Raw genomic sequence first — 56,470 nt, 5'->3', positions numbered from 1 at the left:
TCGAGCACGGCACGAATGGGTTTTCGCGTTTCCGATGCCATCGCGCTTTCGAAAGCCTTGCGCTTGTCTTCACCTTCGATGTGCAGTGCGAGGAAGCCGGCCCTGACGATCCGCGCCAGCGACAGCGTCAGGCGCGGCTCGCCGGCGCTTGCTGCGTGAACCGGGAGCACAACCCTTTCCGAGAACGGGTCGAGCAGTTTTTCCAGATTGTCGGCATCCGGAAAAAACGATGCGGTATGGCCATCGGCTCCCATGCCAAGCACGACCACATCGAGCGGCCATGGCAGCGACCGCAACATCCTGCCGTCGGCCTCCAACGTATCGCCGATGCTTGCTGCCTCCTGATAGAGCGGCACGAAACGTGCGGCTGCGGCCGCGTTTTGCAAAAGATTGGCAGCGACCAGCCTGGCGTTGGAGCGCGGAGAGGATGCCGGCACGCAACGCTCGTCGACCAGCGTGACCGTGACCTTGTTCCAGGCGATCGGGATACTCGAAAGCGATGCGAAAAATTTCGCTGGCGTCGTGCCGCCGGAAACGGCGAGCAATGCCGTGCCGCGCTCAGCGATTGCATTGGTCAAGCGGCCTGCGACGTGCCCGGCAAGTGCTGCCGCCAGGTCCTGGCGTTCGGCAAACGCGTGCCAGCTATAGGCGGCGCTGTTCAATTGCTCTCGTGCCATGTCCGCCCGTCGCGTTCGATCAGCGCAATCGAAGCCGAGGGGCCCCATGTGCCGGCCGTATAGCCCTGCGCCTCTTGCCTGGCGCTTTCCCATGCGTCCTGGATCGGGTCGATCCACTTCCACGCTGCCTCGACCTCGTCGCGGCGCATGAACAGCGTCTGGTTGCCACGGATGACGTCCATGATCAGCCGCTCATAGGCATCGGGCGCGCGGCCGTCGAAGGATTGCGCGAAGCTCATATCGAGCGGGATCTGGCGCAGCCGCATGCCGCCAGGCCCCGGATCCTTGATCATGATGAACTGCTTGACGCCTTCGTCGGGCTGCAGCCTGATGACCAGCTGGTTTGCCGAGATCGGCCCGGCGCTGTCGCCGAAGATCGAATGCGGGATCGGCTTGAATTCGATGACGATCTCCGAAACGCGTGTCGCCAGCCGTTTGCCCGTCCTGAGATAGAACGGCACGCCCGCCCAGCGCCAGTTGCCGATTTCGGCCTTGAGCGCAACGAAGGTCTCGGTGTTGCTGTTCTTGCCGAGCTCCTCGACATAGCCTTTCACCGGCCCGCCGGCCGAGGCCCCGGCACGGTACTGGCCGCGTACGGTGTGCTTGGGCGCTTCGTTGCCGTTGATGCGTTTCAGCCCGCGCAACACCTTTAGCTTTTCGTCGCGCACGGCATCGGCGTCCATCGACGACGGCGCCTCCATGGCGACGAGGCAGAGAAGCTGCAGCATGTGATTCTGCACCATGTCGCGCAGCGCACCGGCCTTGTCGTAGTAGGTGACGCGGTCTTCGAGGCCGACGGTCTCGGCCACGGTGATCTGCACATGGTCGACATTGGCAGAATTCCACAGCGGCTCGTAGAGTGCATTGGCAAAGCGCAGCGCCATCAGGTTCTGCACCGTCTCCTTGCCGAGATAGTGATCGATGCGGAAAATCTGGCTTTCATGGAAATCGTCGCCGACCAGATCGTTGAGCTCGCGCGCCGAGGCGAGATCGCGCCCGATCGGCTTCTCCAGCACGATGCGCGAGTTCGGCGTGATCAGCCCGTTCTCTTTCAGCTTGTGCGAGATTTCGCCGAACAGCGCCGGCGCCACCGCCAGGTAGAAGGCCCGGATGCATTCGCTGTCGCCGATCGCCTTCTTCAATTTGTCGAAGCCCGCGCCGGTGGTCGCGTCGGCCGAGACGTAGGAAAGCCGGGCAAGGAACGTCTTCAGCTCCGTGGCGTCGATATCGGCCGGCTTCACATGGTCGGAAATCGCTTGCCTGGCGAACGCCTGGAATTCCTCGTCGGTCATTTTCGAGCGCGAGGTCCCGATGATGCGCGTCGGTTCGGAAAACTGATGGCCGCGCTGGCGATGGTAGAGCGACGGCAAAAGCTTGCGTTCCGACAGATCGCCGGTGCCGCCGAAAATGATGAAGTCGAAAGGGTCGACGGGAATGATCTGGCTGGTCATGGTCTGTCCGCTTTGACGCCGGTCGCTGTGACGCGGTCGATATAATCTAATCGATTTAGATTTTCCAGTGCCATGGCGTCACACCCCAAGGCCAATCGGGTTTTTCCGATTGGTCCTGAGGTGTGCCCTTGACACTGGCGCAACCCGGCGGCTTGTCGGTGAGGTGTTCCGGGAGGCCTTCGCAGTTGCAGCATAGAGCGGGATCGAGGCGAAAGCCAAAAGAGAAATCGAGGGTGTATTGATCTTTCGGCAGCCATTGCCCGCGGCTGCCCGAGCGATCGTCTTCAATCATGAGTGAGAAAGCCATGCGCCTGAAAAACAAAGTTGCCATCATCACCGGTGCCGCGTCAGGTTTCGGCGAGGGTATCGCCAAGCGCTTTGCCGAAGAGGGCGCGAGCGTCGTTGTCGCCGACCTCAACGCCAGGGGCGCCGAACGCGTCGCCAACGAAATCGGCCGGGCGGCGATCTGGACCCAGACCGACGTCTCGTCGCGTTCCGAGTTCGTCGAGATGATCCATGCCGCAACGAGTGCATTCGGCCGCATCGACATCATGGTCAACAATGCCGGTTACACCCATCGTAACGGCGACATGCTCGAGATCGACGAGACGACCTTCGACCTGATCACGGCCGTCAACATGAAGGCGATCTACCACGCCGCTCTGGCGGTTGTGCCGGTCATGGATCGGCAAGGCGGCGGCGTCATCCTGACCACGGCCTCGACCGCCGGCATCAGGCCGCGGCCCGGCCTCACCTGGTACAATGCGTCGAAGGGCTGGGCGATCACCGCAACCAAGTCGATGGCGGTGGAACTCGCGCCGAAGAACATCCGCGTCAACTGCCTCTGCCCGGTCGCCGGCGAGACCGGCATGCTGGAAAAATTCATGGGCGCCGACACACCCGAAATCCGCGAGAAGTTCCGCGCGTCGATCCCGCTTGGCCGGCTTTCGACGCCGCTCGACATAGCCAACGCGGCGCTCTGGCTGGCTTCGGACGAGGCGGCTTTCATCACTGGCGTGGCGCTGGAAGTCGACGGTGGACGGTGCATCTGAGCCAACCGGCCCTGTCGGGTTCAAGCTTAATTTGACCGCTCTTCGCACCCCGGCGGCCCTCCGAGCCGTGGGCAACATCAAAGGATCGCCTGACCAGCCCTAGGCGCCGGTCTTGACAAAGCTCCTGTAGATCCAGCCGCGTTTGCCGTTGTAGACGATCTGGCACCATTTCTTGCAGCCCATCACCTGAACCGAGGTCTTGGCGGGAATGGTGACGATGGCGGCCGCACTGTTCTTCGGACCGGTGCGCATGGTGACGCCCCTGAGGATGCGTCCGGTATCTGCCGCGCTTGCTTGCTTGGCCTCGACTTTGGTCTGGGTGCCATCCTTCTGTGTCGCGGCCGGCAGCGGCTTCGGGGTGGGGATGGCGGCGGTTTGCGCACCGTCCGTCGCCGTCTTGGTGGGAGCAGCGACCTTGGCAAGCAATGCTGCCACTTTGGTTTTCGCTGCCGGATCGGGGAATGCCGCCGCAGCGGACGGCTTGTCTGCCGTTTTTTCAGCCTGGCCTGCCATCTGGCCGGATGTGGTCTTCGGTCCCGATCCTGCCCAGCGAGGATCATTGGGCGCCAGCGCCGGTATCTCGGCCTTCGCCGCAACCACCGCCGGCGAAACCGCATCGGGCTTGCCCGTGCCCTGCTGCACCGCGGCGACCTTCGAGGCCGCGGCCGGCACGATCCTTGTCGTCTTTACCGCAATGCTTGAAACGATCTGCTCGGGACTCGCAACCGCTTGTCTCTCGGTGGCCGGCAATGCCAGCCATAGCGCCACCGCTGCCACGCCAAGCAGCGCTGCTGTGCCAAACGCGGCGATGACCAGATGCAGGTTCGACCGGATTTGCCGCCAGAACCTGGGCTGCATGTCGTAGCCAAACTGCACCGCAAAGCGCCGTCGTTCCGGCGCGCCGAAACTGAAGGGCTCTCTCACTCTTGCAACCTCCATTTGCGGGCCGACGTTCTTACGACCTGTGCCGGGAAAACCGGCATTTGGTCGGCATCGGTCCCAAACCAACGCGGGCAGGCCCGCAAACTCCCCATTCAACTGCCCTGAGCGCGCATCCTTTGCCGGCGATTGTGGCATCACTGCGCCCTTGCCGGGCGGATTCTGCACCTTTGCGAGAGATTCTGCAACTTGCAAGGGATTTTGCAACCTATGGTTAGATACGGTCTCTTAAGGCATACCAGTTGAGCGCAAGAAACAGCAGAGGCGCGCGGAAGCGCCGGCCACCGGGAAAGGCCGGGATTTTCAGGTCCTCGATCAGCCTCAGCCGGTCCCGGTTGCCGGCAACGGTTTCGGCATAGAGCTTGCCGAAAAAGTTCGACAGCATGACGCCGTGGCCGGAATAGCCGCCGACCGAGATCACATTGGGCATCACCTCGCGCACGAAGGGTTTTCTCGGCATCGTGATGCCGACATAGCCGCCCCAGCCGTGGGTGATCTCGATGTCCTTCAGCGCTGGGTAAAGCTCGGCGATCTGCCGGCGGATGTGGACATGGATGTCTTTCGGATCGTTGACGGCATAGATCTCGCGCCCGCCGAACAGCAGCCGCCCATCCGTCGATTTGCGGAAGTAGCGCACGACGAAGCGGGAATCATCGACCGCCTCACCGCCCGGCAGCACGTTTGTGTCCGCCCCCAGCGGCACCGTCGCGCCGATGAAGGAGCCGATCGGCATGATGTGCGCGGCACTGATCGGCTCGAGCGTGCCGCCATGAGCATTGACGCCGATCAGACATTTCTCGGCTGATATCGTGCCTTTCGGCGTCGTAACCCTGACCTTGCCGCTAACGGACGCGATGCCGGTCGCCGGCGTCTGCTCGAACAGCTGCGCGCCCGCCTGCGCCGCCACCTTTGCCGTGCCGATCACCAGCTTCAGCGGATGAATGTGCCCGGTGCCGGTGTCGCGGGTGCCGCCGAAGTAGCGCGCCGAGCCCAACCGCTCCGCCGTCTCCTTGGCGTCCATGAAGGTGATGTGCGGATAGCCGAAACGGTTCGCCATGATCTCGGCATGCGCCTTGTAATCGTCGACATAGCGCTGCTTGTGCGCCACCGACATCTGGCCGGGCATGTAGTCGATCTCGATCTTGTTGGCAGCGGCGAACTCGAGGAGATGCGCCTTGGCCTCTTCGGCGAGGTCGAACAGCGCCTTGGCACGGGAAAAGCCGTATTCCGCCTCCAGTTCCTCGGCCCAGGCGCGCTGGCCGGTGCCGAGCTGGCCGCCATTGCGGCCCGATGCGCCGTCGCCGAAACGATGCGCTTCGATCAGCACGACATTGCTGCCGGCCTTGGCGAGGTGCGCCGCCGCCGACAAGCCGGTGAAGCCGCCGCCGACGATCACGACGTCGCATCTCCGGTTGCCGTCGAGCGCCGGGTATTCGGGCCGTGGGCCGGCCGTGTCCTCATACCAGGAGCGGCCGGGGGAGATTGGGGATTGGTAGGGCATGATGCTCGGTTAGGGCAGTAGGGCAGTAGAAGCTATTCAGGTGACAATTTGCGGATCAGAAGGCGCAATAGCGTCCCTACGCTCTCGCTGCGGTTCATCAAGGTTCGACCGCCTCGTGCGAGGCGATTCCGACACGGTGCGCAATCATAAGATGCGTCTCCAGTTCCTTTAGGGATCCTTGGGCGATCCTGAGAAATTGCTGATAGCTAGCTCGGCTCTCTCGGCCGTAACCCTCAGCGATGTTGGCAGGCACGGAGGCAGCTGCCCGACGCACCTGACCTGTCATTTCATAGAGCTCGTCTTTCGGCCAAGCTCGTGTCACTTCATAGATTGATACTGCCAGGTCCATTGCCTGCTGCCAGACGATCAGATCCCTATAGGACTCGATCTTCGCCATTATGTGCCGCCCCCTACTGCCCTACTCCCCTCCTACACATTCAACAACAGATACTCCCGCTCCCACGGGCTGATCACTTCCATGAAGGTCTCGAATTCCGCCCGCTTGATCGCCGCATAGGTTGCGGCAAACGACTTGCCGAGCAGCGCGCAGAGTTCCTCGTCGGCTTCGAACAGGTCGACGGCTTCGAGCAGGCTGCGCGGCAGGTCGATCTCTGCCTCGTTGGCGGTGGTGAGAACCGGCGGTTCGGCCTTGATCTTGTTGGTCATGCCGATCAGCCCGCAGGCAAGCGATGCGGCCAGCGCCAGATAGGGATTGGCGTCGGATGAGGGGATGCGGTTCTCGACTCGCCTGGCTGCCGGGTCGGAGCGCGGAACGCGGAAGGCGGTGGTGCGATTGTCGTAGCCCCATTTGTTGTTGACCGGCGCCGAAGCCGACTGCGTCAGCCGGCGATAGGAATTGACATAGGGCGCAAACATCACCAGCGCGTTCGGCACATGTTTCTGCATGCCGCCGAGGAAATGGAAGAAGGCTTCGGTTTCCGAGCCGTCCTCGGCGGAAAAGACGTTCTTGCCGGTCTTCTTGTCGATGATCGACTGGTGGATATGCATGGCCGACCCGGGCTGCCCCTGGATCGGCTTGGCCATGAAGGTGGCATAGATCTCATGCTTCAGCGCCGCCTCGCGGATGGTGCGCTTGAACATGAACACCTGGTCGGCGAGCTCGATCGGATCGCCATGGCGCAGATTGATCTCGAGCTGGCCGGCGCCTTCCTCGTGGATCAGCGTATCGATCTCCAGGCCCTGGCTTTCGGAGAAATGGTAGATGTCGTCGATCAGTTCGTCGAACTCGTTGACGCCGGCGATCGAATAGCCGGCGCCACCGCCGATCGCCCGTCCCGAACGCCCGACCGGCGGGGTCAGCGGGTAGTCCGGATCGGGATTCTTGCGCACCAGGTAAAACTCGATCTCGGGCGCCACCACCGGCTTCAGCCCGTGCTTGTCGTAAGCGGCAAGCACACGCTTCAGCACGTTGCGCGGCGTGAACTCGACCGAGCGGCCGTCCTGGTGGACGAGGTCGCAGATGACCGCCGCCGTCGGATCCTCTTCCCACGGCACCACGGTCAGTGTCGACAGGTCCGGCATCAGCTTGAGGTCGCCGTCGTCCTCCGGATAGTGGAAGCCGTTGCCGTCTTCCGGGTAGCCGCCGGAGATCGTCGTCATGAACACCGCCGAAGGCAGCGCCAGCGAGGTGTTGGAGGTGAATTTCTTCGACGGCATCATCTTGCCGCGCGCAACACCGGCCTGGTCGGGCGTGATGCATTCGATATCTTCGATGCCGCGCCACGCCAGCCAGGCGCCGACTTCCTTCCAGTTTTTCACACCACGTTGATTTTTCACGAAGGCAGGCGTGCGGATACGTCCTCCGCGGCTCGACGGACGGACTTCCTTTTTTGCAGGCGGCATCATTCACCAGATTGGGTTGCGGATTTGGGAGTATAGCCGGGGCCGGCGATGGAAGGGAAGGGGAGCGCGGTTGCGTTCGCTTGCCCAGTTGAAAACCGCCCCAAGCAGCTTAGGTTCGACGCAAGTTCAATGACCTCGGTTGAAGACATCGAATGCAGAACAATCATGAATTGACCACGATCGGCTTCGATGCCGACGACACGCTGTGGCAGAACGAGCAGTTCTTCCGCATCACCGAAAAGCGCTTTGCCGCGCTGCTCGCCGACCATGCCGAGGAGGAGCACATCTCGGCAAGATTGCTCGAGGCGGAAAAGCGCAACCTCGCCGTCTACGGCTTCGGCATCAAGGGGTTTACCCTGTCGATGATCGAAACGGCGATCGAGATTACCGAGGGCCGCGCGCCGGCCTCGGTCATCGCCGAGATTCTTGCGGCGGGCCGCGAGATGCTTGGCCATCCGATCGAGGCGCTGCCCCATGCGCGCGAAACCGTTGAAAAGCTGGCGGGCGCGTATCGCCTGGTGCTGATCACCAAGGGCGACCTTTTCGATCAGGAACGCAAGCTGGCGCAATCGGGCCTCGGTGACCTGTTCGAGGCCGTCGAGATCGTCAGCGAAAAGAGCCCCGCTACTTATGTCAGCATCTTCAGCCGCCACGGTGATGGCGCCGAAAAAAGCATGATGGTCGGCAATTCGCTCAAGTCGGACGTGGTGCCGGCCATCGAAGCCGGCAGTTGGGGCATCCACGTGCCGCATGAGCTGACCTGGGTACTGGAACATGTCGAGCCGCCGGTCACCGCGCCTCGCTTCCGCCAGATAGCCGATCTCTCGGAACTGCCCCGGCTGGTCGAAAGCATCGGGAAAGCCGGCTGATCGCGTGTCTCGGCGTCGAACCGGACGTGCACCGCAGCGTATCGATGCCGGACATTGCGCGTCGCAATCCTTGTTGTCCGCTCCGCCAAGGGCCGCGCCGTCGCTGACCTCCATCGCGCGGCCGTGTACAATCCACGATGCAAAACCGCTTTCTACTTGCAAATCAGTCGCAATTGCAGAATATGCGAAAAAGCGCGCGTCGCAGTCGCATAATGGCGGCCACCGGCGGACGTTAAAAATCGCGGCAGGAGAAATTGATGATTGAGAGATACGGGCGAAGGGTTGTCATCGGGTTGATGGTTACGGTTTTCGCTGCGGCAGTGGCTTCAAGTCCAGCGAAAGCGCAGGAAAAGTTCAAGGCCGTGACGACCTTCACCGTCATCGCCGACATGGCGAAGAATGTGGCGGGCGATGCAGCAATCGTGGAATCGATCACCAAGCCGGGAGCGGAGATCCACAATTACGCGCCGACGCCGGGCGACATTCAGCGGGCGCAGGGCGCACAGCTCATTCTGTGGAACGGGCTCAACCTCGAACTCTGGTTCGAAAAATTCTTCCAGAACCTCAGCGACGTGCCCGGCGCGATCATCTCCGAGGGCGTCCAACCGATGAGCATCGCCGAGGGGCCCTATACGGGCAAACCGAACCCGCATGCCTGGATGTCGCCGACAAACGCGCTGATCTACGTCGACAACATCCGCGACGCCTTCGTCGAGCACGATCCAGCGCATGCCGAGACCTACAAGGCCAATGCAGAAGCCTACAAGGCAAAGATAGAGGCGGCCGTCGCGCCGATCCGCGATAAGCTTGCCTCGATCCCGCAGGACAGGCGCTGGCTGGTGTCGAGCGAAGGCGCCTTCTCCTACCTCGCACGCGATTTCGAGCTGAAGGAGCTTTATTTGTGGCCGATCAACGCTGACCAGCAAGGCACCCCGCAGCAGGTTCGCAAGGTGATCGACGCCGTCAGGGAAAACAAGATCGTTGCCGTCTTCAGCGAAAGCACCGTGTCGGACAAGCCGGCCCGGCAGGTCGCGCGCGAGACGGGGGTGCATTACGGCGGCGTGCTCTACGTCGATTCTCTCAGCGAGGCGGACGGCCCGGTGCCGACCTATATCGACCTGCTGCGTGTGACATCCGATACGGTTCAGAAAGGCCTCGCCGCAGGGCTGTCGCAATGAACGAAGCCGTTCCGCCTCTTGCCCCCGCGTCCGAGGATGCGGGAGGCGGTCTCGCCGTCCGCGGCGCGACCGTCACCTACCGCAACGGCCACACGGCGCTGCGGGATGCGAAGTTTGAAATTCCGACAGGCACGATCACGGCACTTGTCGGTGTCAACGGCTCGGGCAAGTCGACGCTGTTCAAAGCCATCATGGGCTTCGTGCGGCTGGCAAAGGGAGAGATTTTTGTTCTCGGACAGCCGGCCGCGGCCGCGCTGAGGAAGAACGTCGTCGCCTATGTGCCGCAGGCCGAGGAGGTCGATTGGAACTTTCCAGTACTGGTCGAGGACGTCGTCATGATGGGTCGCTACGGCCATATGGGCATGATGCGCCTTCCGAAGGCGGCTGATCGCGAGGCGGTTACCGCTGCGCTTGCGCGTGTCGGCATGAGCGATTTCCGCAAGCGCCAGATCGGCGAGCTTTCGGGCGGGCAGAAGAAGCGCGTCTTTCTCGCTCGGGCGCTGGCGCAGGACGGGCGCGTCATCCTGCTCGACGAGCCCTTCACTGGCGTCGACGTCAGGACCGAGGACGCTATCGTCGAACTGCTGCGCGCGCTCCGGGACGAAGGCCGGGTGATGCTGGTCTCGACGCATAATCTGGGTAGCGTACCGGAGTTCTGCGACCGTGCCGTGCTGCTCCGGAACACGGTCCTTGCCTACGGGCCGACAGGCCAGACCTTCACGCAGGCGAACCTGGAAAAGGCTTTCGGCGGCGTCTTGCGTCATTTCGTGCTGGGCGGCGCCGGGCTGCATGAGGACGACGACAGGCGCCGCCTTGCCGTCATCACCGACGACGAACGGCCGCTGGTCTTCTACGGAGAGGACGGAGCCATGCAGCACAAGAAGCGGGAACCGGACGAATGAATGTCCTGCTCGAGCCGTTCGGCTACGAATATATGCTCAATGCCATGTGGGTGTCCGCCTTGGTCGGCGGTGTCTGCGCCTTCCTGTCCTGCTATCTGATGCTGAAAGGCTGGTCGCTGATCGGTGACGCGCTCTCGCATTCGATCGTGCCGGGCGTCGCCGGCGCCTATATGCTGGGCCTTCCCTTCTCGATCGGCGCCTTCTTCTCCGGCGGGCTCGCCGCTGCAGCGATGCTCTTCCTCAACCAGCGCACCAAGCTGAAGGAAGACGCCATCATCGGCCTGATCTTCTCCTCCTTCTTCGGCCTCGGCTTGTTCATGGTGTCGCTGTCACCGACCTCCGTGAATATCCAGACGATCGTGCTCGGCAACATCTTGGCCATCACCCCGGAAGACACGCTTCAACTCGCCATCATAGGCTTCGTCTCGCTCGCCATCCTGCTGGTGAAATGGAAGGATCTGATGGTGGTCTTCTTCGACGAGAGCCATGCCCGCTCGATCGGCCTCAACCCGAGCGCGCTCAAGATCATGTTCTTCATGCTGCTATCGGCCTCCACGGTCGCCGCGCTTCAGACCGTCGGCGCCTTCCTCGTCATCTGCATGGTGGTGACGCCCGGCGCGACCGCCTATCTTCTGACGGACCGCTTTCCGCGCCTGCTCGTCATCGCGGTTGTAATCGGCGCGGCCACGAGTTTCAGCGGCGCCTATGCCAGCTATTTCCTCGACGGCGCCACCGGCGGCATCATCGTCGTCCTGCAGACGCTAATCTTTCTCGCCGCCTTCTTCTTCGCTCCCAAGCATGGAATGCTGGCAGCCCGCCGCCGCGCGGCGAGGGTCTTGGAGACCAGCCTATGAGCGTCCTCGATACGCTGCTTACCCCGTTCCAGTTCGACTTCATGGTCAATGCGCTGATTGTTTCGGTTCTGGTCGCTGTGCCGACGGCGCTGCTCTCCTGCTTCCTCGTTCTCAAGGGCTGGTCGCTGATGGGCGACGCCATCAGCCACGCCGTCTTTCCCGGCGTGGTCATCGCCTACATCGTTGGATTTCCCTATTCGGTCGGTGCCTTCGCCGCCGGGATGGTCTGCGCTCTCGCCACCGGCTTCCTCAAGGATAACAGCCGCATCAAGCAGGACACGATAATGGGCATCGTCTTCTCCGGCATGTTCGGCCTCGGCCTGGTGCTCTACGTAAAGATCCAATCCGACGTGCATCTCGACCACATATTGTTCGGTGACGTGCTGGGCATCGGCTTGCGCGACATCGTCGAAACGGGGCTCATTGCTGCGATCACGGCCGGCATCATCGGGATCAAGTGGCGCGACTTCCTGCTGCACGCCTTCGATCCGGCTCAGGCTCGCGCGGTTGGCCTTCGGGTCAACCTGCTCCACTACGGCCTGCTTTGCCTGATCTCGCTCACCATCGTCGGCGCGCTGAAGGCGGTCGGCATCATCATGGCCATCGCCATGCTGATCGCGCCTGGCGCCATCGCTTTCCTGCTGACAAGGAAGTTCAGCGCCATGCTGATCCTGTCGGTGACGATCGCGGTCGTCGCGTCGTTTCTCGGCGTCTATCTGTCCTTCTTCATCGACAGCGCACCGGCGCCGACCATCGTTCTCATGCTGTCCGCCGCCTTCATCGCGGCCTTCGCCGTTACCACACTCAAAGTGAGCCGAATGGAGATTGGCGAGGAAAGCTAGAAACTGGCGGTCATTCTCCGGATTGACGAGAGCGTCGCGTTTTCTGGATCGGCTTGACGTAGATCTCCAGTCTGTGGCTGATGATCGTGAATCCGTGCTGTCGAGCGATTTCCTCCTGGAGCCGCTCGATCTCCGCCGACTGGAATTCGACGACGTCTCCCGTCTCGATGTTGATGAGATGATCGTGATGCTCACGGGGGACGGTTTCGTATCTGGCGCGCCGATCGCCAAAGGTGTGCCGCTCCAGAATGCCCTTTTCGCGCAGAAGGCTGACGGTGCGATAGACAGTGGCGAGCGCGATCGTTGGCTCAATGGCGACAACGCGGCGATGGAGTTCCACCACATCCGGATGGTCGCTGGATTCGGATATAACACGCATGATGACGCGGCGCGGACCGGTGATGCGCAGTCCGAGTTTCCTGCAAAGCGCGGCGATGGTCTGTTCTGAGGACATGTCATGATCCGCCAATATCGACAGCCATGTCGCGAAGTCGGAACATGCCTGCGGATTTGTTCGAAGCTGCTACCCCAGATGCGTCGCAATTGCAAAAGGACATCGGACTGGGTTCGCTGTCAGGCGGTCACCTACTGAACATAAAGATATCCAGATCCGATCGCAAGAAACGAGGGAGGGCGTGTGAGCCGGATAGGACGCCGGCTAGCTGCGTCCGAGCCCGATCAAATGGTCGATCACCGGCTGCAGCCGTTCGGTCGTGATGGGTTTGACGACCACCGCATCGATGACGCTCGACAGGCCGAGGCTCTCCGGTGTGCCGTTCTTGGTCGAAAGCAGGATCACCGAGGGAAGCGATCTGCCCAAGGTGCGCCGCAGCGCATCGATACCGGACATCAGCGCGTCGCAGTCCCTATTGTCCGCTCCGCCATCGAGGACGACAGCTCCGGGAATGAGCGATCGGAGCGTCGTTGCTGCCGTTTCGGGCGATTCCGAGATCGGTTTGAGCCCGGATCGTTCGACGATTTTCGAAACCACCACCCGGTTAACCGGCGATTTCCCGACGACGAGCACGCGGGTGAAGTCCGTGAGCATCTCGGGGTCCACATTCCGGCTCACGAAAGTCAGGTGGTTTACAGTCTTGGTATCGCGGTTCATGGGGCGCATGAGCGTGGGGGCACTCGTCTGGTTTCAATGCAGGGTTGAAACTTTAGAAACAATTGCAGTGAGATCGCTGCCTGTGTCAAGCTGAAATGGTGGATATCCAGAATATCGCAAGAAACGTTAAAAATTAAAGCAAGTTCTGTTCTTGCCCCTATGCAAACTGGTCCTGCAGACGCAGATCACCTGCACAGAGATTGCGCAGGTGATGCTGGATCCACCGACAGGCTTTGGTCGGATTTCGGTCAGCCGAGGCTCCGCTGGGTGACGATCACCGGGATCAGCAGGTCGCCCCAGTTGCCGTCGCCGCCATGGTGCCGTGCCGAGCGCACGAGCTCCACCGACACACCGGCCTCGACCGCCTTCATCACCGACTGGTTGAGCCTGTGCAGGTCATTCGCCAGCATGCGGATGGTCGCTTGCTGGTCGACGGTCATGGTGGTGGCCTGTTCTTCGGCCCGTTCCTTGACGCGGCTTATCGATGCCATTGGTCTTCTCCTCTATTTGTTGCGTTGCTGCTATTCCGCCGCTGGTTTGAACTGGGCGTGCTCGGTCGATTCATGCATCGCCGTGGTCGAAGACCGGCCACCGGTGATCGCCATCGACACGGCGTCGAAATAGCCGGTGCCGACTTCGCGCTGGTGCTTGGTCGCGGTGTAGCCGTGGGCTTCCGCCGCGAATTCAGCCTCCTGCAGCTCGGAATAAGCAGCCATTTGCCGCGCCTTGTAGCCGCGGGCGAGTTCGAACATGCCGAAATTGAGCTGGTGAAAACCGGCCAGCGTGATGAACTGGAACTTGTAGCCCATGGCGCCGAGTTCCTTCTGGAACCTGGCGATCGTGGCGTCGTCGAGGTTCTTCTTCCAGTTGAACGACGGCGAGCAATTATAGGCGAGAAGCTTGCCGGGATGGTGCCTGTGCACGCCCTCGGCGAACTTCTTGGCCTGCGCCAGATCGGGCTTGGAGGTTTCGCACCAGATCAGGTCGGCGGAGGGCGCGTAGGCGATGGCCCGCGCGATGCAAGGCTCGATGCCGTTCCTGACGTGATAGAAGCCCTCTACCGTGCGGCCGGCGCCATAGTCGACGAACGGCTGGTCGCGCTCGTCGATGTCGGAGGTGAGCAGCTTTGCCGCTTCCGCGTCGGTGCGCGCGACAACCAGCGTCGGCGTGCCCATGACGTCGGCGGCAAGTCGCGCGGCGTTGAGGTTGCGGATGTGTGCGGCGGTCGGGATCAGCACCTTGCCCCCGAGATGGCCGCATTTCTTCTCCGACGCCAGCTGGTCCTCGTAGTGGACGCCGGCGGCACCCGCCTCGATGAAGGCCTTCATGATCTCGAAGGCATTGAGCGGTCCGCCGAAGCCGGCTTCCGCATCGGCGACAACAGGCGCGAACCAGGTGTCGACCGAAAGCCCCTTGCCTTCGGAGGTCTCGATCTGGTCGGCGCGCTGCAGGGTGCGGTTGATGCGCTTGACCAGTTCGGGCGCCGCATTGGCGGGATAAAGCGACTGGTCCGGATACATGGCGGATGCGGTGTTGGCGTCGGCGGCGACCTGCCATCCAGACAGGTAGATCGCCTTCAGCCCGGCCCGGACCTGCTGCATCGCCTGATTGCCAGACATGGCGCCGAGCGCGTTGACGAAGTCCTCCTCATGGATAAGCTTCCAAAGCCGGTTGGCGCCCATTTCGGCGAGGCTCTGCCGGATCTGGACCGAACCGCGCAGCCGCTTCACGTCGTCCGGCGAATAGGGCCGCTCGATGCCGTCGAAGCGGCCTTCCGGCGCCGAGGGGACGAGGTTGTAAAAATCGGTCATTGGTCACTCCAAGTAAATCGCTGCTGGGATGGAAACGCCGCCTCATGGAGATTTCTGCGTCGTTTTGATGTGACAGCATTTACATTCTGGCGCGAAGCAGGCGAGAAAAACCGGAGGATTGGCTGGAAAATAAGAGAAAACCTGTGTTGCGTTTGACAGGCAGACGCTGTAAATCTGTCACGATTGTAAAAGCCGGATATGGCACCGCCGCACGGAAGTCATGTAAATTTCTGTCAAGGACAGTCGAGTGGCCGATCAGAAGATCTTCGCCGGGCCGCGCATCCGCCGCATCCGCAGCGCCAAGGGCCTGACCCAGACCGCGATGGCCGAAGGGCTCGGCATCTCGCCGTCCTACCTCAATCTCATCGAGCGCAACCAGCGGCCGCTGACGGTTCAGCTGATCCTCAAGCTGGCATCCGTCTACAAGATCGACCCGCATGAATTGCAGGGCGAGGCGAGAGGGTCGGTCGCCGCCTTGAAGGAAGTGTTTTCAGATCCGCTGCTGGTCGGCGAATTGCCTGGTGACCAGGAACTGATCGAGCTTGCCGAGGCGGCGCCCAATGCTTCCGCCGCGGTGATAAAACTGTTCCGCGCTTATCGCGAGCAGGCCGAACGCCTTTCCGACCTCAACGAGCTTCTCGCGCGTGAGGGCAAAGCGACGGCACTCTCCGGCGCCCGCTTGCCGATCGACGAGGTGCACGAGATTTTCGAGCGCCGGCCGAACCATTTTGCCGTGCTCGAAGAGGAGGCCGAGGCATTCACGTCGGTTCTCGATCCAGGCGACGATCTGTTCGGTGCGCTGAAGGCCTGGCTGAAGCGCGAATACGGCATCGTCGTCAAGGTGCTGCCGGTCGCCACCATGCCGAACTGGCGCCGCCGCTACGACCGCCACTCGCAGCGTCTGTTTCTGTCCGAGCGCCTGTCGCCGTTCGACCAGTTGCGCGAGGTGGCGATGGAGGCCTGCCTGATCCGCATGACGGTCGCGGTGGCAAGCGAGATCCAGGCGCTGAAGCTGACCACGGATGAGGCCCGCCGGCTCGCCCGCTTCGAGCTTGGCCGCTACGCCGCCCATGCGCTGATGATGCCCTATCAGTCCTTTCACGCGGCAGCGATACGCGCACGTTATGACGTCGACGTGCTGCGCTCGCGTTTCGGCGTCTCCTTTGAGCAGGCGGCGAACCGCCTGACCATGCTGCAGCGGCCGGGCACGCCGGGCGTGCCGTTCTTCATGCTCGAGGTCGACAATGCCGGAAACCGCTTCCGCAAGGCGGGCAGCCAGGGTTTTCCGCAAAGCCGTTTCGGTGGCGGCTGTCCGAAGCTTCCCGTGCATGCCGCCTTCACCCAGCCCGGCCAGATCTTCGTCGAGGCGGTGGAAATGCCCGACGGCGCCGAGTTCCTCTGCGTCGCCCGCACGCTTGAAGGACCGCAAGGCTCGTTTGCGGAGCGCCCGCGCCGTACTGCACTTCTGCTGGGCTGCGACATCGGCTTTCGTGACGAGATCGTCTATGGCGCGGCACTGCCGGGGCCGGCTGCCGCTGCGACCGGAAAAGCCGGACAGGGCACCAATCCGGCCACGCCGATAGGCCCCGCCTGCCGGCTGTGCGAACGCATCGGCTGCCTTGCCCGCGCCGAGCCGCCGGTGACGCGCCCGCTCGGCCTCGACGAGATGGTGACCGGACTAAGCGCGTTCGATTTCCAGTGACGGGCACAGCGTTTCCATCAAATTGCGCTCGGCGCATTGTTCTATCGCCCACCGCTGCCTATCAGAACGTCCATCTCAATCGTCAGCGGCTCTCCAACGCTCGGCGAAGCCAGCCCGCGCCAGACTTCCTCGCGCACTGTAACCTGCATGTCTGGAGGAAGCTGGACATACTCCTGACCGCTCAATGTTGCTCCTTTGGTGATTCCGCTGAAATAATCGTCGAAAGATGAGAATTTGATGGGCCGAGTTTCAAGCTGGACATAGATCTCTTGAAACCCGGCGCGGTGGAGCAAGGAATGCAAGCATGTCGCGTCAGGGATGGAGAAGAAGCGATTTAGCTTTTCAGCTTTTTCAGGTGCGCAACGGGCGATTACCGCGCCTATTCTGGCGAACAGCGAGCGCTCCGGCGTCGTCGTCACGCTAACTGCAGTCCAGCCGTTGGGGCGCAGAACCCGACGAAACTCCGAAAGCGCGCCAAGCGGGTCTGAGAAGAACATGAGCCCAAGCTGACAGATCACCGCATCGAACCGACAATCCTCGTAAGGGAGCGCATGAGCGTCAAACGTTGCGAGGGTGATTGGTTGGTTCTTCAAATTGCGTCTAGCAGATTCGAGCATGGCCGGCGAGATATCGCCGCCAGTGACAGAGCCGGATGGCCCTACTATGATCGCTGCAGCTTGCGCTGCTGCTCCTGTACCCGTTGCGACGTCGAGCACCCGATGGGCAGGCGCAATTTGCGCTGCCTTCAGCAAGGATGGGATGAACGAGTTCGTTGCGCGGGCGAACAGCTCGTCATAGCCAATCGCAGCCGTCTTGTAGAATGGCTCATCCATGGATCCCCCTATACATTTCACAATTTACTGTCGGTCACGGGGCGTCTCTTGTCACGCAGTAGCCGTCCAGTCTCGCACTGTAAACTATCCCTGCCAGCACCGCACGACCGTCTTGTCTCGTCTCTGCGCTAGTCAGTGCGCCAAAGGGAACATGGTGCTGGATCACGCCAGATCTTCGTCTTTGCGTTACGCGATTAAGGCACGTTTCTGTCGTCCGCTGTGCATCGTGCTGCCCCGAAATCGCCGACAGTCGCATTCATGACCGATTCGTCATCACCGATAGTTGTTTCGCCTGCTGTCGCGCCGCGTGACGAGCGTGTCGGGTTCCTGCTGATTTTCCTGTCGGCGCTGATGTGGAGTTTCGGCGGCGCCATCGCCCGCTTCATCGACACCGGCGACAGCTGGACCGTGGTGTTCTGGCGCTCGGTCTGGGCCGCCGCCTTCCTGATCTGCTTCATGATCTGGCGCGACGGCTGGCACGGCACGGTAAGGTTGTTCCGCGGCATGGGCCTGCCCGGTCTTGCCGTGGCGTTCTGCTTCGCCACCGCATCGACCTCTTTCGTCGTGGCGCTTGCCTACACCACCGTCGCCAATATCCTTTTGATGCAGGCAGGCGTGCCGCTCCTGGCGGCGCTGTTTGCCTGGGTGCTGTTTCGCGAACGGGTAGCCTTGGCGACCTGGGTGGCGATTGCAGCCGTCATTGCCGGCGTTGCCATCATGGTATCGGAGTCGCTCGATGGCGCCGTGTCGCCCATCGGCGACGGCTTGGCGCTGCTCATCGCCGTGATGTTTTCGATCGCCACCGTCATCACGCGACGCTTTGCCCATGTGCGCATGACGCCGGCGACCTGCCTCGGCACGATGCTTGCCGCCGCATTCGCGGCCTCGCAGGCATCGCAATTCGGCGTTTCCAGCAGCGACATGGGCTTCCTGTTTGCATTCGGCGTGGTCAATCTGGGTCTCGGCCTTGCCTTCTTCGCCACCGGCGCCCGGCTCGTTCCGGCGGCGGTCGCAGCACTGCTCGGCACTTTCGAGCCGATCCTCGGCCCGATCTGGGTCTGGCTCATCCATTCCGAGGTGCCGTCGGGACGCACCATCATCGGCGGCGCGGTGGTGGTCACGGCGCTGCTCGTCCATATCGGGCTCGAATTCAAGCGTCAGGCGCGGCCGGTGCGGCCGGGTGTAACCGGCATGCCGTCGCCTAATTGATTGCAGCGCACGCGCCAAAGCGAGATGAGCCATTGACAATGGCGCAGCCGCGCGGGCAGGCTGCCAATACGGCAACAACAAGACAGGCTCATCTTGCCAAGTCTCCCCTCCGGGCCGACCGAGACCGGACAACATCGTCGTATCCCTGCCCGCGCCGTGGCGAGAGCCTTTGACGGCGCCGGAATGCCACCTGGATCACGACATGGGAACGGGGGACTCGGCCGCTGCACATCGAACCACCAAGGTGTCGGCGGTTCGCGCTTGTCGCTTGTCGGAAAGCCCAATAATCTGAAGCAAACGCCCAGCCGCGCAGCCCCGCGACGAGCTGGCGATGGAACACTCATCAAAGGAGAGACGCATGACCCGCAAAGCATTCTGGCTTTCGGCGACCTCGGCATTTCTGACGCTTTTCACCCTCGGCGCTCATGCCCAGGACCGCGTCGTCAACGTCTATAACTGGTCGGATTACATCGACAGCTCGATCATCGAGGACTTCACCAAGGAGACGGGCATCAAGGTCACCTACGACACCTTCGATTCCAACGAGCTCCTGGAGACGAAACTGCTTGCCGGCGGCAGCGGCTACGACGTTGTCGTGCCGACCGCCAATTTCCTCGCACGCCAGATCCAGGCAGGTGTGTTCCAGAAGCTCGACAAGTCGAAGCTGCCCAACATTTCCAACATGTGGGACATCGTTTCGGAGCGCACAGCCAAGTACGATCCCGGCAACGAATATTCGATCAACTACATGTGGGGCACGGTCGGCCTCGGCTATAACGTCAAGAAAGTGCAGGAAGCGCTCGGCACCGACAAGATCGATAGCTGGGACGTGTTCTTCAACCCGGAAAAGCTGGCCAAGCTGAAGGATTGCGGCGTCTATGTCCTCGATTCCCCGAGTGACATCCTCCCGAACGCCTTCAAATATCTGGGCATCGATCCCGAGACCACGTCGCCTGACGATTTCGCCAAGGCGGAAGAACTGATGCTGAAGATCAGGCCTTACATCCGCAAGTTCCACTCGTCGGAATATATCAACGCACTGGCCAATGGCGACATCTGCCTGGCCGTCGGCTGGTCGGGCGACGTGTTCCAGGCGCGCGACCGTGCGACGGAGGCCAACCGTGGCGTCGAGATCAGCTATTCCGTGCCGAAGGAAGGTGCCGAAATGTGGTTCGACCAGATGGCGATCCCGGCCGACGCGCCGCATGTCGCCGAGGCGCATGAATTCCTGAATTACATGATGAAGCCGGAAGTGATCGCCAAGTCGAGCAACTACGTCTTCTACGCCAACGGCAACAAGGCATCGCAGCAGTTCATCGACAAGGAGATACTCGAGGATCCGGCGATCTACCCGGACGAGGCGACGCTGGCGAAGCTGTTCACCATCGCCCCCTACGATTCCAAGACCCAGCGCGTCGTCACCCGCACCTGGACCAGGATCGTCACCGGGCAGTAAGCGACAATCAACGACCCCGGCAGGTGCTGCCGGGGTCAAGTCTTCTGGGGATAGAACGCAGGACGGAGTGGGATATGAAATCGCTTGGCAGCATCCGCAGGGATTTCGCGCCGTGGAACGATCCGAACGCCAAGCCATACATCCAGTTCGACAAGGTCACCAAGAAGTTCGGTGACTTCACCGCCGTCAACAATTTGTCGCTGACCATATTCGAGCGCGAGTTCTTTGCCCTGCTCGGGGCGTCGGGATGTGGAAAGTCGACGCTTTTGCGGATGCTCGCCGGCTTCGAGGAGCCGACCGCCGGCCGTATCCTGCTCGATGGCCAGGATTTGCGCGGCATCCCGCCATACCGGCGGCCGGTCAACATGATGTTCCAGTCCTACGCGTTGTTCCCGCATATGACGGTCGAGAACAACATCGCCTTCGGCCTCAAGCAGGACGGCATGCCGAAGCCCGACATTGCAGCGCGCGTTGGAGAGATGCTGAAGCTGGTCAAGCTCGAGCAGTTCGCCAAGCGCAAGCCGCACCAATTGTCCGGCGGTCAGCGCCAGCGCGTCGCGCTCGCCCGCTCGGTCGCCAAAAGGCCGAAGGTCCTGCTGCTCGACGAGCCGCTTGGCGCGCTGGACAAGAAGCTGCGCGAGGAAACGCAGTTCGAGTTGATGGATCTGCAGCAGTCACTCGGCCTTACCTTCGTCGTCGTCACCCACGACCAGGAAGAGGCGATGACCATGGCCGACCGTATCGCCATCATCGACAAGGGCGAGGTGATGCAGGTGGCGACGCCGGCGGAAGTCTACGAGGCGCCAGGCTCCCGTTTCGTCGCCGGCTTTGTCGGCAACGTCAACATGTTCGAAGGCAAGATTGCGCATGGCGAGGCCGGCGCTGCAAGCATCGACGCGGGCAACGGCATCACCATCCGGACCGAGAATGCCGGCGATGCCGCCACCGGCGCGGCCGTCGCCTTCGCCATCAGGCCGGAGAAGATCAGAATATCGTCGAAGAAGCCGGCCGGTGCCGTCAACGCCATCGAGGGCGAGGTCTACGATATCGCCTATCTCGGCGACATGACCGTCTATCACGTCAGGCTTGACGACGGCCACGTGGTGCGGGCCAGCACGATGAACGCGGCCCGCATCACCGAGGATCCGCTGAGCTGGAACGACCGTGCCTGGGTATCGTTCAGGCCGGACGCCGGCGTCGTGCTGACGCGATAGGGGCTGTCATGTCGAATGCCGCTGTCACCGCCGCAGCAAGCTCTCGGGCCGCCGCTGCGGGCAAATCCGCCCTGACCAGACTGGGAGAGGCCTTCGTTGGCCGTCTTGTCATCATCATTCCGTATCTCTGGCTGGTCTTCTTCTTCCTCATTCCGTTCGTCATCGTCTTCAAGATTTCGCTGTCGCAGACGGCGATCGCTATACCGCCCTACACGCCGGTTCTTGGCTTCGGTGATGGCCTTTCCGGTTTTTTCGCCCAGCTGAAACAGCTCAGCATGGATAACTACACGTGGCTGACGCAGGACGCGCTCTACGTCAACGCCTATGTGACGAGCGTCATCGTCGCCGCCATTTCGACGGTGCTGACATTGCTTGTCGGCTACCCAATCGCCTATGGCATGGCCCGCGCGCCGGCGACGCTGCGCCCGATTTTGCTGATGCTGGTGATCCTGCCGTTCTGGACCTCGTTCCTGATCCGCGTCTACGCCTGGATCGGCATCCTCAAGCCCGAGGGGCTGCTCAACCAGCTGCTGCTCGCCACCGGCGTCATCAGCCAGCCGCTGATCATCCTCAACACCTACACCGCGATCTTCATCGGCATCGTCTATTCCTATCTGCCGTTCATGGTGCTGCCGCTTTATTCCGCCCTCGAGAAAATGGATTATTCGCTGATCGAGGCGGCCAAGGACCTCGGCTGCCCGCCGACCAGCGCCTTCTGGAAGATCACCTTTCCGCTGTCGCTGCCCGGCGTCATCGCCGGCTGCCTTCTGGTGTTTATTCCCGCCGTTGGCGAGTTCGTCATTCCCGACCTGCTCGGCGGCTCGCAGACGCTGATGATTGGCAAGACGCTGTGGAACGAGTTCTTTGCCAATCGCGACTGGCCGGTGTCGTCGGCCGTAGCCGTCATCCTGCTGTTGCTGCTGATCGTGCCGATCATGCTCTTCCAGCGGGCCCAGGCCCGCGCCCAGGAACAGGATCGGTAACCCATGAACGCCACCTGGAGCCGCTTCAACCTCACTTCGATCGTGCTGGGCTTTGCCTTTCTTTACCTGCCGATCGTCCTGCTCGTCGTCTTCTCCTTCAACGAGTCGAAATTGGTCACCGTCTGGGGCGGCTTCTCGACCAAATGGTACGTCTCGCTGTTCCACAACCAGGGCCTCATGGACGCCACCTGGGTAACGGCCCGCGTCGCCGTCATCTCGGCCACCGTGGCGACCGTGCTCGGCACGCTGGCGGCTCTTACCTTGACGCGCTACACGCGCTTCAAGGGCCGGATGCTGTTTTCCGGCATGGTCTTTGCGCCGCTGGTCATGCCGGAAGTCATCACCGGCCTGTCGCTGCTGCTGCTCTTCGTCGCCGTCGGGCTCGACCGCGGCTTCCTCACCGTCACGCTTGCCCACATCACCCTGACCATGTGCTTCGTCGCCGTCGTCGTGCAGTCGCGCCTGATCACGTTCGACCGCTCGCTGGAAGAGGCCGCGATGGATCTTGGCGCGCCGCCGGTGAAGACCTTCTTCCAGATCACGCTGCCGGTCATCATGCCGGCGATTGTGTCTGGCTGGATGCTGGCGTTCACATTGTCGCTCGACGATCTGGTCATCGCCAGCTTCACCTCAGGGCCCGGCGCCACCACGCTGCCGATGAAGATCTACAGCCAGGTTCGTCTCGGTGTGACGCCGGAGATCAACGCCGCCTGCACCATCCTGATCGCGGTCGTGGCGGTCGGGGTCATCATCGCGTCGCTCGCCAACAAGCGTCGCGAGGTGCAGCGCCAGCGCGACGAGCAGGCCGCGCAGCGCGGGTGACGAAAGGGGCGGCAGCAGCAAAAGCCGGCAGGAAGCGCTTCTGACGACGACCGCAGCAGCCTCGTTGCCTACTCGCCGGAAACCCCGCGGCTTATCGGCGAAATGAACGGGGTGCTCCACGTTCCGCCGACGAAGAACGAAGACTGGTTGGGACCTTGGTCATTTGTCTGCGTGGCTGGATGGTCCGCCTGAATGATGCCGCCGGACAGCGCCAGCCCGCGCCCGGCATAGGAGGCGATGCCGGAAAGCCAGATCTTGTACTTCGCCGAATTCGCTTCGGCCTTGTCGATCTTCGCCACACCGTTCGAAATGCTCGCCTTGAGTTCGGCCCCGTCGATCGGCAGCGTTCCGTCGGAGACATCGTCGAGCGCGAAGAACCCGCCCTGTTCGTTGTGTTTGAGAAACGCCGGCAAATTGAACCGGCTCAACGCGCCCTGGCCGAATTTCGCCGAAACCGAGCCGTCGGCGTTTTCGAAAATGGAATCCCAGGTTCTGCCCGGCCCCTTGAGGATGACCGAAACGGTTCCCGTGCCGATCGGCACCAGTCGCGTCATTCCGGCTGCGGTGCCAAAAGCGCCGCCGTCGATGTCGGAGGCGAGCAGCCTGATCTCGACCTGCGTGCCTCCCGGCTTGCGGTCGAAACGAAGACTGCTCTGGATGTTGCCGCCAAAGGCCGATGCATCGGAAATATCGAAGACGGCAAGACCGTCCTTGACCTGGGCGGCGGCGGCGACGTCGGCAAGCTGGATGGCGCCTGCGGTGGCCTGCGCTGCCGACAGTCTGAGATCGAGATTGATCCGGTCGGCGACGCTTATGTCGATTTCGCCGGGGCCAGCGCCGTCCGTAGGCGCCAGGGGCGTGAAGGCGGAGAGAAACGACCGCAAGTCGAGCGTCTCGAAGGCGAGCGTACCGGCGATCACCGGCCGTGCCTCGCCAAAGGAGAAGTCCAGCGCACCCATTCCCGGATTGTCGTCCAGAGCGATCTCGGTGTTTTCGAATTTAATGCGGCCGGAGGTCGCCGTGACCTTGCTGGAAACGGAAACCGAGCCGATTGCCGCGCCCGGCGCGATGCCGGCCCGCGACCATTCGAGCACGCGCCTGAGCGAGGGTGCGGCAAATTTCGCCTGGCCGTCGAAATAGGCGTTCTCGGACATGCTGGCCACGCCGTCGAAGGAAAAACTGGCAGGGGCCGCCTTGAAGGAAAGCGTCATCGGCGCCGCACCGCCCCCAAACAGCACCAGCGGGTTCGACGATGCGGCATCCACAGCGACGCTTTCGCCACGCCAGATCCCGGTCGCCGACAGCGTCGCATTGCTGTTCATTGCGGCCCAGTTCGCCTGCCCGCTCAGGCTGCTCAGTATCTCAGCGTCCTTGCCATCGACGGAGGTCAGCACGCGGCCGTTCCTGAACTCCACGGTGCCGAACGGGTCTGCCGGCAGCTTGCTCAGGTCCGGCTTGGCTGGATTGGCGCTGACCACGGCGCGAGCGATGTCGATGGAACGCGTGATGCGCCCGCCTGAAGGCAGGGCGGGCAGGAAAAGCCCATGTGCTGCGCGTTGAACCCTGATCGTCGGCCGGATCAGCCGCGCCGTCGAGAACACCACGTTGCCACGCAACGCCGCCATGGCGGAGAGAATGACCTCGACCCGTTCGGCCTCGATCACAGGCGGCGCGTCGCTCTCTGTCCATTGCGAAAGCGTCACGTCGGACAGGATGGCCCGGAAATTCGGCCAGACCTCAATCCGCGGGGCCCCGTCGATGTTGACCCTGAAACCGCTCCATGCACTCATTTCCCAGGCGATGCGGTCGCGCACGATGCGGGTCGAGGCGACCAGCGGCAGGGCGGCAACGGCCAGCGCAATGACGAGCACGGCAACGCCGATCGCCCATATTCCGCGCCGGATCAAAGGTGATGACATGTCGCCCCGTATGCTTCCGTTCCGACAAGAATCGCCCGACGGGTGTAACCCACGGCTGACGCATTTCAAGTCTTTATGGCCCAGCGATGGCATTTGCGCACATCCACGTCGCTCGACCGAACAAAATCTTGCTCTGCTGCGCCGCGATATGCATAAGCGATGCCAATGCATGTCGCCAAAATGCGCGCCCTTTTGGGATAACGCATACATAAAAACAAAAGTCTAAAGCGCGTCGCGTGAATCTCTTCAAACGTGACGTGCTTCAAGGAGGAACGATCATGGCCGGCGACGCACCGCTCTGGGCACCAACGAAAGACCAGGTCGACGCCGCGCCGATGACTGCCTTCATGCAGGCTGCCGCGGCCGCAACCGGCAAGGATTTTTCCTCCTACGCCGATCTACATCGTTGGTCGATCGACGATCGCGAGGCATTCTGGAGCCTGGTCTGGGATTTTTGCGGGATCGTGGGCGACAAGGGCGCCAGTGGCGGGATCAGTGGCGGCGAGCGCGTGCTTGTCGATGGCGAGAAAATGCCCGGCGCCGCCTTCTTTCCCGACGCGAAGCTGAACTTCGCCGAGAACCTGTTGAAGAAAACCGAGCTCGGTGATGCCATCGTCTTTCGCGGCGAAGACAAGGTCGAGCGCCGGCTCTCCTGGAATGAGCTGCATGCGCTGACCTCGCGGCTGCAGCAGCTTTTCCTGTCGCTCGGGGTGAAACAGGGCGACCGCATCGCCGCCATGATGCCCAACATGCCGGAGACGGTCGCGGCCATGCTGGCGACAGCCTCGATCGGCGCCGTCTGGTCGTCCTGCTCTCCCGATTTCGGCGAACAAGGCGTGCTGGACCGGTTCGGCCAGATCGAGCCTGTCGTCTTCATCGCGCCCGACGGTTACTGGTACAATGGCAAGGCGATCGAGGTCGCCGACAAGATCGCGGCGGTTGCCGCAAAGCTTCCCACCGTCGGCAAGATCCTGATCGTCGACTATCTCGGCACGTCGACCGATGTGGCGGCGACCATCGAGAAGGCGACTGCGCTGGACGAGGCGCTCTCATCCTTTGCCGCCAAGTTCGTAACCTTCGAACGGTTGCCGTTCGCGCATCCGCTCTACATCCTGTTTTCTTCCGGAACGACCGGCATTCCCAAATGCATCGTCCATTCGGTCGGCGGAACGCTGATCCAGCATCTCAAGGAAGAACGGCTCCACGCCGGCCTGCTCGACGGCGACCGCTTCTTTTATTTCACCACCTGCGGCTGGATGATGTGGAACTGGCTGGTGTCCGGCCTGGCGTCGGGCGCAACCCTTCTGCTTTATGACGGGTCGCCCTTCTATCCCGACGGCAACGTGCTGTTCGACTTCGCCGACGCCGAGAAGATGACCTATTTCGGCACCTCGGCCAAATTCATCGATTCCGTGCGCAAGGCCGGCCTCAGACCGATCAAAACGCATGATCTTTCCAGCGTGCGCACGATTTCCTCCACCGGCTCGCCACTGTCGCCCGAGGACTTCCGCTTCGTCTATGACGGCATCAAGCAGGACGTGCATCTCGCCTCGATCTCCGGAGGCACCGACATCGTCTCCTGCTTCGTGCTCGGCGTGCCGACCGAACCGGTATGGACCGGAGAGATCCAGGGGCCTGGTCTCGGCCTCGCCGTCGATGTCTGGGACGACGACGGCCACCCGCTCAGGCAGGAGAAGGGTGAACTCGTCTGCACCAAGACGTTTCCGGCGATGCCGATCGGCTTCTGGAACGATCCCGAAGGCAAGAAATACCATGCAGCCTATTTCGAGCGCTTCGACAACGTCTGGTGCCACGGCGACTTCGCCGAATGGACCGCTCATGGCGGCCTGATCATCCATGGCCGCTCCGACGCGACGCTCAACCCCGGCGGGGTGCGGATCGGCACGGCGGAGATCTACAACCAGGTCGAGCAGATGCCGGAAATCCTGGAAGCACTGTGCATCGGCCAGGATTTCGACAATGATGTGCGGGTTGTGCTGTTCGTGCGGCTGGCAGCGGGGGTGCAACTCGACGCCGAGCTGGAAAAACGCATCCGCGCGAAAATCCGCAGCGGCGCGAGCCCCCGCCACGTGCCGGCTAAAATCGTCGCCGTCGCCGACATTCCACGCACCAAATCGGGTAAGATCACCGAGCTTGCGGTGCGCGACATGGTGCATGGCCGCGCTGTCAAGAACAAGGAGGCGCTGGCCAATCCCGAAGCGCTCGAGCTGTTCCGCGACCTGCCGGAACTGGCCAGCTGAGCAAACAGGCCGGCGGCGCTATTCGACTTGATAGGCCCGGTCGGCATGGTTAACGAAATATCTCGCTCGAATTTACCTAGATTTCATGAGTGGTACACATTGGTAAATTTTTCGCGGCGCCGGTAAGGTTTTGTTAAGGGCCGGCATCGATAGTCGTGCGTAACTTGAGGGAGAAATCCCGCTCCTCTAAATCCCAGAGGATCTGAATTCGCTCAAGCCCCGTTGTAACAGCAATCAAATCATTCAAGGCGTCCTGTTGGGCGCCTTTTCTTTTGGAGCATCGGACCCAAAAGTGGGCACCGGTTTTGGGAGAATCCGATGCTCAAACTAAAAGATAGAGCATCGGACCCAAAAGTGGGCGCCGGTTTTGGGAGAATCCGATGCTCAAACTAAAAGATAGAGCGGCGACACGGACGGACTGAAAGTCCGCCGCTCTAATCCGCGAGCACGCGGGTCGACGGGAAAGCGACTTCGACCAGAGTGCCCTCGCCGGGCGTCGAGTTGATGGTGAACCGGGCCCGGTTCGCCTCGACCATGGCCTTGGTCAGCGGCAGCCCGAGGCCGGTGCCGTCGCCGCGCCCACGCTTCAGCGCGTTGATCTGCTTGAATGGCTTGAGCGCCTGCTCGATCTCCGACTGGCTCATGCCGATGCCGGTGTCGCGCACGCGCATCACGACGTCGCCGGAGATCTCGTAAGCTGTCGATACGATCACCTGGCCGCCGGCCTGCGTGTAGCGGATGGCATTCGACAGGATGTTCAGCGCGATCTGGCGCACGCTGCGCAGATCGGCCACCACTTCCGGCAGCCGTGAGGCGAAGCTGGAGCGGATGATGACACGTTCGCGGTTGGCTTGCGGCTGCATCATCGCTACCGTCTCGGCCAGTGTGTCGTTGAGCGACACCGCCTCATAGGCCATCTCCTGCTGGCCGGCCTCGATCTTCGAAATGTCGAGCAGATCGTTGACCAGGTCGAGCACATGGTTGCCCGACCGGTTGATGTCGCGCAGATAGTCGCGGTAGCGGTCATTGGCGACCGGCCCGAATTTCTCGTCGACCATCAGCTCGGAAAACCCGATGATGGCGTTGAGCGGCGTGCGGATCTCGTGGCTGATACGGGCGAGGAAGTCGGTCTTTTGCGAGGAGGCGCGCTCGGCCACAGCGCGCGCCTGGGTCAGGTCCTCTTCGGCCCGCTTCCATTGGGTGATGTCGCGCACCACCGCGCAGAAGCCGCTGTCGTTGGGCAGGCTGCCGATGGTCATGAACAGTGGAATGAAGCGCCCCTGCGCCTCGCGTCCGATCACCTCGCGGCCGTCGTTGAGCACGCTCGCCACACCGGGCTCGGACAATCCGTCGAGATAGTCTCGCGCGGCGCGCTGGCTTTCGATCGCGAACAGCGAGACGAAGGGCTTGCCGGTCACCTCGTCGCTGTCGAAACCGAACAGCGCTTCCGCCGGGCGGCTGATCGAGCGGATCGTTCCGTCCCGGCCGATCAGCACGACGCCGTCGGTCGCGGTGTCGATGATGGTGCGCATCTCGGCGATGCGTGCCTTGAGCTCGGAAGTGTCCGGCTGCGTCTGGTCGTCGGCGGCGCCATGCGGAATGGCTGCTGCCTCATCGTCGCCGGAACGGCGCACGACCAGCATCAGCGCCTTGCCGCCACGCCACGGCACCGAACGCAGAATGGCCTCGATAGGAAACTCCTGACCGTCATGCGTCTTCAACCGTAGCGCGTGATCGGTTCCGTCGGAGGCGCTGTCGTCGTAAGGATCGGCAAACAGCGCGCCGAGGCCACCGGCATCCTCCAGATCGTCGAGCGTGTCATAGCCGGTCAGTCTGAGGAATTCCTCATTCGCATAGTGGAGATCGTCGCCGGAATGAATGAGCAGCGGCACCGGCAGCTTGCCGAGGATCGAAGTGTCCGGAGCCTTGCTGTCATCTGCGGTCGAAAAAGCCGATGGCACGAAGCCTTCGAGCTTGAGCGGCGGCGCCTGCAGGCGTGGCGGTTCGACCGGCGCCGGCTCCACGTCGCCGGCATCGCCTAGGTGATCGGCTGACGAACGGGCTTCGTCGTCCTCGGAAGGCGCCCAATCCTCGCTGTCTTCTGCGTCACGGAAATCGGCAGCCGTCATGCTGTCGTCGTCTTCGGCGGCGGTCGATCGACTGCCCGTGTCGGTGGGTTCGACTACCTCTCGCGCCGCCCTGTCCGGCTCCGAATGCGGCGCACCGTCGCTGTTGTCGGCGACATAGTCCCGGTCGGCGTAATCGAGCAGCGAGCCTGAGACGCCGGGCACGGTTGCTTCCGGCTGCTCGCCGTCGAGCCTTGCGACATCCTTCTCGTCTTCGGCATCCGTTTCGGTCGGTGCCGCCGCAGCCGGTTTTGCAGCATCGGGCTGTTCGGTCGGGGGATTGTCCTTCTTGAGCCGCTCGCCGATTTCACGGAATGCACTGCGTTCCAGCGTCGACAGGCCTTTGTCGTTGGCCGGCTGCCTGTGCTCGGCCAACCGGATCACCTTGTCGGCAAAGCGCCGCTCCGGCTTCGGCACGATGGTCAGCGCCGGTACCTCGCCCTGGAACGGGTCGGTTTTGTCAGGCGTTTGGGCGACTTCCGGTTCGACGGCTGCGGTGGCCTCGGCATTGGGGACAAGCGCCATACCGATCGCTTCGGGATCGACCACCGCATCGCTGGTGCGGGCAACGCCGAAGCCGCGAAAACCCTCGAAGGCACGGCTGCGGCCGTAGACAGGCAGCGCCGCCAGGTCGACGGGTATCTTGAAATCGGTGCCGGCAACCGGCCATAGCACGGAGCGGCCAGACCATGTGTCGCGTCGGTCAAGCAGGCCCGCGATCTCGCCGGACGCATCGAGGTCGAAGGTGGCCGCGACGTCCCTGAAGCGCCGGCCGATCACATCGGCGGCAGGCTTGCCGACGAGTTCCGCGAATTCCGGCGACAGCGCACTGAACCTGCCTTCGGCGTCGGTTCGCCAGACGAAACGCAGGGGCGGCGCCGCGCGGTCGATCGAAGGGATGGCACGCTCAGTCGGGGAGGCGGCCCTGATGGCATCCTGTGCGGAACTTTCCGCCGAAGCATCCGCCTCGACATGTCCGGACGCATCCGGTCCCGGCTTTTGCGCCTCATCCTCGCTGGCGCTGAAATACCAATGGTCATGCAGAGGAGGCATTCCGCCGGCCGCTTCCGGACCCTGCTCGGTCGAATCGGGCGCGGTTGAATCAGGTCCGGTCGGATCGGGCCCGATGGAATCGGCAATCTCATGCTCCGCCGACACCGATGTGTCTTCGCCGGCTGCCCGGACTGTCTGCGCTGCCGCACCCGTCTTCGCGACTGCTGCCGGCGCATTGTCCTGTTCTGCATTTGGCCGGACTGCGGCATCGGCCGCCGCCGCACCGGTTGCGGTTTCCATCCCCGCGCTGCGCTCGCCAGCAGAGGCTTCTTCGGAGTCAAGCTGGTCCTCGTCGATCACCACCAGCAGGTGCCGCTCGTCCGTCAGCCGGGCGAGGCCGGCCGGATAGGAAGTGGTGCCGCCTGGAACGAGGCGTTTGACGATGCGGTCGCTCTCGTGCGCCACATCGACCACAAGCGCTGCCAGCGTTTCGGGCAAGATGCCGAGCGCCGAAAAACCATCGGAAGCGGCCTCGATGTTGCCCTTGGCGTCGAGGAAGGCGATGTAATGACCGTCTTCGGTAAAGCCGCTGATGGCCCGAGCGGCGATCTCGGCGGCGCTGCGCGAGCCGGTCTGCGCCGCCGGCACCGCCAGCATGATCGCGTTCTCGCCGTCAGGCATTGTCACCGCGCTGGCCAGAAAGCCAACCGCGCGGCTGGTCAGGCCGGTTGCCAGCCGCACCGCGATGGCGCGGTCGCGGCCGATCTGTGGAAAACCGCTTGTCGCCATGATCTGGCGCCTGGCGATCAGCGGCAAGCCTGTCGAGGCGCCGATGATGGCCTCGATGTCGGGATAGCCGAACACCGCTGCCCCTGGTCCGTTTGCCCAGATCACCTGTTCGAGGTCTGCCGACAGAAGGGCGATCGCGTCGCCGGCGGCAAAGCGCTTGCGGACCGCGTCGAGCACGGCGACGTCGAGGAAGGAGTAGTTTTCGGACGGCATGCGCTTTGGGAACCCTCACACAGCGGCAGTTTGCGGTTAACGCTTTGTTAATAAAAGCCGACGGCGCGAAGGTCCACAAGCCATAGCGTGCAACCGCCGGAATCTCTGGGCTCGTGGTTAACGCTGGGAGAGAAATTATATGGTGCGCTGCAACAAAGATATTGCAATGCACAAAATTTGCCTTTATATTGCCATCATACATGAACGAGACGGCTTTCTGTCGAAGCCGCTGCCACTGCAAAGGATGGAATATGTCCAGGACCAAGACCGCTGAAAACGTCGAATTCCCGAGCTTCGACGCTTCCAAGGCCACCGACCAGATCCGCGCTTTCGCCGAAAAGGGCGTCGAGCAGTCGAAAGAGGCCTATGCCAAGCTGAAGACCGGCGCCGAAGAGACCCAGAAGGCTCTGGAGTCGACCTTTGAGACCGCCAAGACCGTTTCCAACGACCTGTCGCTCAAGACCATCGCCGCTCTGCGCGCCAATACCGAAGCCGGCTTTTCGCATTTCGAAGCGCTGATCGGCGCCAAGTCGCTGTCGGAAGTCGTCGAGCTGCAGACCGCATTCCTGCGCCAGCGCGTCGAGATGACCGTCGAGCAGGCAAAGGATTTCCAGGCCGTCGCCTCCAAGGCGGCCGAGGACGTCTCCAAGCCGATCAAGTCCGCCTTCGAGAAGGCGATGAGCGAAATTAAGGCCGCCTAATATTTGCGCATATTTCGAAGATGCAACAAAAGGTCGCATTTCTTCGAACAGGATTATGTGAGATATAGTGGTCAAGCGAATACCCGGCGGGTGGAACCTCCTCCCTCTGCTCTCCGGGGTGACCAGCCAGCACCTCCTCCCGCTGGCTCGTAACAGGAAAAGGCCGGCACCTCCTCCCGCCGGCCTTTTTCTTTGCCCGGCGAAAGGTGACGATCTTTGCCTTGCCAAAAGCCTTGAATTAAACTCCGATAGCCCGTATGGACGCATCGCCGAACGATAGAGCGGGTCCCGGGAGAATGAACGGTCCATCTCGATCCCGCTCGGGCAAGCGTGCCGTTGTAGCTCAGATGGTTAGAGCGCCGGATTGTGGATCCGGAGGTCGCTGGTTCGATCCCAGCCAACGGTACCATCGATTTCCTCAATAAACTCAATGCGTTGTGTAAAACGACCAATTGTCGCTTGCAGGCATTTTGTGTCGCGTCATGTCGCAACTGCTACCGTTGATTTCCAAGGGTTCCCTGTCACACTTGGCAGGTCCACGCGACATTGGCGCGACATAGAGAGGGCAAACTGAATCTGGAAGAAGATCGAGATCAAAACCGGCGCGAAGACCGCCGAGATTTGGAAAACAATCCAGGACAGCTTTGAAACGATCTTTGTAGCGGCTGGCGGTCCAGAGGACGCCGCAATGTATTTCAGCTCACGAATTCCCGGCAATGACGTGTGCCCGGGTTGACCCACTGCGTTGCCGGCCACGTCTTCATGGCCTCTGGCGGCGGGCCTGGGTGTTCCTACCCGCGTCCAGTTCTAGCGCACTGCCTAAAACTCGTATCCAAATCGCTCTATGTCAGTCCTGTAGATAGTCCACACCATGTTCCTTGTCTCGGGCGTGTAGTAGTCGCGGTAGTCGGCCTTTCGAATTGACTTCTTGCTATGCGGCAAAGCGACGTTTGCTAACCCGATTCTCTCGGAAACGTGGGTGAATTCCTCACGGATCTGCTCAAAGCGCCCGACGTGATCAACTAGCAAGCTTCCATCATGGTCATCAATGAACAGGTGTTGTGCCCGCCATTGAGGATGATCGACGCGCTGGATAGCTTTCAGATACGAGCGGAAAGACATAAAGCGGTTCAGACCAAGGATTTTGCGCAAATCACGGCGCCAAGTCTTGGTGTAGAGAAACTGTGAAACAGCTTTGTCCCATGGGTTTCTAACGAGGGAAAACTTGAACATACGATCAAAAGTCTCCGCCCCTATCTCTGATCGGATTTGGGCGGCGGTAAGATGATGCAGGCCTTCTTTCTGGTGACGGTTTAGTTCTGGATTCTTCCAATATTGGTCAGCCGTTCGGCTTAACCGATCCGGCCAAATGGCATCTTCGATACTGGTGCCACCATTCTTCGGTATGTGAATAAACAAGCAGCCCAATTCTCGGCTCAGCATTTTTCCCGCCCCTCGATCCCACCGCGATCGATAGCATCGAAGACACTAAATTAGAAGTGGTGCATGACATGGCCTATAGTTCGCCCCAGCCAGCACAGCGCCTCCTCTTCGATCGTCATCATGGACGTTTACAGCTACCTGTTCCCAAGGGGCGACGATGGCGAAGCAGATGGCGGCTGCGGAAAAGCTCTTGCTCGGCTGAACGCAACACAAATGCAACATGCCGCAAAAAAAACTCCAACGAAATCAACAGATGCTCTCGGATTGTGGATCCGGAGGTCGCTGGTTCGATCCCAGCCAGGCGGCCGCGCTGCCTATCTGTCAGCCGCAATCGTCGCCTGCAGCCATTGCTTGATAGCATCGAAGGCGATCGGTTTGGTCGTGTCGACATCAAACAGCGGTCCGCGCCGCAGCGGCTCGGCGCGCTTGGCCAGTTCGATCAGTTCGGGGATGTAGGCCGCGCCGGGATGGCCGGCGGGACGCTGGTCGAGCCGTGCGCGATAGCGCTCGGCCAGAACCCCGCTGGGAGCATGGCACCAGATTTCGGCGGTCTGCTCGACGCCGGCCCTTCGCAGATGATCCTCGAGCATCTGGCGCGGCTGGAAGCCGAACCAGGCGTCGACGACAAATATGCTGCCCGCCGGAGCCTCGCCGACGACCGACCAGATGGCTTGGTAACTGGCGCGGCCGAGCGTGCGGTTGAATTCGCGATCGCCGCCGCCGAGCACTTCGAGGAACGGGTTCTTGATCGTATCGAGCGCGAGCAATGGCCAACCCATGCGCTCGGCGATGCCGCGCGAGACGGTGCTTTTGCCGCTGGCGGGGATGCCGTTGACAAGCACGGCGCGCCGGCTGGGCACGGCGCGCCTGCCGGGCACGGCGCGCCTGCCGGGCACGGCACGCCGGCCGGGGTTAGGCCGGGCAGATGGCAAGGACACGGGCGCGACTGCCGCCTTCGTCGCGAGCGCTTGCAGACTGGCGCCGATGACGCCGGCGTCGTCGCCAAGTTGCGCCGCTTCCACCGGGCATTGGTACCACGGAGCCAGGGCGGGAGCCCTGGCAAGCGCCCGATGGGCCGCCAGGCCAAGTCCGCGGCCGAGCAGGACCAGGTCGGGATCGAACATGGCCACGGTCGTATCAATTGCCGCACGCAGCGGGCCGGCCCAGGCTTCCAGTATGCCGCGCGCCAAGGGATCGCCGCCCGCATCCCGGGCAAAAAGCTGATCGACCGAAACATCCGGACCGAGGCCTGCCCGCGCGATGTGACGGCCAAGCGCTGTGCCTGAGCTGGTGGTTTCAACGCAGCCGCGCCGGCCGCAGACGCATGCTTCGCCTGATATGTCGACCGTGATATGGCCGAGCTGCCCCGCCGTCCCCTTGCCGCGGACGATCCGCCGGTCCTGGACCACGGCACCACCAATTCCGGTCCCGATCGTGAACATGACGGTGCTTTCATGGCCTCTGGCGGCGCCGAGAGCCATTTCCGCGACCAGTGCCATGTTGCAATCATTGTCGATCACCACGGGCTTGCCCGTCAGGCTTTCCAGTCGCTGCGCCAGGGAGATCGTGGCAAGGTTGACATAGCCTCCGGACAAGACCGCGCCAAGCCGCGCATCGACGCGTCCGGGGACGCCGATGCCGATGGCCGCAACTTCGGGAGAATCGAGCCGGCGCACCATTTCGGCGATCCGGCAGAGCACGAGCTCCGGGTCCGGCGCGCTTTTCTCGGAAATGCGATCGAGGATTTCGCCCGTGCCGGAAATGCGGGCGGCGCGCAGATTGGTGCCGCCGATATCGATTCCTATGGCCATCGAACTAAGAGGCATGACGTCCTGTGCGTGCCTGGTGTGAACGCCGAATGGCTACAGCGCCGCGCGTCCTTTTGGACGCGCAAGGACGTTGTAGTACTTTGATTTTGCGCATGATCCTTTCCGAGATCGATGCCGATTATCGAGTCGTGCGCTAAGCGGCTTTCTGGCTGTAGTTTCCGATCACCGCCTGAAGCTCGCGCAATCTCGACACTGCGATGGTCTTAAGCCTTTCCCGCTGAATGTCACGGTCAAGCGAGATGCAGTCCTTCCACAGCGACCGGCCGGCGATGACGCCTGACGCGCCGTTCCTCATCGCGATCTCGACCTGGCCCAGGAATGTTGCGTGGTTGACGCCGGCGGAGAGGACCGCCCATGGCACCTTGCCAGCCATGCTGCTGATCCTGGCGCAGGCTTCCGGCGTTCCGGGATAAGGAAGCTTGAGCACCTTTGCCCCGCATTCCAGCGAAATCCGGGTGCCCTCTTCGACGAGCCAGGGGATCTTGGCCGTATAGTCCTCAAGGCTTTCCCCTTCGAGCTGATAGGTCAGGAACTCGACGACGAGCAGGAGGTCCTCTTGCGCGAAGTCGGCGATGCATTGGCGCAGAATGGCGACATTGTGCTCATTCGCCTCAGGCCTGTCGGCCCTGAGATAGACCATGATCTTGCCGCCGGTGCCGCCGAGCTCGCGGACGCGGCGCGCGCCGATGCCGGGAGCGAGGCGCGACAGGCGGTAACCGGCGGGCGAGACGTCGAAGCCCGAGGCATCGAGGCCGATGAGCAGAGCCGTATCGCGGTTCAGCACCCCTTCATCGACAACCCGCGGCACCGCGCAGAGCGGGTCGAGCAGCACGCAGGACGCCTGGCTGGCGAGGTATCGCGTGATGTCCGATTTGGTGTCGCCGAGCATGTCGTTGGTGATCTTGGCCTGTTCCGCAGGGTCCGCCGCAAGCAAGCTTCGCATGCCGCCGCGCTGGTCACAGGCGATGGCCATGATGGCCCCGTCCTGGCCGCATATCTGCTGGTAGCCGCGCAACTCTGCGGTCGTCATCTTTGCCATGGTCTTCTGTCCGATGTTGGCGCCCATTCACCAGGGCGCAGATCCGTGGAACAAGAAAGGTTTAGTTGTTACCTGCCTGTCGGAGGAGAATTTGCCGCTTTGATGCGCTATCGAACCGAGAAATTTGGCCTTTGGCCGCAATTTGCCGTGGAAACGAGCCCACGTTGCGAGTCAGCCGAATTTGCGCGATAACTGCCATCGGTCGAGTCTGTAACACATTGCTGAAAGGAATTGCAAGCTGGCTGTCCCTCCCGCACAAGATGCAGCCGCATCGCGGACGATGCTGCATACGGTCGCCAAACTGCACTATGAGGCGGAGATGTCGCAGGTCGATATCGCGCGGCGGCTTGGTGTCTCCACCGCGACCATATCGCGTCTCCTGCAGCGGGCGAGAGCAGAGGGCATTGTGCGGATCGAGGTTCTCGATCTTGCAACGCCCGAGGGCATCACCACGCAATTGGTCGAGGGACTCCACCTTCGCGACGCGGCGGTCATCGAAACGCCGGCGGCCGGCGCGCTGACGGCCCTCGCTGCGCCGCTCGGCGCCTTGCTCAAGCAAGCGGAATTGACGGCCGGCTCGGTGGTCGCCATTGGCTGGGGGCGAGCCATTCGCGAGGTGATCCAGGCAGGCCTGCCGCGCATTCCCGGCGTTCTTACCGTCGCTGCCACCGGCGGCATGCAGCAGCAGGCGCCGCATTTTCAGATCAACGAGTTTGTCCGGCTCGCCGCCGAAGAGTTCGGCGGGACGCCGCATTTCATCCATGCGCCCTATCTGCCGTCCTCCGAATTGCGTGAGGTCTTCCTCGGCGATGCGGCCATCCGCGACAGCGTCGCGCTTTGGGACCGGACCGACGTTGCGATCGTCGGCATCGGCCTGCCCCATGCCATCAATCCGCCCGAAGCGAGTGCGGCCACGCTGAGCGAACAGGCCCTGTTTCATGCGGCTGGAGACGTTATCCGTCATTACTTCGACGCCGAAGGCACGCTCATCCCGTGGGAGGGGGAGGGCCGGATGATCGCAATGTCGCCGGCCCAGCTTCGAGCCGTCCCCCTGTCGATCGGCGTTGCCGCCTCGCCGGAGAAGGCGATGGCCATCATCGGTGCCGTCCGCGCCGGGCTTATCAACGCGCTGGTTACGGACACGAAGACGGCCCAGGCCATCCTCGAGGCTCTCTTGCCCCGATAATGGTGGGCACGCCGATGTGTGACATCGGCACAGCTGATCGATCCCAAACTGATTGACACCAAACGGGATCACGAGCCCGCCGCCGCGAAATCATCTGTTGTGTCGTCAAAGAGTTGGGGCAATAGTCTGCGTGAGGGGGCTCTGCGGAGCAGACAGATAGTGTCCGGCTTGAAAGCGGTTTCGATCCCGGAAATACCTTGTTGCAATTTCTTTCAGCAAAGTGTTACAACCTTGCGGCTAGGCAAGCATGCGCGCCGAGCGGCGCTGTTCCCTGCACCTTGCGGAGGCTAGGAACGGGACTGCGCATCAGGCTGGTCGGTTTCGACTGGCTGGACCTAACGACTGGGGGCGCTCGGGAGGAAAGCTGCCCATAACAGCAAGCAGGCGAAACCTGTTTCTCGCCGCCAGCACTTCACATAGCCGGAACGAATTGACGGCCATTTCAATGTCGATCGCAACGGCAAATCTGCCAACACCATGAGGAGGATGTTATGAAGAAGATTGTTGCCGCCCTGGCGGCTCTCGCCATCTGCGCAGCGGCGCTGGTCACGCCGGCGTTGGCGCAGGACAAAAAGTTCACCATTGCGCTCATTCCGGGTCTTACCACCGACGGCTTTTATATCACCATGCGCAAGGGGGCCCAGGCGGCAGCCGATGCCCTTGGTGTGACCCTGGTTTTCCAGGGCGCCCCGGATTTCAATCCGGTAACGCAAGTCCCCGTGCTTGACGCGGTCATCGCCAAGAAGCCGGACGCCATCCTGATCGCGCCGACCGACAAGGTTCAATTGGTCGAGCCGCTCCGCAAGGCCAATGATGCCGGCATTCCGGTGATCACCGTCGACACTTTCATCGGCAGCGGCGTCTACCAGACCGGCGCCGGCGAGGCGGATTTCCCACTGTCCTATATCGCTTCGGACAATGTTCTGGGCGGCGAGATCGCCGCGCGGGCATTGGCCAAGGCCATAGGCGACAAGGGCAAGGTCTACGTTTCAAACGTCAAGCCTGGCATTTCGACCACTGACCAGCGCGAAGAGGGCTTCAAGAAGGAGATGGCGGCCAATCATCCCGGCATCACCGTGCTCGAGACCCAGTTCAACGACAACGACGCCAACAAGGCCGCCTCGCAACTGCAAGCTGTGTTCGCGCGCAATCCCGATCTCGTTGGGGTGTTCGGTGCAAATCTGTTCTCGGCGCTTGGCGCGGCGAATGGCGTCCAGCAGGCCGGGCAGACCGGCACCGTCAAGGTCGTGGCGTTCGACGCGCCGACAAGCATTGTCGACAACATCAACACTGGCCTTGTCGACGTGGCGATTGCCCAGCATCCCGCGGAAATCGGTTACTTCGGCGTCATGTCGGCCTATGCCCATCTGACCGGCCAGTCGATCCCGGTTGCGGTCGGCACCGGCTTTACGATCATGGACAAGGCCAACATCGCCGACCCGAACATCTCGAAGTACCTCTATTCCGAATAAGTCCAGCAGGTCTCCTTCCGGCAGGCCGGAAGGAGACCTGCGCCGGGTCTTTTTGACCCTGTTTGACGGAGGCCGCGCTGCGATCGGAACCATTCATGACTTCAACATCGCCAATCGAAACGCATGTCGCTCCTCAGGCGGATCACGGTGATCCGGCCAGGAGCTGGCTCGCACGCATCGCCGAAGGACGCGCCTGGCTGTTCCTCGCCGCCCTGATCATCTGTTTTGAGGTCTGGTCGAGGCTCTCCTTCGGCGCGACCTTCGTGCTCAACCCGTTCAACGTGCAGTCCATTGCGATATTTGCCGTGGCGCCGCTGCTGCTGGCGACCGGGCAGACCTTCGTCATCATTTCGGGAGGCATCGACCTCTCGCTGGGCTTTATCATGGGTCTCGCGGCCGTCGTTGCGGCCCACGCCACGAATATGGCTGGCGCCGCCATGCCGGTACCTCTGGCCATGATGTTGGGCATTCTGGCGGCCGTGATCGTCGCCGGAGTACCTGGCGTCATCAACGGCTTGCTGATCTCGCGGCTTCGAATTCCACCCTTCATCGGCACGCTTGGCATGTTTGGCGTGGCGCGTGGCGCTGCGTTCCTGCTGGCCGGCGGCACGACGGTGCCGGTCCAGAATTCCTGGTTCGCGCTGCTTGGCAACGGCAGGTTCTACGGTGTGCCTTATCTCGTCATCATTGCCGCCGTCTTTGTCGTCGTGATGCACTATATCCTGAGCCAGACCCGGTTCGGCCAGCACAACTACGCCATCGGCGCCAATGTGCAGGCGGCGCGTCGCGCCGGCATCGACATCAGGGGCCACATCCTGCGCCTCTACGTGCTTTCCGCGATGTGCGCCGGCCTCGGGGGCGCGCTCTATGCAGCGCGCTTCACCGCGGGCGCCGCCCAGGCCGGCGAACCCTTGCTGCTCGACAGCGTCGCAGCCGTGGTGATCGGCGGCGCCAGCCTGTTCGGTGGCTCCGGCACCATCTTCGGGACGGTTGCCGGCGCCTTGGTGATCGCGGTCATTCAATACGGGCTGGTTTTCGTCAATGTCGAGCCGTTCTGGCAGTTCATCGCCGTCGGCCTTGTCATCATTATCTCCGTCCTTATCGACCAGGCGCAGCGCCGGTTCAGTGGAGCTCGCCAGGATGAATAGTTCCGAACAAACCACCCCCCTTCTCGAAGTCCGACACCTTTCCAAGCATTTCGGTGCGGTGCAGGCGCTGAACGATTTCTCCATGGCCGTGCGGCCGGGCGAAGTGGTGGCCCTGGCGGGCGACAACGGCGCCGGCAAGACGACGCTGATCAAGGCGATATCGGGCGTCTTTCAGCCGACCGGCGGTGAAATTCTGCTGAGAGGGCAGCCGGTGACGTTCGCGACGCCGCAGGAGGCGCGCGAAAAAGGCATCGAGACCATTTACCAGGATCTCGCTCTCGCCGACAATTTGTCCATCGGCGCCAATATCTTCCTCGGCCGTGAACCCATGCGCAAGGCCTTCGGTTTCTTGCCGGTGCTCGATCGCAGGGCCATGGCCGTCGCCGCCAAGCAGACCATGGGACGGCTGGACTTCCATGTCAGCCGGCTCGACGCCCCGGTCAGCAATTTCTCCGGCGGTCAACGGCAGGCCGTTGCCATCGGCCGGGCCGTCTATTGGGACGCGCAGATCCTGATCATGGACGAACCGACCGCGGCCCTCGGGGTCCCGGAGCAGCGCAAGGTCATTTCGCTCATCCACCAGCTCAAGGCGCAAGGGCGGGGCGTGATCTTCATCTCGCACAATCTGCAGGATATTTTCGCCGTGTCCGACCGCATCGTCGTGCTGCGCCGGGGCGTTCAAGCCGGCGAGCGCAAGATCTCGGAGACCAACCATGACGAAGTCGTCAAGCTCATGGTTGGCGGCTAGGCCGAGCTTTTCGATCGCTGAAGCAATGCGCCCCGAGGGAGTGAGCTTCCCGAGTGGCGGGCTGGCAAAGCGGGCCGCCACGGCAATTCTGCGGCGACAAGCGACCGCGGCAGGACCGCCGGCACAGCTACAGCCGCTAGCTGCAGTCGATTCCCGGCGAAATATGCTCGCCCCCGACGATGACAAAATGCCATCCAGATACGCTCGGCGCGGCGGAAAGAAGCAGGATGGCGAGCAGGGTCGACATTGCCTGAGGATGTCACTATATAGCGGCGGCTTTGGCCGCGTACCCCTAGGATCGCGCAGCGAATGGCGCCGCAAACGTGCCACGTATGTGAAACCTATTGTCATACAAATTGACTGGATTGCCGGAAAAAAGCAAGTAGAAACAATGGCGCGATCCGGGACATAATCCCAGCCAACGGTGCCAGTCTCCTCAAGAAAATAGAATCTCCTCAAGAATTAGAATGTGCTCCTTGAACCTTCGATTTTCCGTCAGCCCTGTGGAGCTTGGGCAAGATCGGCTTGCCGGGTGACGGCGACTCGGTTGGAATAGGAGCGTGCATCTTTTCGGGATGCCGGCGTTTATGATTACCAACCGGCGCAGCCGCCAGGGAACAGCAGCATGAGCGAACACGCGATCGAGTTCTTGCAGGAGTGGATCGGCGAAAAGGTCCACTGCCAGTCCTCGCTTGACAGGATCGAGGAGCAGGCCGAGACCCTCGCCAGGGAATGCGCGGCCAAGGCGGCTGAGGCCGGCATACCGCTGGAGGATATCCAGGAAGAGGTCGGCGACATTCAGGAACTTATAGCGTCGAGGCTGGAAGAGGCGGCTGAGGCCGACCAGGACGAAAAGAATTCGGACTAATGCATGTCGCCCAAAAGTGCGCAGCGGTTTTGGGATAACGACATGCATAAAACAAGAACTTAAGAGCGTCGCATGAATCCCTTCAAACGCGACGCGCTTTAGCGAGTGACATGCCGACCCGGCGAAAGGCATCTATTTACCAGGCTCAACCGTTTCCAAGACCTGTGCGACGCGTGACACGCCACACAGTCCTACTTTCCCTGACTTGCACCGAATTTGCCCTTGAGCCATGCCTTCGGCAGCGCCGGCACGAAATTGCCGTCGCGCCCGGTCATGTCGTCATTGGCGACCAGCGCATTGAGGATCGCTTCCTCCACACTTTCGATCACGGCGTCGAAGAACGGATCGATGTCGGTATCCGGGATAAAATCGGCGCTGGCGATGCGGCCTGACGGCGCCAGCGCCGCCTCGTGGTTGGCGGTCGAAAAGGCGAGGAAAATATCGCCCGAGCTATGATAGCCGAAGCCGCCGGTCATGGCGACGCCGAGCGGCGCCCGGCGGGCCAGCCGCTTCATCTGATGCGGCAGCAACGGCGCATCGGTGGCGACGACCCCGATGATCGAACCCTTTTCGGCGCGCGGCGTGCTTTCGCGGATCGCCGGTTCCAGGAGATCGGGCCCGGCGCGCAAGCCGCGAATGGTGAAATTCCTCCGCTTGCCGAAATTCGCCTGCACGAACGCACCGACCGTGTAGCGCCGGCCGTGCCATTCGACGATCCGCGATGCCGTGCCGGAGCCTGCCTTGAAACCGAAGGCGATCATGCCGGTGCCGCCGCCGACGCTGCCTTCCTCGATCGATCCGCCGGTCGCGCCATCGAGTGCCGCGGCGACATGCTCTGATCTGAGATGGTGGCCGTTGATGTCGTTCAGGAAGCCGTCATAGGTTTCCGCCGCCACCGGCAGCCCCCAGCCGCTGTCGAGCGCGGCCGGCAGCACGCGCTGCATCCAGCGCAGCGTTCCGTCGCGCGAAACGCCGCAGGAATGCGTGTTGGTGATGGTGATCGGCAAATTGAAGGCGCCGGTTTCCTCGATAATATGCGAGCCGGTCAATTCGCCATTGCCGTTCTGGCTGAAGACACCGGCAAAGACCGGCGTGGCCAGATCGGCGCGCGGTCGGGGCAGGATGGCTGTCACGCCGGTGCGCACCGGTCCCTTGCCGACCACCAGCGCACCATCGCCCGAAATCAGCGTCGAATAACCGACCGCAACGCCGGCCACATCGGTGATGGCGTTGAACGGTCCAGGCTTGCCGTCAAAACTTATGCCGAAGGCTCGCGCGCGCGGCCTGCCGGAAGGCGTCGTCTGGTGATGATTGTCGGTCATGCGGAAATCGTTGCCACTCAGAACAGCGAGCCCTGATTGCCAGGCTCCTTGGCTTTGGCGGCCGGCTTTGCATTTGTTTTCGGTCGTGCGGCACCGCTGGTCGCAACCGCATCGGCGGTCCCGTCGGCAAACTCCAGCGAAAGTGCCATCCCCGGCGCCACCTCCGCCGCTTGCTTGATCACCGCCCCGTCGGCGTCTTTCACCAAGGCAAAGCCCCGCGCCAGCACCGCCTTGTGCGACAGCGTTGCCAGCAGCCGATCGGCCTGGGTCAGTTTCCCGCGCAAGCGTTCGAGCCGTACGGAAATCACCCGGTCCTGTCGCCGCGACAACGCCGCCAAAGTATCTGCCTGCAACTTCTGCCGCCTTGCGATCGGCGCGGGCGACAGCCGCGCCGCGGTGCGCGAAAACCGCGTTCGCCGCTCGCGCACTATGGCGAAGAACGCCGCTTGCGCGCGGGCGAGGTCGCGGCCGGCCAGTGTGCGGGCCTCGTTCATGCGTCGCGACAGAGTGGCCGGCGTCAGCCGCTGCGCCTGAAGCCTGGCTCGCTTGCGTTGGACGCTGACGGACAACGCCCGGCCAAGCCGGCTCGTCGCTTCGTCGAAGCGCCGGCGCGGCAGCGCCAGCAACTGGTCGGGCGAGGGCAGCGCCCGGGCGGCGGCACGGACCGCTTGGCGCTTGCGCTCGAAATTGCGCGATACCGCGGCCTTGAGCCGCGCACCAAGGCCGGCAAGCGTTACTTCGAGGTCGGCGCGCACGGGCACGGCGATTTCGGCGGCACCCGTCGGCGTCGGCGCCCGCACATCCGCCGCCAGGTCGATCAGCGTCCAGTCCGTTTCATGGCCGACGGCGGAGATCACCGGAATGCGCGAGGCGGCGACGGCGCGGGCCAGCGCCTCGTCATTGAACCCCCAAAGGTCCTCGAGGCTGCCGCCGCCGCGCGCCACGATCAACAGGTCGGGGTGCGGAATAATGCCATCCTGCGCCAGTGCGTTGAAGCCGTTGACGGCGGCGGTCACTTCCGCGCCCGCAGTCTCGCCCTGCACCCGCACCGGCCAGACAAGCACATGCAGTGGAAACCGGTCCTTGATCCGGTGGATGATGTCGCGAATGACGGAACCTGTCGGCGAGGTGACGACGCCGATGACGCGCGGCATGAACGGCAGCAAGCGCTTGCGGCCGGCATCGAACAGGCCTTCGGCCTGCAGCCGGCGCTTGCGCTCGTCCAGCAGCGCCATTAGCGCCCCGGCGCCGGCTGGCTCCAGATTGTCGATGACGATCTGGTAGGTGGACTTTCCGGGATAGGTGGTGAGCCGGCCGGTGGCGATCACCTCCATGCCTTCTTCGGGGCGGAACTTCAGCCGGCTCATCGTGGTCTTCCAGACCACGGCGTCGAGCCGCGCACGGTCGTCCTTGAGGCAGAAATAGGCATGGCCGGAGGAATGCGGCCCGCGATAGCCTGATATTTCGCCGCGCACCCGCACATTGCCGAAAACGTCCTCGACCGTGCGCTTCAGCGCGCCGGAAATCTCGCTCACCGTGTATTCGGTGGCGTTGGTGCGTGATTCGGATACTGCGTCGCTCATTGGCCGATTGGGGGGCGGTTGTCCGTCCGCGTCAAGACGGGTGTGTCCGGTGCCGGCCAATTGCGGGGGTTTTTCACCAGCCCGGCGAGATCTGGTTCGGCTTGGTCCGCTTCGTCTTAGAGAAAGCAAATGCCGGGAAGTCGAAGCTTCCCGTATCTTCGCCGAGCGGCACGGAAATATTGTCGAGGCTTTCCGAAATGTGACGGGCCAGCGCGTCGACGATCTCCGGCCGCGACGTCTGGCCGCGCATGATGCCGATGCGGCAATCGGGCAGGGCGCCGAACCCGTCGGGTTCGCCCAGAACCCGCATGCCGGGCCGCAGCGCGCATTCCGGCAGCACCGAGATCGCCAGGCCGGAAAGCACCGCGGCGGTGATGACGGTTGCCGAGAAGCTGGTGAACAGGATGCGGTAGTCGCGGTTCTGCCGGTCGAGCACGTCGACCGCGGCCCGCCGCCAGATGCAGTTCGGCCGGCCGAAGGCCATCGGCAATGTGTCCTGCTCGTGTGTCGCATGGTTGGCCGAAGTGACCCACAGCAGCGGTTCGCGCCGCACCACTTCCGACTGGCCGTGTGCGTCACTGTGCGTCACCAGCGCCAGATCGAGATTGCCGCGCTTGATATGCTCGACCAGCCCCGGCGTCGGCTCGCAGATGACGGTCAGCTCGACACGTGGATTGGAACGGGCGAAGCGGGCCATGATCTCGGGCAGGAAGCGGTCGGCATAGTCGTCCGGGGTGCCGATGCGGATCGTGCCTTCGAGCCGCCGGTCGTCGAAGGCGGCCAGCGTTTCCCGATTGAGGAACAGCAACCGTCTCGCGTAGGAGAGCAGCCTGTCGCCCTCCTCGGTCAGCCTGTTGGTGCGCCCGTCCTTTTCGAACAGCGGCTTGCCGATCCGTTCTTCCAGCCGGCGCATCTGCATGGACACCGCCGACTGGGTCCGATGCACCGCTTCCGCCGCGCGGGTGAAGCTGCCGGTGTCGACGATTGAGACAAAGGTCTGCAACTGATCGAGATCGAGTGGCGCTTTCATCGTTCCCATCCATCACTGCTGTTGATGCTAAAGATTAGAAACATTCGTTGGATTAATCAATCGAACGATGGCAAATTTACGACTGTCCACATGACGGCATGTGAATCGGGACCGGAACGGCCGCTGTTGCCAGCGCCGATCACTCGTCTTCGCCCGTTCGAATGAAGGAGACTGACATGGCTACGTTTGATTTCGCCACCGAGACTTCGCGCATCACGTCGCGTCCGGCTATTGCGACGCGCGTGGTCAACACCATCTCCAACGTCTATCGCGCCTGGAAAAACCGCCGCGCCTTCTATCGCCTTGGCGAGATGTCGGATGCCGAACTTGCCGACATCGGCTTGACGCGCGCCGATCTCCACGTCGCCATCGAGGTGCCGTTCGGCCGCGATCCAACCGAGAGGCTTCGCGTCATCGCGGCCGATCGCGTAGACACGATCGAGGATCTTGCCCGCAAAGTGACCTGATCGCGTTGGTTGCGTGCCCTTGGGGTGCGCGGCGTTATAGGATTTCGCAGGCTCCCACTCCCTGCCGGTTCCCCGCCGGCCCGCCTGCACACTGCCCGGTTCTCACAAGGACCGGGCATTTTTCTTTGGGCGCGCTCAAGATCAGGTTGCGGCCGCCTCGTCGGTTTAGCGCCGATCCATGCCTAGCTTGAACTGATCGAAGATCGATTCCACGCCCTTCTGATAATCGTCGTGTTGCTTCGCGCCCGCCTCGAACATCTTGCCGAACAAATCGTCGAACGGATTGCGTGGCCTGCCGCTCGGATTGGCCTGTGGCTGCGGCGCTTCGCGCTGCTGCGGCGCTTCGCGCTGCGGCTGTTGCGCGCCGCCGCCGAACATATCCTGCAGCACCTTGCCGAGCGGATTGTCGCCATAGGGGTTTGGTGTCTGCTGCGGCTGCTGCGCGCCGCCGAACATGTCCTGCAGCACCTTGCCGAACGGATTGTCCATCGGGCCGGGCTGCGGCGCCGGGCGCTGCTGTGGTGCCGGCGCCTGTGCGCCGCCGCCGGCTTGCCGCATCATCTGCTCGATGATCTCGCCGAGCGGATTGCCGCCGCCGCCGAATCCGCCTGCTGCCTGCATCTGATTTGTGGTCTGCTTGAACAGGCCGCCCATCATCATCGAAGCTACGACCGGCAGCATCTGCTGCAAGACCTGCTGACTGACGCCGCTCGCCTGCGCAGCCTGGCTGGCAACGGCGCGGGACAGGTCTTTCGAGCCGAACAGATGGCCAAGAATGCCGTTGCCTTCATCGACGCCCTGCGGCGAGAAGGCCCGGCTTGCGTCCTCGAAATATTTGGCGTGCTGGCCGCTGGCCATCGCCGTCATGAACGCGCCGAGCCCGTAAGGATCGGAGGTGCTGCGCTTCAGCCCCTGTGAAAAGGCCGGCAGCAGCGCCTCGACCGCCGATTGCGCTTGCTGCTGCGAAAGCCCGAACTGTTGGGCCAGGGCCTGCATGCCGTTGCCGTTCTGCGCCTGCGCCAGAATGTCGAACAAGGAAGGCATTGGTTTTCTCCTCCGGGAAGGTCCTCGCAGGAGAGCCTACCGCATCGACCCGAAAATCGGAATCGATTTTCGGAAAAGCACCGATGCGTAGGCTCAAAGAGAGCTAGAGTGTCCTTTGCGCGTCCAAACGGACGCGCGGCGCCCTAATTCGCTTCCATTTCTGATTGCAGCGACTTTCCTGAGCTGTCGACGAAGCGGATAGCGAGCAGCTAATACGCATACTCCATGAACACCGGCTCGATCGAGCCGCCCCAGCGCGTATGATAGGCGGAGAGCAGCTCTTCGGCGCTGGTGGTGCCGCGCGCGACGACTTCGTCCAGCGTGCTGAGGAACGACGTTTCGTCGTAGCCGTCGCGGTTCTTGCGGCCGCGGTTCTTCAGCCCCATGCGCGAGACGACGAGCACGTCGCGGGCGATCTCGCGCAGTGTCGTGTTGCGGAACGGCGCCGAAATGCCCTGTTCCGGCACGGCGTTGCGCATCGCCAGCACTTCTTCATAGGTCCAGCTCGAGGTCAGCGCCTCGGCCGCGTCGAGCGCCGCCGCGTCATAGAGCAGCCCGACCCAGAAGGCCGGCAGCGCGCAGATGCGCCGCCACGGTCCGCCATCGGCGCCACGCATTTCAAGGAAGCGCTTCAATCGCACGTCGGGAAACAGCGTCGACAGGTGGTTCGCCCAATCACCCATCGTCGGCAGCCCGTCGGGGATCTCGTTGCGGGCCGCACCTGCCATGAACTGGCGGAAGGTGACGTGCGTCATGTCGTGGTACTGGCCATCGCGGATGACGAAGTACATCGGCACGTCGAGCGCCCATTCGACATAGTCGGCGAAGCCGAAATCGGGCGAGAAGCAGAAGTCGAGCAGGCCCGAGCGCTGGTTGTCGGTGTCGCGCCAGATGTCGCCGCGCCAGCTCTGAAATCCGTTGGGCCGGCCCTCGGTGAACGGCGAGTTGGCGAACAGCGCCGTCGACAGCGGCTGCAGCTTCAGCGACACCTGCATCTTGCGGCGCATGTCGGCCTCGCTCTCGAAGTCGAGATTCACCTGGATGGTGCAGGTGCGGTACATCATGTCGAGGCCTTTAGTGCCGACCTTGGGCATGTAGCGCGTCATGATCTCGTAGCGCGATTTCGGCATTATCGGCGTCTCGGCCAGTGACCATTTCGGACTGCCGCCGAGGCCGAGGAAGCGTATACCCATCGGCTCGGCGATCTCGCGCACCTGCGCCAGATGCGCATTGCCTTCGCGGCAGGTCTGGTGGATCGTCTCCAGCGGCGCGCCGGACAATTCGAACTGGCCGCCGGGCTCCAGCGAGATCGCGCCCTGGCCGGTCGGCTCGACCAGGCCGATAATGCGGCCGGCATCCATGATCGGATCCCAGCCGAGTTTTTCCTGCATGCCTTCGAGAATGGCGCGGATGCCGTGATCGCCGCCATAGGGCACCGGCGCATTGCCGTCGACATAGAACGGGAATTTCTCGTGTTCGGTGCCGATGCGCCATTTGTCGCGCGGCTTGTTGCCTTCAGCCAGATGCTCGACAAGCTCGTCGACGCCTTCGATCGGCCGGAAATCGGTTGTGTCGCGCGCCATGAACAGCCCTCCGACGCATGACCCGAAAATCGGCATCGATTTTCGCTGGGGATCATGTGCCAAACCAAGTGCTACAGCGTCCTATGCGCGTCCGAAAGGACGCGCGGCGCTGCAGGCGGCCGGACGACCGCCGGCGCTAGATGGACGAAATGTCAGTAGGCGATCAAGCGAAAAATCCTGAGCCACAGGGTAACTGGAATTGATTGACGCTGCTTCTTCCTTCTCCCCTTGTGGGAGAAGGTGGATTGGCGCGCAGCGCCGAGACGGATGAGGGGTGCTCCAGCTTGGCATCGCCGCGTTCGGTCCAGCACCCCTCATCCGACCGAGCTTCGCTCGGCCACCTTCTCCCACAAGGGGAGAAGGGAAGTGCGTCACCAGTCCCCGACCGTCGCCTGTATCACCGCCAGTGCCGCCACCGCAGCCGTATCGGCGCGCAGGATGCGCGGCCCGAGCGGAATGGCGGTTACGAAAGGCAGCGCCTTCAGCATCCTTCGTTCCTCGTCGGAAAACCCGCCCTCGGGCCCGACCAGCAGCCCGAGCTTCTTCTCCCGCACCGCTTGCAGCGCCGGCAGCGGATTGTTGGTGGCGGCATCCTCGTCGCAGAAGATCAACCGCCGCTCCTTGTCCCAGCCGGCCAGCAGGCGTTCGAATTTTTCCGCTTCGCGCACCTCCGGCACCGCCAGGATGCCGCATTGTTCGGCTGCCTCGACGACATTGGCACGCACGCGTTCGATGCCGGGCCTTGCCACTTGCGTGTGCTGGGTGACGACCGGTTGCAGGACGCCGGCGCCCATCTCGACCGCCTTCTGCACCAGATAATCGAGCCGACCCTGCTTTATCGGCGCAAAGCAGTAGACGAGATCTGGCAGCGGCGGCTGCGGCCGCTGCAAGGCCAGCACCTTCAGGCGTACCGCCTTTTTTGATTTGGCGGCGATTGCCGCCGACCATTCCCCGTCGCGGCCGTTGAACAACAGGACTTCGGCACCTTCGCCGAGCCGCAGCACATGCATCAGGTAGTGGCTATGCTGCGGGCTCGCCTCAAACTCGATATCCGGTCCGAGGTCGTCCGGCACGAACAGCCGCTGCATCTTGTAATTGGCGCGCATCGCCGAGGAATGGGCGAGCCAAACATTGACGTCAAGCCTCAGCGCTCGCGTGCCAGACCGGTTCGTAGCCTTGCCTCAGCACGGAAACGGTGGTTGCTGGCGTGAGCAGACGGATTGGACGGTCGGCAAAACCGCCGAACCCGACCGGATCGCCGCCCACGCGATCACCATAGCCTGCGAACGACCAGCGCAGCGCCTTGCCGCCACGCATCGCGTAGGCGTCGCCGCCGTCCGCAATCATGGCGCCGTCCGGCAACCCGGCAAGCTCTTCTGCGGATACGACCGGTGCCGGCCCACCCGACGCCAGCCTCTCCTTATGCAGCCGCTTGTCGACCTGCGGTGCACGCGGCTCGGCAATGCCGAAGACCACGCCGAAGCGCTGAACGAAATCATCAGCCCGCTCGCGCCGGCAGAAGAAGCAAGGCCGATGCCCGGCCGAGAGCGCGGTCACCTCGTCCAGGAAAAACAGCTCGGTCCAGCCGGCCTTACCACCGTTCCTGTTGCGGCCCATCGGCTCGCGCCGCACATCGCGGAATTCGCAGACGCAGATGATCCAGGCCTGCAGCGCCCAGCGCTTTTTCAGCAGCGTCTTCGTTTCGGGGTCATGAATGATGCCGCGATTGCCCATGAACAGGCCGCGCTCCGGCACGGCGTGGATGACGCCGAACGGGTCGACCCGATTCTGCAGTGGCATAGCTTTCTCCCCGAATACGTATCTTGGCCGGAATGACGGCGGCATGATATCGCTCGTCGCATCGTTTTCATGTCAGCAGGTTTTTCGATGCGGGTGCTGGTGGTCCAGAATTTCGACAGTGAGGGCCTTGGCCAGATCGGCGCAGCGCTTGTCGAGGCGGGCGCCGATATCGACCTGCGCCGCCCCTATTGTGGCGAGACGCTGCCGCTCGACAGCGCTGCGCACGACGCCATGGTCGTGCTCGGCGGCGCCCAGAATGCGCTGGACGACGAGATTTGCCCGTATTTTCCTGAACTGCTCGACCTGACGCGCGATTTCGCCGGCAAGGATCGCGCCGTGCTCGGTATCTGCCTTGGCAGCCAACTGGTCGCGCGCGCCTTCGGCGCCGAGAACCGCATCGGCGGCGCCTCGGAATTCGGCTGGCACAAGGTCTCGCTCACTCCGGCGGCGAAGGCCGATCCAGTGCTCGCCGCGCTGCCCGAAAATTTCCCCATCTTCGAGTGGCACGACGACACCTTTGTGCTGCCAGAAGATGCCGTGCGGCTCGCCGGCAACGAAATCGCCGAGAACCAAGCGTTTCGCATCGGCCGCGCCGTCTACGGCTTTCAGTTCCATTTCGAGGCGGACCGGCCGATGGTCCGCGACTGGAGCACATCCTTCGCATCGCTCATTGCCGAACGGCACCCGGCATGGAGCGATCGGCTCGACGACGAAATGGCCCATCACGGACCGGATGCCGATGCCGCTGGGCTGGCCATTGCCCGCGCCTGGGTGGCGACGATCTGACGGCTTGTCAGTACCGACGTTGCATATTTGGCACGCCGGCAAAAATCCGCTGTGGACAGCTTGTTTCGTCCTTGGCTTGTGGCCGCCCGCCACCCTAGAAGGCACGCGCTCTGCATCTTCCATGCAACGCGATGAACCCTTTGGGTCACTCGCGCGACACATCGCCGATACAGAAACTGCCTAGAAGCGCCAAATCGTCGAAACTTTGAGACGCATTTTCCCGTTTCAACCCAATCGTAACCCGCCTCGTGCACAGATGCAGAAAGCTCAACAAGAGATGACGTCCGTGAAAGCAGCGCTTCTGTCCTTTGTCATGTTGTCGGCCATCGTGTTGTGCGGCCTCGGCACTTATGCTGGCGACGCAGCCAACAACCACAACGCCGTCGACGGCTACGGCGTCACCGCCGCGCTTCGCTAAAACAAAGCCTTGAGGTGCGACGCCCTTTAAGCCCTCTCGCCTGACACCACCAGGATACGCTTGTCGGCGCCGTCGACGACGAGCGCGCTGAGGTTTCCCGTCTGGTAGGCGAGCGTGTCGATATTGACGCGGTTGACCATCACCTCCGCCTCGGGCACCGGCGTGTGGCCATGCACCACGATCTTCGGATGCAGGCCGGAATGGTTGTGAAAGACATCGCGGATCCAGATCAGGTCCTGGGTGCTCTGACTTTCGAGCGCAATGCCTGGCCGGATGCCGGCATGGCAGAAGAAGAAGTCGCCGAGCGTCAGTGAAAACGGCAGCGACTGCAGGAAGTCGACATGGCTTTTCGGCACGGCCTCGACCAGCGCCGCATGGCCTTGCCGCAGCGCCGCCTCGGACCTGCCGAACCACGCGCCGCCGCCTTCATTGATCGCCACGCCATAGGATTGCGCGGTCTGGATGCCGCCATAACGTATGAAAAGCCCGTCTGGATCAGGGCTATCGAGAAAGTCGAGAAAGCCGATGTCGTGGTTGCCGGCGAGCATCAGGTGGCGCGGGTCGCGTTTTCTCACTTCGATCAGGAAATCGATGACGCCCTTGGAGTCCGGGCCGCGGTCGACATAGTCGCCGAGATGGATGACACGCCAGTCGGCCGGCCGCGCCTGGCGGATCTCGGCCGTAATCCGGCGGTACATGGCGGCGAGCAGGTCGAGCCGGCCATGCACGTCGCCGACCGCATAGATACGCATGCCTTCCGGTCCGCGCGCGTCGAGAAAGTGGATGCCGGGGGTGGTCAATGCGTCCATCTCCGTGATCATGCCGTCACGGGCGTCTAACGCCGAAGCTGATCCTTGCCCATGTCGGTTACCAGACGCTTTCCGCACAGTGCCAGCGTTATGTCCATCTCCTTGCGGATGATTTCCAAGGCTTTTGTGACCCCTTCCTTGCCTAGCGCGCCGAGGCCGTAAAGGAAAGGCCGGCCGATATAGGTGCCCTTGGCGCCGAGGCACAGCGCCTTCAGAACGTCCTGGCCAGAGCGGATGCCGCCATCCATATGCACCTCGATCGTGTCGCCGACCGCGTCGGCGATCTCTTCCAGCACCTCGATCGACGACGGTGCGCCGTCGAGCTGGCGTCCGCCATGATTGGAGACGATGATCGCGTCGGCGCCGGTCTTGGCCGCCATCAGCGCGTCTTCCTTGTCGAGGATGCCCTTCAGGATCAGCTTGCCGCCCCAGCGCTCCTTGATCCAGGCAACGTCCTTCCACGACAGATGCGGATCGAATTGCTCCGTCGTCCATGACGACAGCGAGGTGAGGTCGCCGACGCCCTTGGCGTGGCCGACGATGTTGCGGAAGGTCCGGCGCTTGGTCCCCGCCATGCCGATGCACCAGCCCGGCCTGGTCGCCATCTGCCAGATGTGTTTCGGCGTGAAGCGCGGCGGCGCCGACAGCCCGTTGCGGATATCCTTGTGGCGCTGGCCGAGGATCTGCAGGTCGAGCGTCAGCACCAGCGCCGAGCATTTCGCCGCCTTTGCCCTGTCGATGAGATCGAGGACGAAATCCTTGTCGCGCAGCACATAGAGCTGGAACCAGAACGGCTTCTTGGTCACCGATGCGACATCCTCGATCGAGCAGATGCTCATCGTCGACAGCGTGAACGGCACGCCGAACTCCTCCGCCGCCTGCGCCGCCAGCATCTCGCCGTCGGGGTGCTGCATGCCGGTCATGCCCGTCGGTGCCAGCGCCACCGGCATCGCCACCTTCTCGCCGATCATGGTCGATTCCAGCGAGCGGTTGCTCATGTCGACCAGCACGCGCTGGCGGAACTTGATCTTTTGGAAATCCTCCTCATTGGCCCGGTAGGTGCTTTCGGTCCATCCACCTGAATCGGCATAGTCGAAGAACATCTTCGGCACGCGGCGGCGCGCCAGGTCCTTGAGATCGGCGATGGTAAGGATCATGCTCATGGGCTTCCCGCTGGTTGTTCGCTAATTCGTCGTAATTCTTAGCCGGCGCTCACGAGCGTCTTCTTGCCGGCTCGCCGTCGCCGGCTTCGGAGCGCTGCATCAGCCTCAGGCGCGACACACGCTGCCAGTCGCCGCTGCGCTCGGCCTCGGCCATGGTGCGTTCGACATGGGTGATGTGGTCCATCGCCGCCTGCCGTGCGGCCGCCGGATCGCCGGCCTTCACCGCCGCGTAGATCGCCCGGTGCTGCGAAAGCAGCGCTTCGCGCGCGCCCGGCACGTTGAACACCAGGAGCCGGTTCTGGAAGACGCCCTCCGACAGCAGCCGGTAGCACGAGCGCAGCGTGTGCAATAGGATGATGTTGTGCGCGCATTCGCAGATCGCGTGGTGGAACTCGACGTCGATTTCCGCCTCGTCGTCGAAATTGCCGGTCCGGTGCGCCTCGTCCATGCGCGCCATGATGCGGTCGAGCAGCGCCAGGTCGTCTGATGTGGCGCGCCGCGCCGCATACTCGGCCGCCACCGCCTCGATCTCGCGGCGGTATTCCAGATAGTCGGTCGCCGCCTTGCGGTGCATGGATATCAGGTCCGTCACCGGCTTGGTGAACAATTGGCCGATGACATCGGCGACATGGGTGCCGCCGCCTGGCCGCGTCGTCAAAAGCCCGCGCCCCTCCAGCGCCTTCAGTGCATCGCGCAGGATCGGCCGCGACACCTCGAACCGGCGCGCCAGCTCGCGTTCTCCCGGCAGCCTGTCGCCGGTGCGCAGAACGCCTTCGAGGATCAGGCTCTCGATCTGCTGCACCACCTCGTCGGCGGTGCGGGAATGCTCGATCCTGGAGAAAATGTCGCTCAACGGGGATGCCTGGGGATTGAACCGGTGCCGCGCAGGATTAAGCCAGCGTCAGCAACTGGTCAAATTATTTATCCAATTCGCCCGCTTGGCCGAGTCCAACGCCGTCGCGGCATATCGCTTTCGGCTAACTTGTCGTTTGCGTCCCCCGGCAATTGGCTCTAGAGGGACGCGAGTGCACCGAGCCCGGGGGACCAGCCGTGGCAGATGACCCGTCCAATCTCGAATTTCAGCCGCGCGTCGAGGGCAGCGTGATGGGCTTTCCCGCGCATGAGGGACGGCCTGGCGCGCTCGGCGAGGTTCACGCCCGTCCGCATCCGCTGGTCGAGAAACCGCGCGTGCTGGTGCAGCTTTCGTTCATGACCGAAGCTGGGTCCGGCGTCGACCAGGCCGTGCTTTCCGAATTGTCGCGGCGCCTCGGCATCGCCGCGCCTGACCCTCATGCCCGCCATCACGCGATGAAGTGGGGCAAGGGCTCGCTGCGCTGGGAACGGCACACGGAATTCTCCACCTATCTGTGGGAAGGACCGCTCTCCGAGAGCGGCCAGCGCCAGGAAGGTTCGCCTTTCGGCAACGGCTTTTCGCCGCCGGGAACGGTGATTTCCGGCATCAGGCTCGAAATCCGCAAATGGACGCAGGCGAGCGAAAAGCTGATCGCCGGCTTCGACCCGACCAGCCTGTGCTATTCGCTGGTCGAGCGCGGCAACGCCGCCATCGTCACCGATTTCCGCCAGGACGGTGACGGCATGACCCGCATGCTGGTGCTCGACCGCGGCCTGACGCCGGCACGCACCGGCGCGCTGGCGCAGCGGCTGATCGATATCGAAACCTACCGCACGCTGGCCATGCTTGGCCTGCCGCTGGCGCTGATGCTGTCGGGTCGCGCGCGCCGCATCGAAGACCGGCTGGCGCAGACCACACTGGAAATGAAAGTCGCCGAAACCCGCGACAACCAGACGCTGCTTGCCGATCTGACCGAGCTTGCCGCCGAGCTGGAGGCCGATGCGGCCTCCAGCCTTTATCGCTTCGGCGCCAGCCGCGCCTATGACGGCATCGTCGGCGAACGGCTGGAGGCGCTGGAGGAAGAGGCGGTGCCCGGCTACGATACCTGGGGCGGTTTCCTGCAGCGCCGCGTCGCCCCAGCCATGCGCACCTGCCGTTCGGTCGAGGAGCGTCAGGCCAATCTGTCGACGAAGCTCACCCGCGCCACCACGCTGCTGCGCACCTGGGTCGACGTCGAGGTCGAGAAGCAGAACCGCGATCTGCTGGCGTCAATGAACAACCGCGCCCGCCTGCAACTGCGGCTGCAGCAGACGGTGGAAGGGCTCTCGGTCGCCGCCGTCTCCTATTATGTCGTCGGCCTGATCGGCTATGTCGCCAAGGGCGCCTCGATCTTCGGCCATGCCTTCGCGCCCGAGGTCGTCACCGCCGCCTCGGTGCCGCTCGCCATCTTGCTGGTCTGGTGGGGCGTGCGCCGTGTCCGCCGCCTGCACTCCGAACCCGCCAAGCAGGCGGCCGAGTAAAGCCTTACCCTCCCCCTTGTGGGCAGGGCTATCGCATTTGAGTCATGAGCTGGAAGAGATAAGCATCGTTCCAGCCTGCACGCATCAT

The 56,470-nt window shown here is 62.7% G+C and carries 49 protein-coding genes, 1 tRNA gene and 1 pseudogene (1 of these 51 cut by a window edge); 24 read left to right on the top strand and 27 right to left on the bottom strand.

The annotated features are described in order from the left end of the window. The 3 genes in view from pgl to CIT26_RS04185 are tightly spaced (at most 55 nt apart) and all read right to left on the bottom strand, a layout consistent with a single transcriptional unit that may run on beyond the window. Positions 1 to 677 carry the 5' portion of a 6-phosphogluconolactonase gene (gene pgl / locus CIT26_RS04195; protein WP_095491395.1) on the bottom strand. The gene continues 40 nt to the left of window position 1, outside the view, so the window shows 677 of its 717 coding nt (coding positions 1–677); its start codon is at positions 675 to 677; its stop codon lies beyond the left edge, outside the window. Beyond that, complete coding sequence (gene zwf / locus CIT26_RS04190) at positions 659 to 2,128, bottom strand: glucose-6-phosphate dehydrogenase (RefSeq protein WP_095491394.1); 1,470 nt, start codon at positions 2,126 to 2,128, stop codon at positions 659 to 661. The genes pgl and zwf overlap by 19 nt, the downstream gene beginning before the upstream one ends. 55 nt (positions 2,129 to 2,183) lie before the next feature. Further along, positions 2,184 to 2,420, bottom strand: coding sequence for a hypothetical protein (locus CIT26_RS04185; RefSeq protein WP_143747783.1), 237 nt, complete (start codon positions 2,418 to 2,420; stop codon positions 2,184 to 2,186). Positions 2,421 to 2,433: 13 nt separating this feature from the next. Here CIT26_RS04185 and CIT26_RS04180 point away from each other — a divergent pair, with 13 nt between their 5' ends. Then, entirely contained in the window at positions 2,434 to 3,180 is a 747-nt protein-coding gene (locus tag CIT26_RS04180) for an SDR family oxidoreductase (protein WP_095491392.1), read from the top strand. A gap of 99 nt (positions 3,181 to 3,279) precedes the next feature. Here CIT26_RS04180 and CIT26_RS04175 read toward each other — a convergent pair whose 3' ends face one another. The 4 genes and pseudogenes from CIT26_RS04175 to CIT26_RS04160 all read right to left on the bottom strand — a co-directional run bounded on the left by CIT26_RS04175 (position 3,280) and on the right by CIT26_RS04160 (position 7,486). Then, on the bottom strand, positions 3,280 to 4,104 hold the full coding sequence (locus tag CIT26_RS04175; protein ID WP_167391273.1) for an SH3 domain-containing protein: 825 nt from the start codon (positions 4,102 to 4,104) through the stop codon (positions 3,280 to 3,282). Between the two features lie 229 nt (positions 4,105 to 4,333). Continuing rightward, positions 4,334 to 5,620, bottom strand: a complete 1,287-nt coding sequence (locus CIT26_RS04170; protein WP_095491390.1) for an NAD(P)/FAD-dependent oxidoreductase — start codon at positions 5,618 to 5,620, stop codon at positions 4,334 to 4,336. A gap of 32 nt (positions 5,621 to 5,652) precedes the next feature. After that, positions 5,653 to 6,017 (bottom strand): annotated as a pseudogene (locus tag CIT26_RS04165) (four helix bundle protein). Between the two features lie 32 nt (positions 6,018 to 6,049). Further along, complete coding sequence (locus CIT26_RS04160) at positions 6,050 to 7,486, bottom strand: glutamine synthetase family protein (protein ID WP_167391272.1); 1,437 nt, start codon at positions 7,484 to 7,486, stop codon at positions 6,050 to 6,052. Positions 7,487 to 7,635: 149 nt separating this feature from the next. Here CIT26_RS04160 and CIT26_RS04155 point away from each other — a divergent pair, with 149 nt between their 5' ends. The 5 genes from CIT26_RS04155 (at position 7,636) to CIT26_RS04135 (ending at position 12,128) form a co-directional block, all read left to right on the top strand. Continuing rightward, the gene (locus tag CIT26_RS04155; RefSeq protein ID WP_095491389.1) at positions 7,636 to 8,352 is read left to right on the top strand and encodes an HAD family hydrolase; all 717 of its coding nucleotides are present in this window, start codon (positions 7,636 to 7,638) and stop codon (positions 8,350 to 8,352) included. A gap of 296 nt (positions 8,353 to 8,648) precedes the next feature. After that, entirely contained in the window at positions 8,649 to 9,530 is an 882-nt protein-coding gene (locus CIT26_RS04150; RefSeq protein WP_245319153.1) for a metal ABC transporter substrate-binding protein, read from the top strand. Next, on the top strand, positions 9,527 to 10,432 hold the full coding sequence (locus CIT26_RS04145; RefSeq protein ID WP_095491387.1) for a manganese/iron ABC transporter ATP-binding protein: 906 nt from the start codon (positions 9,527 to 9,529) through the stop codon (positions 10,430 to 10,432). Before CIT26_RS04150 ends, CIT26_RS04145 begins: the two co-directional genes overlap by 4 nt. Then, positions 10,429 to 11,286, top strand: coding sequence for an iron/manganese ABC transporter permease subunit SitC (gene sitC / locus CIT26_RS04140; protein WP_095491386.1), 858 nt, complete (start codon positions 10,429 to 10,431; stop codon positions 11,284 to 11,286). Before CIT26_RS04145 ends, sitC begins: the two co-directional genes overlap by 4 nt. Then, positions 11,283 to 12,128, top strand: a complete 846-nt coding sequence (locus CIT26_RS04135; protein ID WP_095491385.1) for a metal ABC transporter permease — start codon at positions 11,283 to 11,285, stop codon at positions 12,126 to 12,128. Before sitC ends, CIT26_RS04135 begins: the two co-directional genes overlap by 4 nt. A 10-nt stretch (positions 12,129 to 12,138) precedes the next feature. Here the strand turns inward: CIT26_RS04135 and CIT26_RS04130 are convergent, their stop codons facing one another. The 4 genes from CIT26_RS04130 to aceA all read right to left on the bottom strand — a co-directional run bounded on the left by CIT26_RS04130 (position 12,139) and on the right by aceA (position 15,050). After that, entirely contained in the window at positions 12,139 to 12,582 is a 444-nt protein-coding gene (locus CIT26_RS04130) for a Fur family transcriptional regulator (protein WP_095491384.1), read from the bottom strand. 204 nt (positions 12,583 to 12,786) lie between these two features. Then, positions 12,787 to 13,248, bottom strand: coding sequence for a response regulator (locus CIT26_RS04125; RefSeq protein ID WP_095491383.1), 462 nt, complete (start codon positions 13,246 to 13,248; stop codon positions 12,787 to 12,789). Positions 13,249 to 13,487: 239 nt separating this feature from the next. Next, entirely contained in the window at positions 13,488 to 13,730 is a 243-nt protein-coding gene (locus tag CIT26_RS04120) for an SMc00767 family acetate metabolism repressor (RefSeq protein WP_077379645.1), read from the bottom strand. A gap of 30 nt (positions 13,731 to 13,760) precedes the next feature. Then, a complete protein-coding gene (aceA, locus tag CIT26_RS04115; protein WP_095491382.1) occupies positions 13,761 to 15,050 on the bottom strand; it encodes an isocitrate lyase in 1,290 nt (429 codons plus the stop codon). Positions 15,051 to 15,297: 247 nt separating this feature from the next. Here aceA and CIT26_RS04110 point away from each other — a divergent pair, with 247 nt between their 5' ends. Continuing rightward, a complete protein-coding gene (locus CIT26_RS04110) occupies positions 15,298 to 16,752 on the top strand; it encodes a helix-turn-helix domain-containing protein (RefSeq protein WP_095491381.1) in 1,455 nt (484 codons plus the stop codon). A 41-nt stretch (positions 16,753 to 16,793) separates the two neighbouring features. On the opposite strand, the gene CIT26_RS04105 is transcribed toward CIT26_RS04110, so the two are convergent. Continuing rightward, on the bottom strand, positions 16,794 to 17,585 hold the full coding sequence (locus CIT26_RS04105) for a class I SAM-dependent methyltransferase (RefSeq protein ID WP_095491380.1): 792 nt from the start codon (positions 17,583 to 17,585) through the stop codon (positions 16,794 to 16,796). Positions 17,586 to 17,843: 258 nt separating this feature from the next. Here CIT26_RS04105 and CIT26_RS04100 point away from each other — a divergent pair, with 258 nt between their 5' ends. The 5 genes from CIT26_RS04100 to CIT26_RS04080 all read left to right on the top strand — a co-directional run bounded on the left by CIT26_RS04100 (position 17,844) and on the right by CIT26_RS04080 (position 23,269). Continuing rightward, positions 17,844 to 18,794, top strand: coding sequence for a DMT family transporter (locus tag CIT26_RS04100; RefSeq protein ID WP_095491379.1), 951 nt, complete (start codon positions 17,844 to 17,846; stop codon positions 18,792 to 18,794). Positions 18,795 to 19,152: 358 nt separating this feature from the next. Next, positions 19,153 to 20,250, top strand: a complete 1,098-nt coding sequence (locus CIT26_RS04095; protein ID WP_095491378.1) for a polyamine ABC transporter substrate-binding protein — start codon at positions 19,153 to 19,155, stop codon at positions 20,248 to 20,250. A gap of 74 nt (positions 20,251 to 20,324) precedes the next feature. Beyond that, positions 20,325 to 21,464 (top strand): ABC transporter ATP-binding protein, encoded by a 1,140-nt coding sequence (locus CIT26_RS04090; protein ID WP_095491377.1) that lies wholly within the window; start codon positions 20,325 to 20,327, stop codon positions 21,462 to 21,464. A gap of 8 nt (positions 21,465 to 21,472) precedes the next feature. Beyond that, complete coding sequence (locus tag CIT26_RS04085) at positions 21,473 to 22,447, top strand: ABC transporter permease subunit (protein ID WP_095491376.1); 975 nt, start codon at positions 21,473 to 21,475, stop codon at positions 22,445 to 22,447. Between the two features lie 3 nt (positions 22,448 to 22,450). Beyond that, positions 22,451 to 23,269 (top strand): ABC transporter permease, encoded by an 819-nt coding sequence (locus CIT26_RS04080; protein WP_095491375.1) that lies wholly within the window; start codon positions 22,451 to 22,453, stop codon positions 23,267 to 23,269. 68 nt (positions 23,270 to 23,337) lie between these two features. Here CIT26_RS04080 and CIT26_RS04075 read toward each other — a convergent pair whose 3' ends face one another. Continuing rightward, positions 23,338 to 25,188: an AsmA family protein gene (locus tag CIT26_RS04075; RefSeq protein WP_095491374.1), complete on the bottom strand. Its 1,851-nt coding sequence runs from the start codon at positions 25,186 to 25,188 to the stop codon at positions 23,338 to 23,340. Positions 25,189 to 25,466: 278 nt separating this feature from the next. On the opposite strand from CIT26_RS04075, the gene CIT26_RS04070 reads away from it, so the two are divergent. After that, positions 25,467 to 27,449 (top strand): acetoacetate--CoA ligase, encoded by a 1,983-nt coding sequence (locus tag CIT26_RS04070; RefSeq protein WP_095491373.1) that lies wholly within the window; start codon positions 25,467 to 25,469, stop codon positions 27,447 to 27,449. Positions 27,450 to 27,883: 434 nt separating this feature from the next. Here CIT26_RS04070 and CIT26_RS04065 read toward each other — a convergent pair whose 3' ends face one another. After that, positions 27,884 to 31,570, bottom strand: coding sequence for a PAS domain S-box protein (locus tag CIT26_RS04065; protein WP_095491372.1), 3,687 nt, complete (start codon positions 31,568 to 31,570; stop codon positions 27,884 to 27,886). Between the two features lie 251 nt (positions 31,571 to 31,821). On the opposite strand from CIT26_RS04065, the gene CIT26_RS04060 reads away from it, so the two are divergent. Beyond that, on the top strand, positions 31,822 to 32,271 hold the full coding sequence (locus CIT26_RS04060; protein WP_095491371.1) for a phasin: 450 nt from the start codon (positions 31,822 to 31,824) through the stop codon (positions 32,269 to 32,271). 332 nt (positions 32,272 to 32,603) lie between these two features. Next, positions 32,604 to 32,680 (top strand) — tRNA-His (locus CIT26_RS04055). A gap of 410 nt (positions 32,681 to 33,090) precedes the next feature. Here the strand turns inward: CIT26_RS04055 and CIT26_RS04050 are convergent. The 3 genes from CIT26_RS04050 to CIT26_RS04040 form a co-directional block, all read right to left on the bottom strand. Then, a complete protein-coding gene (locus CIT26_RS04050) occupies positions 33,091 to 33,714 on the bottom strand; it encodes a sulfotransferase family 2 domain-containing protein (RefSeq protein ID WP_095491370.1) in 624 nt (207 codons plus the stop codon). A gap of 314 nt (positions 33,715 to 34,028) precedes the next feature. After that, complete coding sequence (locus CIT26_RS04045) at positions 34,029 to 35,540, bottom strand: ROK family protein (protein ID WP_095491369.1); 1,512 nt, start codon at positions 35,538 to 35,540, stop codon at positions 34,029 to 34,031. Positions 35,541 to 35,676: 136 nt separating this feature from the next. After that, positions 35,677 to 36,582, bottom strand: a complete 906-nt coding sequence (locus tag CIT26_RS04040; protein ID WP_095491638.1) for a tagatose-bisphosphate aldolase — start codon at positions 36,580 to 36,582, stop codon at positions 35,677 to 35,679. A gap of 280 nt (positions 36,583 to 36,862) precedes the next feature. On the opposite strand from CIT26_RS04040, the gene CIT26_RS04035 reads away from it, so the two are divergent. The 5 genes from CIT26_RS04035 (at position 36,863) to CIT26_RS04015 (ending at position 42,004) form a co-directional block, all read left to right on the top strand. Continuing rightward, positions 36,863 to 37,768: a sugar-binding transcriptional regulator gene (locus tag CIT26_RS04035; RefSeq protein ID WP_095491368.1), complete on the top strand. Its 906-nt coding sequence runs from the start codon at positions 36,863 to 36,865 to the stop codon at positions 37,766 to 37,768. A gap of 491 nt (positions 37,769 to 38,259) precedes the next feature. Beyond that, the gene (locus CIT26_RS04030; protein ID WP_095491367.1) at positions 38,260 to 39,240 is read left to right on the top strand and encodes an ABC transporter substrate-binding protein; all 981 of its coding nucleotides are present in this window, start codon (positions 38,260 to 38,262) and stop codon (positions 39,238 to 39,240) included. A 95-nt stretch (positions 39,241 to 39,335) separates the two neighbouring features. Further along, positions 39,336 to 40,388, top strand: a complete 1,053-nt coding sequence (locus CIT26_RS04025; RefSeq protein ID WP_095491637.1) for an ABC transporter permease subunit — start codon at positions 39,336 to 39,338, stop codon at positions 40,386 to 40,388. Then, a complete protein-coding gene (locus tag CIT26_RS04020) occupies positions 40,381 to 41,136 on the top strand; it encodes an ATP-binding cassette domain-containing protein (protein ID WP_095491366.1) in 756 nt (251 codons plus the stop codon). The genes CIT26_RS04025 and CIT26_RS04020 overlap by 8 nt, the downstream gene beginning before the upstream one ends. Before the next feature lie 625 nt (positions 41,137 to 41,761). Continuing rightward, entirely contained in the window at positions 41,762 to 42,004 is a 243-nt protein-coding gene (locus CIT26_RS04015) for a DUF768 domain-containing protein (RefSeq protein WP_095491365.1), read from the top strand. A 191-nt stretch (positions 42,005 to 42,195) separates the two neighbouring features. Here the strand turns inward: CIT26_RS04015 and CIT26_RS04010 are convergent, their stop codons facing one another. The 3 genes from CIT26_RS04010 to CIT26_RS04000 all read right to left on the bottom strand — a co-directional run bounded on the left by CIT26_RS04010 (position 42,196) and on the right by CIT26_RS04000 (position 45,939). Further along, a complete protein-coding gene (locus tag CIT26_RS04010) occupies positions 42,196 to 43,326 on the bottom strand; it encodes a DmpA family aminopeptidase (RefSeq protein ID WP_095491364.1) in 1,131 nt (376 codons plus the stop codon). 17 nt (positions 43,327 to 43,343) lie between these two features. After that, positions 43,344 to 44,909 (bottom strand): exodeoxyribonuclease VII large subunit, encoded by a 1,566-nt coding sequence (xseA, locus tag CIT26_RS04005; protein WP_095491363.1) that lies wholly within the window; start codon positions 44,907 to 44,909, stop codon positions 43,344 to 43,346. 73 nt (positions 44,910 to 44,982) lie between these two features. Next, complete coding sequence (locus CIT26_RS04000; protein WP_095491362.1) at positions 44,983 to 45,939, bottom strand: LysR substrate-binding domain-containing protein; 957 nt, start codon at positions 45,937 to 45,939, stop codon at positions 44,983 to 44,985. Positions 45,940 to 46,115: 176 nt separating this feature from the next. On the opposite strand from CIT26_RS04000, the gene CIT26_RS03995 reads away from it, so the two are divergent. Next, positions 46,116 to 46,406 (top strand): DUF1127 domain-containing protein, encoded by a 291-nt coding sequence (locus tag CIT26_RS03995; RefSeq protein WP_095491361.1) that lies wholly within the window; start codon positions 46,116 to 46,118, stop codon positions 46,404 to 46,406. Between the two features lie 165 nt (positions 46,407 to 46,571). On the opposite strand, the gene CIT26_RS03990 is transcribed toward CIT26_RS03995, so the two are convergent. The 4 genes from CIT26_RS03990 to CIT26_RS03975 all read right to left on the bottom strand — a co-directional run bounded on the left by CIT26_RS03990 (position 46,572) and on the right by CIT26_RS03975 (position 50,833). Then, positions 46,572 to 47,450, bottom strand: a complete 879-nt coding sequence (locus tag CIT26_RS03990; RefSeq protein ID WP_095491360.1) for a DUF937 domain-containing protein — start codon at positions 47,448 to 47,450, stop codon at positions 46,572 to 46,574. A 209-nt stretch (positions 47,451 to 47,659) separates the two neighbouring features. Further along, complete coding sequence (locus CIT26_RS03985) at positions 47,660 to 49,033, bottom strand: glutamate--cysteine ligase (protein WP_095491636.1); 1,374 nt, start codon at positions 49,031 to 49,033, stop codon at positions 47,660 to 47,662. A 371-nt stretch (positions 49,034 to 49,404) separates the two neighbouring features. Then, the gene (locus CIT26_RS03980; RefSeq protein ID WP_095491359.1) at positions 49,405 to 50,139 is read right to left on the bottom strand and encodes a 16S rRNA (uracil(1498)-N(3))-methyltransferase; all 735 of its coding nucleotides are present in this window, start codon (positions 50,137 to 50,139) and stop codon (positions 49,405 to 49,407) included. Positions 50,140 to 50,170: 31 nt separating this feature from the next. Continuing rightward, a complete protein-coding gene (locus tag CIT26_RS03975) occupies positions 50,171 to 50,833 on the bottom strand; it encodes a hypothetical protein (RefSeq protein WP_095491358.1) in 663 nt (220 codons plus the stop codon). 87 nt (positions 50,834 to 50,920) lie between these two features. Between CIT26_RS03975 and CIT26_RS03970 the strand changes: the two genes are divergently transcribed. Further along, the gene (locus CIT26_RS03970; protein ID WP_095491357.1) at positions 50,921 to 51,619 is read left to right on the top strand and encodes a type 1 glutamine amidotransferase; all 699 of its coding nucleotides are present in this window, start codon (positions 50,921 to 50,923) and stop codon (positions 51,617 to 51,619) included. Positions 51,620 to 51,905: 286 nt separating this feature from the next. Beyond that, complete coding sequence (locus CIT26_RS38190; RefSeq protein ID WP_280951093.1) at positions 51,906 to 52,037, top strand: hypothetical protein; 132 nt, start codon at positions 51,906 to 51,908, stop codon at positions 52,035 to 52,037. A gap of 26 nt (positions 52,038 to 52,063) precedes the next feature. On the opposite strand, the gene CIT26_RS03960 is transcribed toward CIT26_RS38190, so the two are convergent. Genes CIT26_RS03960 through CIT26_RS03950 form a run of 3 tightly spaced genes read right to left on the bottom strand, consistent with a single transcriptional unit; the run spans position 52,064 to position 54,862 of the window. Beyond that, on the bottom strand, positions 52,064 to 52,837 hold the full coding sequence (locus CIT26_RS03960) for a metallophosphoesterase (protein WP_095491635.1): 774 nt from the start codon (positions 52,835 to 52,837) through the stop codon (positions 52,064 to 52,066). Positions 52,838 to 52,872: 35 nt separating this feature from the next. Beyond that, a complete protein-coding gene (locus tag CIT26_RS03955) occupies positions 52,873 to 54,009 on the bottom strand; it encodes an alpha-hydroxy acid oxidase (protein WP_095491355.1) in 1,137 nt (378 codons plus the stop codon). Positions 54,010 to 54,058: 49 nt separating this feature from the next. Then, positions 54,059 to 54,862 (bottom strand): FadR/GntR family transcriptional regulator, encoded by an 804-nt coding sequence (locus tag CIT26_RS03950; protein ID WP_095491354.1) that lies wholly within the window; start codon positions 54,860 to 54,862, stop codon positions 54,059 to 54,061. Between the two features lie 197 nt (positions 54,863 to 55,059). Here CIT26_RS03950 and CIT26_RS03945 point away from each other — a divergent pair, with 197 nt between their 5' ends. Further along, on the top strand, positions 55,060 to 56,382 hold the full coding sequence (locus CIT26_RS03945; protein WP_095491353.1) for a DUF3422 family protein: 1,323 nt from the start codon (positions 55,060 to 55,062) through the stop codon (positions 56,380 to 56,382). Positions 56,383 to 56,470 lie beyond the last annotated feature (88 nt).

The sequence above is a fragment of the Mesorhizobium temperatum genome (genome assembly GCF_002284575.1).
Classification (GTDB): Bacteria; Pseudomonadota; Alphaproteobacteria; order Rhizobiales; family Rhizobiaceae; genus Mesorhizobium; species Mesorhizobium temperatum.
The sequence above is the reverse complement of the archived record's forward strand: the minus strand, read 5'-3'. Positions and strand labels throughout refer to the sequence as shown.

What these genes read in the sequence shown, in the direction of transcription:
- zwf (WP_095491394.1), bottom strand. Translation starts at nt 2,128, where the DNA reads ATGACCAGCCAGATCATTCCCGTCGACCCTTTCGACTTCATCATTTTC.
- CIT26_RS04185 (WP_143747783.1), bottom strand. Translation starts at nt 2,420, where the DNA reads ATGATTGAAGACGATCGCTCGGGCAGCCGCGGGCAATGGCTGCCGAAA.
- CIT26_RS04180 (WP_095491392.1), top strand. Translation starts at nt 2,434, where the DNA reads ATGCGCCTGAAAAACAAAGTTGCCATCATCACCGGTGCCGCGTCAGGT.
- CIT26_RS04170 (WP_095491390.1), bottom strand. Translation starts at nt 5,620, where the DNA reads ATGCCCTACCAATCCCCAATCTCCCCCGGCCGCTCCTGGTATGAGGAC.
- CIT26_RS04160 (WP_167391272.1), bottom strand. Translation starts at nt 7,486, where the DNA reads ATGATGCCGCCTGCAAAAAAGGAAGTCCGTCCGTCGAGCCGCGGAGGA.
- CIT26_RS04155 (WP_095491389.1), top strand. Translation starts at nt 7,636, where the DNA reads ATGCAGAACAATCATGAATTGACCACGATCGGCTTCGATGCCGACGAC.
- CIT26_RS04150 (WP_245319153.1), top strand. Translation starts at nt 8,649, where the DNA reads ATGGTTACGGTTTTCGCTGCGGCAGTGGCTTCAAGTCCAGCGAAAGCG.
- CIT26_RS04145 (WP_095491387.1), top strand. Translation starts at nt 9,527, where the DNA reads ATGAACGAAGCCGTTCCGCCTCTTGCCCCCGCGTCCGAGGATGCGGGA.
- sitC (WP_095491386.1), top strand. Translation starts at nt 10,429, where the DNA reads ATGAATGTCCTGCTCGAGCCGTTCGGCTACGAATATATGCTCAATGCC.
- CIT26_RS04135 (WP_095491385.1), top strand. Translation starts at nt 11,283, where the DNA reads ATGAGCGTCCTCGATACGCTGCTTACCCCGTTCCAGTTCGACTTCATG.
- CIT26_RS04130 (WP_095491384.1), bottom strand. Translation starts at nt 12,582, where the DNA reads ATGTCCTCAGAACAGACCATCGCCGCGCTTTGCAGGAAACTCGGACTG.
- CIT26_RS04125 (WP_095491383.1), bottom strand. Translation starts at nt 13,248, where the DNA reads ATGCGCCCCATGAACCGCGATACCAAGACTGTAAACCACCTGACTTTC.
- CIT26_RS04120 (WP_077379645.1), bottom strand. Translation starts at nt 13,730, where the DNA reads ATGGCATCGATAAGCCGCGTCAAGGAACGGGCCGAAGAACAGGCCACC.
- aceA (WP_095491382.1), bottom strand. Translation starts at nt 15,050, where the DNA reads ATGACCGATTTTTACAACCTCGTCCCCTCGGCGCCGGAAGGCCGCTTC.
- CIT26_RS04105 (WP_095491380.1), bottom strand. Translation starts at nt 17,585, where the DNA reads ATGGATGAGCCATTCTACAAGACGGCTGCGATTGGCTATGACGAGCTG.
- CIT26_RS04100 (WP_095491379.1), top strand. Translation starts at nt 17,844, where the DNA reads ATGACCGATTCGTCATCACCGATAGTTGTTTCGCCTGCTGTCGCGCCG.
- CIT26_RS04095 (WP_095491378.1), top strand. Translation starts at nt 19,153, where the DNA reads ATGACCCGCAAAGCATTCTGGCTTTCGGCGACCTCGGCATTTCTGACG.
- CIT26_RS04090 (WP_095491377.1), top strand. Translation starts at nt 20,325, where the DNA reads ATGAAATCGCTTGGCAGCATCCGCAGGGATTTCGCGCCGTGGAACGAT.
- CIT26_RS04085 (WP_095491376.1), top strand. Translation starts at nt 21,473, where the DNA reads ATGTCGAATGCCGCTGTCACCGCCGCAGCAAGCTCTCGGGCCGCCGCT.
- CIT26_RS04080 (WP_095491375.1), top strand. Translation starts at nt 22,451, where the DNA reads ATGAACGCCACCTGGAGCCGCTTCAACCTCACTTCGATCGTGCTGGGC.
- CIT26_RS04075 (WP_095491374.1), bottom strand. Translation starts at nt 25,188, where the DNA reads ATGTCATCACCTTTGATCCGGCGCGGAATATGGGCGATCGGCGTTGCC.
- CIT26_RS04070 (WP_095491373.1), top strand. Translation starts at nt 25,467, where the DNA reads ATGGCCGGCGACGCACCGCTCTGGGCACCAACGAAAGACCAGGTCGAC.
- CIT26_RS04065 (WP_095491372.1), bottom strand. Translation starts at nt 31,570, where the DNA reads ATGCCGTCCGAAAACTACTCCTTCCTCGACGTCGCCGTGCTCGACGCG.
- CIT26_RS04060 (WP_095491371.1), top strand. Translation starts at nt 31,822, where the DNA reads ATGTCCAGGACCAAGACCGCTGAAAACGTCGAATTCCCGAGCTTCGAC.
- CIT26_RS04050 (WP_095491370.1), bottom strand. Translation starts at nt 33,714, where the DNA reads ATGCTGAGCCGAGAATTGGGCTGCTTGTTTATTCACATACCGAAGAAT.
- CIT26_RS04045 (WP_095491369.1), bottom strand. Translation starts at nt 35,540, where the DNA reads ATGCCTCTTAGTTCGATGGCCATAGGAATCGATATCGGCGGCACCAAT.
- CIT26_RS04040 (WP_095491638.1), bottom strand. Translation starts at nt 36,582, where the DNA reads ATGGCAAAGATGACGACCGCAGAGTTGCGCGGCTACCAGCAGATATGC.
- CIT26_RS04035 (WP_095491368.1), top strand. Translation starts at nt 36,863, where the DNA reads ATGCTGCATACGGTCGCCAAACTGCACTATGAGGCGGAGATGTCGCAG.
- CIT26_RS04030 (WP_095491367.1), top strand. Translation starts at nt 38,260, where the DNA reads ATGAAGAAGATTGTTGCCGCCCTGGCGGCTCTCGCCATCTGCGCAGCG.
- CIT26_RS04025 (WP_095491637.1), top strand. Translation starts at nt 39,336, where the DNA reads ATGACTTCAACATCGCCAATCGAAACGCATGTCGCTCCTCAGGCGGAT.
- CIT26_RS04020 (WP_095491366.1), top strand. Translation starts at nt 40,381, where the DNA reads ATGAATAGTTCCGAACAAACCACCCCCCTTCTCGAAGTCCGACACCTT.
- CIT26_RS04015 (WP_095491365.1), top strand. Translation starts at nt 41,762, where the DNA reads ATGAGCGAACACGCGATCGAGTTCTTGCAGGAGTGGATCGGCGAAAAG.
- CIT26_RS04010 (WP_095491364.1), bottom strand. Translation starts at nt 43,326, where the DNA reads ATGACCGACAATCATCACCAGACGACGCCTTCCGGCAGGCCGCGCGCG.
- xseA (WP_095491363.1), bottom strand. Translation starts at nt 44,909, where the DNA reads ATGAGCGACGCAGTATCCGAATCACGCACCAACGCCACCGAATACACG.
- CIT26_RS04000 (WP_095491362.1), bottom strand. Translation starts at nt 45,939, where the DNA reads ATGAAAGCGCCACTCGATCTCGATCAGTTGCAGACCTTTGTCTCAATC.
- CIT26_RS03995 (WP_095491361.1), top strand. Translation starts at nt 46,116, where the DNA reads ATGGCTACGTTTGATTTCGCCACCGAGACTTCGCGCATCACGTCGCGT.
- CIT26_RS03990 (WP_095491360.1), bottom strand. Translation starts at nt 47,450, where the DNA reads ATGCCTTCCTTGTTCGACATTCTGGCGCAGGCGCAGAACGGCAACGGC.
- CIT26_RS03985 (WP_095491636.1), bottom strand. Translation starts at nt 49,033, where the DNA reads ATGGCGCGCGACACAACCGATTTCCGGCCGATCGAAGGCGTCGACGAG.
- CIT26_RS03980 (WP_095491359.1), bottom strand. Translation starts at nt 50,139, where the DNA reads ATGCGCGCCAATTACAAGATGCAGCGGCTGTTCGTGCCGGACGACCTC.
- CIT26_RS03975 (WP_095491358.1), bottom strand. Translation starts at nt 50,833, where the DNA reads ATGCCACTGCAGAATCGGGTCGACCCGTTCGGCGTCATCCACGCCGTG.
- CIT26_RS03970 (WP_095491357.1), top strand. Translation starts at nt 50,921, where the DNA reads ATGCGGGTGCTGGTGGTCCAGAATTTCGACAGTGAGGGCCTTGGCCAG.
- CIT26_RS03955 (WP_095491355.1), bottom strand. Translation starts at nt 54,009, where the DNA reads ATGAGCATGATCCTTACCATCGCCGATCTCAAGGACCTGGCGCGCCGC.